The organism is Pseudomonas sp. RAC1, from assembly GCF_030658255.1.
Taxonomy (GTDB): domain Bacteria; phylum Pseudomonadota; class Gammaproteobacteria; order Pseudomonadales; family Pseudomonadaceae; genus Aquipseudomonas; species Aquipseudomonas boreofloridensis.
The window spans coordinates 1-56,672 of record NZ_JAUTXS020000029.1 but is presented as its reverse complement, the minus strand read 5'-3'; the positions used below and the strand labels follow the sequence as shown (position 1 = coordinate 56,672).

Sequence of the window (56,672 nt, the reverse complement as noted above, 5' to 3'; positions counted from 1 at the left end):
GCGCGGGTGGTGGCGGGCGATCAGCAGGCCGGTGCGCAGTTGCAGGACATGCTGCGGCCCTTCGTCTACCGCCGCTACCTGGACTTCTCCGCCATCGAGGCGCTGCGCACCATGAAGCAGCTGATCCAGCAGGAGGTGCGGCGCAAGGGCATGGCCGACAACATCAAGCTCGGCGCGGGCGGCATCCGCGAGGTGGAGTTCATCGCCCAGGCGTTCCAGTTGATTCACGGCGGGCGTGACCTGAGCCTGCAGCAGCGCCCGTTGCTGAACGTTCTCGCCACCTTGGAAGGCCAGGGCTACCTGCCGCCGGCGGTGGTCAGCGAGCTGCGCGATGGCTACCGCTTCCTGCGCTATACCGAGCACGCCATCCAGGCCATCGCCGACCGGCAGACACAGATGCTGCCGGACGCCGAGCTGGACCGCGCGCGCATCGCCTATATGCTCGGCTTCGCCGACTGGGACGCCTTCCACGCGCAATTGATGCATTGGCGCGGCCGCGTCGACTGGCACTTCCGCCAGGTGATCGCCGACCCCGACGACGAGGAGGGTGAAGGCGAGCTGGTGGTCGGGGGCGAGTGGTCGCCGTTGTGGGAGCAGGCCCAGGACGAAGAGGCTGCCAGCCGGCAGCTCGAGGAGGCCGGTTTCAAGCAGGCCGGCGAAGCGTTGCGGCGGCTTTCGGTACTGCGCACCAGTCCATCGCTGCGCTCGATGCAGCGCCTCGGTCGCGAGCGTCTGGATGCCTTCATTCCGCGCTTGCTGGCGCAGACCGTCGAGCACCAGGATCCGGACCTGGTGCTCGAGCGCGTGCTGCCGCTGGTGGAAGCGGTGGCGCGGCGTTCGGCCTACCTGGTGCTGCTCAGTGAGAACCCGGGGGCACTGCGCCGCCTGCTGACGCTGTGCGCGGCCAGTCCCTGGATCGCCGAGCAGATCGCCCGTTTCCCGCTGTTGCTCGACGAATTGCTCAACGAAGGGCGGCTGTTCAGTCCGCCGCTGGCGCCGGAGTTGGCCTCGGAGTTGCGTGAGCGTCTGACCCGCATTCCCGAGGACGACCTGGAGCAGCAGATGGAGGCGCTGCGGCATTTCAAGCTGGCCCACAGCCTGCGCGTAGCGGCCTCGGAAATCAGCGGCAACCTGCCGCTGATGAAGGTCAGCGACTACCTGACCTGGCTCGCCGAAGCCATTCTCGACCAAGTGCTGGCCCTGGCCTGGCGTCATACCGTGGCCCGCCACGGTCAACCCAAGCGCAGCGACGGCAGCCTGTGCGCGCCGAGCTTCATCATCGTCGGCTACGGCAAGGTCGGCGGTATCGAACTGGGGCACGGCTCGGACCTTGACCTGGTGTTCATCCACGACGGCGACGCCAATGCCGAGACCGACGGCGCCAAGCCCATCGACGGCGCGCAGTTCTTCACCCGCCTGGGCCAGCGCATCATTCACCTGCTGACCACCCAGACCAACTCCGGCCAGCTCTACGACGTCGACATGCGCCTGCGCCCCTCCGGCGCGTCGGGGTTGCTGGTCAGCTCGCTGGGGGCCTTCGAGCGCTACCAGCAGCAGGAAGCCTGGACCTGGGAGCACCAGGCCCTGGTGCGCGCCCGGGTGCTGGTGGGCTGCCCGCAGGTGGGCGCCGCCTTCGAACGCGTGCGCGCGGCGGTGCTGGGCAAGCCCCGCGAGCTGGACACGCTGCGCGCGCAGGTGAGCGAGATGCGCGCCAAGATGCGCGCCAGCCTGGGCAGCAAGGCGACGGTCGCCGGCACCGCCGACAACGCCTTCGAGCCGGGCCAGCCGTTCGATATCAAGCAGGATGCCGGTGGTATCGTGGACATCGAATTTATGGTGCAATACGCCGCTTTGGCCTGGTCCCACGAGCACCCGGCCCTGCTGCGCTGGACCGATAACATCCGCATTCTGGAAGAGCTCGAACAGGCCGGGTTGATGCCCGCCGCAGACGCCGTGCTGCTGCGCGAGGTGTACAAGACCTTCCGCTCGGCCTCGCACCGCCAGGCCCTGCAGAAGCAGGCCGGGGTGATCGATGCCGGACAGTTCGTCGATGAGCGTCGCCAGGTGCGGCGGATCTGGAGCGAGCTGGGCCTGTAGCCGGGGCGGCCTGTCAGGCGCGAAGGTCCATGGCGCAGCACCGGTGATACACTGTCCGCCAAATAGCCTGAATATAAAGAGGGGAGGCCAGGTTGAAACGCAGCCTGCAGCCTCCCCGACTGTTTCTGGATAAAGCATGAGAATACTGATCATCGGACCCAGCTGGGTCGGCGACATGGTGATGGCACAGACCCTGTTCCAGTGCCTGCGCCAACGTCATCCCGAATGCGTGATCGACGTGCTGGCCCCCGAGTGGAGCCGGCCGATCCTCGAACGCATGCCCGAGGTGCGCCAGGCCTTGAGCTTCCCGCTCGGCCACGGTGCGCTCGAGCTGGCCACGCGGCGACGTATCGGCAAATCGCTGGCCGGCCAGTACGACCAGGCCATCCTGCTGCCCAATTCGCTGAAGTCGGCGCTGGTGCCGTGGTTCGCCGGCATCCCCAAGCGCACCGGCTGGCGTGGCGAGATGCGCTACCTGCTACTCAACGACGTGCGCAAGCTCGACAAGGCGCGCTACCCGTTGATGATCGAGCGCTTCATGGCCCTGGCCTTCGAGCCGGGCGCCGAATTGCCGCAACCTTATCCACGTCCGAGCCTGCGCATCGAAGCCGCCAGCCGAGAGGCTGCGCTGGCCAAGTTCGGCCTGCAGCTCGACCGTCCACTGCTGGCACTGTGTCCGGGCGCCGAATTCGGCGAGGCCAAGCGCTGGCCGGTGGAGCACTATGCCGCCGTGGCCGAGGCGATGATTCGCCAGGGCTGGCAAGTGTGGTTGTTCGGCTCGAAGAACGATCACCCGGTCGGCGAGCAGATCCGCGAGCGCCTGATCCCAGGGCTGCGCGAAGAGTCGTGCAACCTGGCCGGCGACACCTCGCTGGCCGAGGCCATCGACCTGATGTCCTGCGCCGATGCCGTGGTGTCCAACGACTCCGGCCTGATGCACGTCGCCGCCGCCCTGAATCGCCCGCTGGTGGCGGTCTACGGCTCCACCTCGCCGGGCTTCACGCCGCCGCTGGCCGATCAGGTCGAAGTGGTGCGCACCGGCATCGAATGCAGCCCTTGTTTCGACCGTACCTGCCGCTTCGGGCACTACAACTGCCTGCGCCTGCTCGAGCCGCAGAAGGTCATCGCCGCCCTGCACGGTCTGGCCGCGCCGGGCCTGATCGATACCCGTGTCGAGGTCGACTAAGTGCGGGTACTGATCATCAAGACCTCGTCGCTGGGCGACGTGATCCACACCTTGCCAGCCCTCACCGATGCGGCCCACGCCGTCCCCGGCATCCGCTTCGACTGGGTGGTGGAGGAGGGTTTCGCCGAGATTCCCAGCTGGCATCCGGCGGTGGATCAGGTCATCCCGGTGGCCATTCGGCGCTGGCGCAAGAACCTCTGGCAGACCCTCAAGAGCGGCGAATGGAAGGCCTTCAAGCAGCGCGTGCGCGAGCGCCGTTACGACCTGGTGATCGACGCCCAGGGGCTGGTCAAGTCGGCCTGGCTGACGCGTCTGATCAAGGCGCCGGTGGCCGGGCTCGACCGCTACTCGGCGCGCGAAGGCCTGGCCAGCCGATTCTACGACCGGCGTCTGTCGGTGGCCGTGGGTCAGCATGCGGTGGAGCGTGTGCGCCAACTGTTCGCCCTGGCCCTGGCCTACGACCTGCCCGAGGGGCTCGGCCAGTACGGCCTGGATCTCAAGCGCCTGCAATTGCCGCCCACCGCCCCCTACGTGGTGTTCCTGCATGGCACCACCTGGGCCACCAAACACTGGCCTGAGGCCTACTGGCGCGAGCTGGCCGAGCGCATGGGGCGGCGTCGCATGAAGGTGGTGCTGCCCTGGGGCAACGCCGCCGAACAGGCGCGCGCCGAGCGCATCGCCCAGGGCTTGGAGCACTGCCAGGTACTGCCCAAGTTGAACCTGGCAGGCGTGGCCCGCATTCTGGCGGCGGCCAAGGCCTGCGTCGCGGTGGACACCGGCCTCGGCCACCTGGCCGCCGCGCTGGATGTGCCGACCATCTCCCTGTTCGGCCCGACCAACCCTGGCCTGACCGGCGCCTACGGACGCGCGCAGATCCATCAGGCCAGCGACTTCCCCTGCGCCCCCTGCCTGCAGAAGAAGTGCACCTACAAACCGAGCGCCGAGGACCTGCGCCGGTTCGATCTCAAACGCGAGTGGCCGTTGTGCTTCACTCGCCTGAATCCCGAGCATGTGGCGGGCCGCTTGAGCGCGCTGCTGCTGGCTGAGGATGTTCGTTGATGCAACTGGCTTTCGTGCTTTACAAATATTTCCCCTTCGGTGGCCTGCAGCGCGACTTCATGCGCATCGCCCTGGAGTGCCAGCAGCGTGGCCACCAGATCCGTGTCTACACGCTGATCTGGGAAGGTGATGTGCCACCGGGCTTCGACGTGCGGGTGGCGCCGGTCAAGGCGCTGTCCAATCACCGGCGCAACGAGAAACTCAGTGCCTGGATGGCCGAGGACCTGGCCCGAGAGCCGGTCGACCGGCTGATCGGTTTCAACAAGATGCCGGGGCTGGACGTGTACTACGCCGCCGACGGCTGCTTCGAAGACAAGGCCCAGACCTTGCGCGGTGGCCTGTACCGGCGCTGGGGCCGCTACCGGCACTTCGCCGAGTACGAGCGCGCGGTGTTCGACCCGCACGCCAACACGGAAATCCTGATGATCTCCGAAGTGCAGCAGCCGCTGTTCATCAAGCACTACGGCACGCCCCTCGAGCGTTTCCATCTGCTGCCGCCAGGTATTTCCCAGGACCGCCGGGCGCCGGCCAACGCGGCAGACATCCGCGCCGCGTTTCGCCAGGAATTCGGCCTGGGCGAGGACGACCTGCTGCTGGTGCAGATCGGTTCGGGTTTCAAGACCAAGGGCGTGGACCGCAGCCTCAAGGCCCTGGCCGCGCTGCCGGCGAACCTGCGCAAGCGTACTCGGCTGATGGTCATCGGCCAGGACGACCCCAAGGTGTTCCAGTTGCAGAGCGCTACCCTTGGCCTGGGCGATCAGGTGCAGTTCCTCAAGGGGCGCAGCGACATTCCCCGCTTCCTGCTCGGTGCCGACCTGCTGATCCATCCGGCCTACAACGAGAACACCGGTACGGTGCTGCTCGAAGCGCTGGTGGCCGGCCTGCCGGTGCTGGTTTCGCAGGTGTGTGGTTACGCCCATTACATCGCCGAGGCCGACAGCGGGCTGGTGCTCGACGAGCCGTTCGAGCAGTCGCAGCTCGACGCCTGCCTGCAGCGCATGCTCGACGACCCGCAGGCGCGTGCCGACTGGGCGCGCAATGGCCTGGCCTTCGCCGCCTCGGCCGATCTGTACAGCATGCCTCAGCACGCCGCCGACGTGATTCTCCAGGAGCGCGCATGAAACTGATGCTGGCCGAACCGTTCAAGCGCCTGTGGGCCGGGCGCGATCCCTTCGAGGCCGTCGAGGCCTTGCAGGGCGAGGTATACCGCGAACTGGAAGGGCGTCGGACCCTGCGCACCGAGGTGGCCGGCGCGGGCTACTTCGTGAAGATTCACCGCGGCATCGGCTGGGGCGAGATCTTCAAGAACCTGTTCAGCGCCAAGCTGCCGGTGCTGGGTGCCGGCCAGGAATGGCGAGCCATCGAACGCCTGCATCAAGCCGGAGTGCCGACCATGACCGCGGTGGCCTATGGCGAGCGCGGCGCCAATCCTGCGACCCAGCATTCGTTCATCGTCACCGAAGAACTGGCGCCTACCGTCAGCCTGGAAGACTTCAGCCTCGACTGGCGCCGTCAGCCGCCGCCACCGGCGCTCAAGCGCGCCCTCATCGCCGAAGTGGCGAAGATGACCGGCACCATGCACCGCGCCGGGGTCAACCACCGCGACTGCTACATCTGCCACTTCCTGCTGCACACCGACCGCCCGGTGACGGCGCAAGACTTCAAACTGTCGGTCATCGACCTGCACCGCGCACAGACCCGCGCCACAATCACCCGTCGCTGGCGCAACAAGGACCTGGCCGCCCTGTACTTTTCGGCACTGGACATCGGCCTGACGCGTCGCGACAAACTGCGCTTTCTCAAAGGCTACTTCCAGCGCCCGCTGCGCCAGGTGCTGGCCGAGGAAGCCGCGTTGCTCGCCTGGCTGGAGCGCAAGGCGCGCAAACTCTACGACCGCAAGCAACGCTATGGGGATGCGCTCTGATGGCGAGTTGGACATTGGCGCCGGACTACGCGTGGCTGGCCGCCGACTTCGGCAGCCTCGAGGCGGTGTTCGCCCTGGAAGGCGAACGCCTGACCCGCGACCCGCTCAGCGAGGTCATCCGCGTCGAGCGCGAGGGCGTCAGCTATTACGTCAAGCGCTACACCGGGGCCGGCAAGCACATGCGCCGCTTCTTCGGACGCCCTCGTATCAAGGCCGAATGGCAGAACCTCAAGCAGTTCGCCAAGTGGGGCATTCCCACCGCCGAAGTGGTGGCCTGGGGCCTTGAGCGCAAGGGTCTTGCGTTCGGCCGTGGGGCGATGATCACCCGCGAGCTGCCGCGCACCGAGGATCTGTCGGCACTGGCCGATCGCAACGATCCACGCCTGGCGGACCGTGCCTGGGTCGATCACATCAGTCGCCAACTGGCCCGGCACACCCGGGTGATGCACAACCACCACTTCGCGCACAACGACCTGAAGTGGCGCAACCTGCTGGTGGACGACCAGGCCACGGTGTTCTTCATCGACTGCCCGACCGGCGACTTCTGGCGCGGTTTCATGCTGCGTCATCGACTGATCAAGGACCTGGCCTGCCTGGACAAGGTGGCCAAGTACCACCTGTCCGCCACCCAGCGTCTGCGTTTCTACCTGCAGTACCGCGGGCACACCCGACTCAACGCGCGCGATAAGCGGCGTATCCGTCAGGTGGTGAGCTTTTTCGAGGGAAGGGAATGACCGATTACCTGGCCAGCGCCGAAGCGGCGCTGCTGCAACGCCATGGCCTCGACGATTTCGAGGCGCTGTGGGCGCTGCAACTGGAGGCCGTCGACGAGCCCAACACCGGGCGCGGCGGCTGGAGCAGCGTGTTCCGCCTGGAACTCGAGGGCAAGGGCTATTACCTCAAGCGCCAGAGCGACTACCTCACCCATACCCTGCACCGGCCGTTGGGCGAGCCCACCTTCGCTCGCGAATTTCGCAATATCCAGCGCTATCAGGCGCTCGGCATCCCGGCTTTGCAGGCGGTGTTCTACGGTGAGCGCAAGCAAGGTGGCCAGCATCGGGCGATCCTGATGAGCCGTGCGCTGGACGAGTGGCGCGACCTGGACAGCCTGCTGCTGCAATGGCCGCAGCTCGATCCCGCGCAACGCCAGGGCGTTCTCGGTGCCTGTGGCGAACTGGCGCGCACGCTGCACGGCGCCCGTCAGGTGCATGGCTGTTTCTACCCCAAGCACATTTTCCTGCGCGAGCGCCGGGAAGGTTGGCAGGCGCAATTGATCGACCTGGAAAAGACCCGGCCGCTGCTGCTCGGTCGCCGTGACCGTCTCAAGGACCTGGAACCGCTGCTGCGTCGTGCGCCGGTGTGGAGCGAGGCGGACTTGCGTCACCTGCTCGCCGCCTACCTGGCACAACCGGCCGATAGCCCGCCGGTGTCTGCCTGGTTGCAGCGCCTGAGCACACGTCGTCGTGAAAAAGAGGCCCGTTGATGCGCCTGTCCGAATTGAAGAACGCCGGGCGCAGCCCGACTCTGCCCGTGAACGTGATCCTCGAGGATGCCGCTGGCAGCGCCGAACTGCAGCTGTTCAGCCTGCTGCGCGTGCTGCCTGGCCAGCGTTACGTCGGCGCCGGCCTGTGGCGCGGCACGCCGGTGCTGGCCAAGTTGCTGGTGGGCGGCAACGCTGCGCGACATTTCCAGCGCGAACTGGACGGCGTGCGCCTGCTGGCCGCCCAGGGCCTGGTCACACCGCGCCTGCTGGCTGATGGCCTGAAAGACGGCGAAGGCGGCTGGCTGCTGTTCGAGTTCCTGGAGCACGCCGAAAGCCTGGGCGCTGCCTGGGCCAAGGTCGAGCACCTGCCGATGCTTGCCGATGAGCAACATGCCGTGCTCGGCGAAGCGTTGACGGCGGTGGCGCAGATGCACGCCAAAGGCCTGTGGCAGGAAGACCTGCACCTGGACAACCTGCTGCGCCACGACGGTCGCCTGTACCTGATCGACGGCGCCGGGATCAAGGCCGAGACGCCGGGTCAGCAGTTGTCGCGTCAGCGCGTGCTGGAAAACCTCGGGGTGTTTTTCGCTCAGTTGCCCAAGCGCTTGCAGCCGTTCATCGAGGAAGCCCTGGTGCATTACCTGCTGGCCAACGCCGAGCATGCGCTGCCGCTGGAGGCACTGCAAAAGCAGGTCGACAAAGTGCGCACCTGGCGCCTGAAGGATTACCTGGACAAGGCCGGGCGCGACTGCAGCCTGTTCAGCGTGCAGCGCAGCGTGTCAGGGCTACAGGCGATTCGCCGCGAGGACGTCGCAGCCCTTGCCCCGGCGCTGGCGCAAGCCGATGCGCTGATCGACCAGGGCCACGTGTACAAGACCGGCGGCGCAGCCAGCGTCGCGCGCGTGGACGTCGGCGGCCGTAGCCTGGTGCTCAAGCGCTACAACATCAAGAACACCGCCCACTGGTTCAAGCGTTTCTGGCGCCCGAGCCGGGCCTGGCATTCCTGGATCGAAGGCAATCGCCTGACCTTCCTCGACATCCCCACGCCGCGCCCGCTGGCGGTGCTCGAACGCCGCGTGATGGGGTTGCGCAGCACGGCCTATCTGATTACCGAATACGCCGATGGCCCTGACTTGAGCGCCTGTTTCGCGCCCTTCGTCGAGAGCGGCGAGGCGCCCGAAGAACAGGTGCAGGCGCTGATCGAGCTGATGCAGCGGCTGATCGCCGAGCGCATCAGCCATGGCGATTTCAAAGGTCACAACCTGTTCTGGCAGGACGGCCAGTGGTCGCTGATCGACCTGGACGCCATGACCCAGCACGCCACCCAGCTCAGTTTCGCCCCGGCCTACGCCCGCGACCGCGCGCGGCTGCTGCGCAACTGGCCGACCCGCAGCGCGCTGTATCAGCGGCTGGATCAGCGTCTGCCCAGGCTCACCGAGTAGGCGGGCGGCAGCGCCAGCCAGTCGCTGCTGCGCCCAGCCTGGCGCACGCGAATGCGCCATTGCTGGTCTTGCCAGCGCAGGATCGTCCAGGGCTTCACCGCTGCACCCGGCTCGCTGCGCATCAGCAGATGATAGTGGTCGCTCAGCAGGTGGGCCCTTAACGGCAAGGCATGCCCGCCGGCCAGCAGGTAAAGCCTGTCACCTGCGCGATACAGGCCGGTGGCCGACGCTTCGCGGATGCCGCTGGGTACATCGGCGAGGCGACAGTCATCGAGCAGTACCTGCAAGTCCGGCAAGCCGTCGTACCACAGCACCGGCGAGTCCACGACCCATTCACCATCCTCGCGGCGCTTGATGGGCACCTTGCTGTAAGCGTCGGGCTGACGCGGGTCGAGTACCCGCCAGCGGTAGCCATCGAAGGCGACCTGGTAGGTACGGCCGGCCGAGTCCTTGACGAAATAGAAGGTCAACCCCGGATAGGGTGAGGCCTGTTCGTAGATCCCTTCCTTGTGGACCCCATCGACCCGATAACGCAGCTTGCTGGCGTCGACTTTCAGGGCCAGCGCGGGCGGCAGCGTCAGCGGTGGCGTCGGCGGCATGCCGCGGATCGCACGGCGAACCACGGTCGAGCCGCCGATGCTGTTGATGGCGTCGTTGACATGGGTGAAGGCTTCGACGAAGTGCTTCAGCGCGCCGACACGGTCGTCCTGGCGGTAGGCTTTGGCCATGTCGAACACCGAGAGTGCCGCGCGTGCGAATGACAGTGGAGTCAGGGCGCGGTTGGACAGCACCAGGCTGACCAGGTCGAGCGTGACCCACAGCACATGCAAGCTGAACTCGCCCAACAGTTCCAATTTGGTATGGGTGCTGGCATCCACCAGTGCCAGGGCTGCATGCACTTCGGCCCGATAACGCGCCTGCTGGAAATCACCGACGATCTCCGGCGTGTTCACGCGATGGCCGAGTCGCCCGTTGAGTACCGCGCGTTCAATGGCCGCAGAGTCGGCCATGGGAAGTCGCTCCTTGAGGTAATCGCGCAACGCCGGCTTTTCACGCAGCGTGCGCAGCAAATGCCGGGCATTGCGGTATTCGCGCCAGGCGCGGCGATCTGGGGCGTCGGGGGTGTACACCACGAAGCGCTGCAGGCCGGCGATCTCGGGTGTGATCAAAAGCACGCCCATCACCGTGTGGTTGTCGATCATCCATTGGCGCACTTTCAGTCGATGGCCCAGCGCGCCGCGTTGAGCGCTGGCGGGGTGATCGATGACGGTGCGACTCCAGGCGTAACCGCGCTCGAACGGATCCTCCAGGTAGTGACCGGCATAGCGCGCCTTGGCCGCCTCGGCCTGCATGCGTGCCTGGCTGATGGCGACATGGCGCTCCTGCCGCCACTGTCCGGCTGGCGAGTCCAGCAGGTGCAGACGCAGGTACTGGCTGTAGCTTTCGCCCACGTTCAGCTCGCGCACCAGTTGCTTGACCTGCCCGGCCGTGATCTCGGGGATGGGGCTGCCGTCCTTGCGATGAACGCGTGCCGTCAACCAATAGTCCACGTCGAGCCAGGCGACGTTGAGCGCGGCCAGCTCGTCGAGGCGATAGGTGCGTGGCACCAGTTCGATGGTATCGCCCACCTGCGGCCTGCTGGCGGCGGGAATGTAGCCGCTGGTCAGGCCTGGGTGCATGACCGGGCCGCGTTGTCGCGCCAAGGTCACGCTCACATGAATCTCCAACGGATCGACATCGAATTGGTACTGATGGCGCAATCGGGCGCGCAGTTGCTGGCATGTCCAGGTGCTCAGGGCGTTCTGATCGAGGAATTGTTCGTGGCTGAGGATGCCGGGTGCCGCTGCACGGTCGATGGCGATCACCAGCTCCTGCATGGTCTGCATGATGTGGGTCAGGGCCTGGGGCGAGGCGTTCTTCAGCCAGGCGGGTGAGTTGCGCTCCAGCAGCAGGCCGTAGCGTGTCTGCAGTGCCGACTGGCTGCCGGCCCAGGGCAGCAGGTCGACGGCCTGTTGCAGTCGGCTCGCCAACTGCGCGCGGTCGAGCGGATCGCGCTGGGCGAGATCTTCCCACACCTGAGTCAAGCGTGTGCGTTGCCCGTCGATCAAGACCTGTGCCTGGGCCAGTAGCAGATCATCGCTGAACCACTCGTAGCGCAGACGCTCGGCATTGAGCGCCAGATCGCGGTCGCGGTCGCTGGCCATATGCCGCAGCAGTGGCTGGCTCTGTTGCGGGTCGTCCAGCCGCTCGCACAGCTCGACATGCAGTTCTGCCAGGTCATCGAAGGCCTCGATGCCATGGGACAGGCTGCACAGCAGTGCGTACTCGCTGGGTTGTTGCGGATCGGGCATGCGGCCCTCGGGGCCTCCCTCGACGATGACGAAAGCACCGGGCAGGTAGCTGCGCCAACTGGGGGTGCCGATGTCCAGCACGGGCCGGTACACCTGCGGGCGCGCCGCGCTGCCCAGGTGCTGACGCTGCCAGGGCAACGGCAGGCGTATGCAGGTTTCCATCAGTTCGGCGTGGTTCGAGCCCAAGGTGTGATCGCCGACGCGCAGGGTGATCTGCGCCAGCATCTGTTCACGTAGCACGGCCGTCATCCGCGCCTGGCGGGTCTGGCCGGTGGCGTCCGTGTCGAGCCAGTACTGGGCCAGGTCCGCAAAGTAGCGTTGGCGCGCACTCAGCCAGGGCAGTTGAGCGTCGGGGCTGGGTGGCGAGGCGAGCAGGTCGCTCAATTGCTGATCGAAGGCGATGAACTGCTGAAGACTCATGAGCGGCGCTCCGTGGTAGGGGAGCGTGCGAGCCTGGCGCGCCCTGCTGCGGCGCGCGCGTTAGTCGATTACCTCACTTGGCGCACAACCCGCGCGCAGCCAGATACACCGGGACGCCCAGGCCCACCCAGGCGAGCGCGTCCCAGGCCCCGTCGCCCAGCAGTGCGGCGAACAGCCCGGCGCCGCCGAGCACGGCGATGACCAGCGGCCAGGCGAAAATACGTCGCGTGCTTTGCGATCTGTGACTCATGCTGGCACCTCCCGCCGTTTGCGCTGCTTGCCCCACCACAGGTACAGGCCACTGAGCAGCACGACGATGGTCAGCAGGTCCAGCGCCGCCCAGAGGATCTGCATCGGTCGTCCGCCGTAGTCGCCGAAATGCAGCGGTTGCGACAGGCCCATGGCGTCCATGTACCAGGGACGCTCGCCGACGGCTGTCACTTGCAGCGTGCGGGCATCGATCAGCACGGGGGTGAACAGGTGCGAGGTGAGGGGCGTGGCGCCGTTCATGAACACCGCGTAGTGGTGCTCGCTGGAGAAGCGTGTGCCGGGAAAGGCGATGAAGTCCGGGCGCATGCCCGGCGCGGCTTGCTGGGCGATGCTCAGTAGCTGCGTGGCCGGGGCGCGTTCGGTCAACGGCGCGGCCTCGCGATAGGGCGCGACCATCGCGGCCAGGCTGTCGTTGCGCCAAGCGGCGATGACCAGGTCGGACAGGGCGCTGATCACGCCGGTCACGCCCACCACCAGCGCCCAGGTCAGGGTGACGATGCCAATGAGGTTGTGCAGGTCGATCCAGCGCACCCGCGACGACTTGTCGGTGCGCACCGAGGCGAAGCGCAGGCGGCGCATGAACGGCGCATAGAGCACGGTGCCGGAAACGAGGGCGACGATGAACAGCAGGCCCATGAAGGCCAGCAGCAACTTGCCGGGCAGGCCGGCGAACATATCCACATGCAAGCGCAGCAGCACCATCATCAGACCGCCATTGGCCGCCGGCATGGCCACCGCCTCGCCCGTGCGCGCGTCGAGCATGAAGGTGTGCGATGAGTTGGGATCGCTGCCCGCCGTGGCGGCAGTGATCGCCACCACGCCGTCGGGAGTGTCCTCATCGAAACCGAAATACTGCATGACCTCGCCGGGTCGATGCTGCTCGGCCTTGAGCACCAGTTGTTGCAGGTCCAGGTGAGGCGTGCCGGACGGCAGCTCGCGCAGCACGGGCGCGTCACCGAGCAGGTGTTCGAGCTCGTGGTGGAAGATCAGCGGCAGGCCGGTCAGGGCCAGCAGCAGCAGGAACAGCGTGCAGACCAGGCTGCTCCAGGTATGGATCGCCGACCAGCGGCGCAGGGTTTGGCTTTTCATCTCAGGTCCCGCAGGGGTCTTGGGCCGCGCCCTCGCGCAGCGGGTTTGCGAGGGCGCAGTCGGTCAGAACTGGTACTTGGCGCTGACCACCACGCTGCGTGGGTCACCGTAGTAGCAGTAGTAGCTGTCGCAGGTGGACAAGTAGTTCTTGTCCAGCAGGTTGGTGGCGTTGACCGCCACCGAGGCGCCCTTGAGGCTGTTGTCCAGGCGGCCGAGGTCGTAGTGCACGGCGGCATCGAACACGGTATAGGCCTTGGCCTTGCCCAGGTAGGTGTTGGCCTGGTCGCCATAGGTGTTGCCGGTGTAGCGCGCCCCGGCGCCGACGCCGAAGCCGTCGAGCACACCGCTATGCCAGGTGTAGTCGGTCCACAACGAGGCTTGCTGATTGGGCATCAGTTGCAGACGGTTGCCTTTGTAGAGGCCGTTCTGCACCTCGGATTTGGCCAGGGTGTAGGCGGCGATCACCTTGAGGTTCTCGGTCACCTCGGAGGTGGCCTCCAGTTCCAGGCCGCGGACTTTTACTTCGCCGGTCTGGCTGGTGACGGTGACGTTGCCTACGTTGTTGGTGACGGCCACATTCTTTTGGGTCAAGTCATAGACCGCTGCGCTCAGCAGTGTGTTGGAGCCTGGTGGCTGATACTTGATGCCCAGCTCCCATTGCTGACCTTCGGTGGGCTTGAGGCCGTTGGTGGGCGATACATCAGCCTTGCTGCTGGGTTGGAATGACTCGGCGTAGGACAGATACGGCACGAATCCTGAGTCGAAGACATAGCTGATCGCGGCGTTGCCGCTGAATTTCTTGTCGCGCTGGGTGTTGGTGGCGTCGCCTTGATTGCGGAACTGCGTCCCGGTGTGCACCCAGTCTTCGCGCCCGCCGAGGGTCAGGCGCCAGTTGTCGAGGGCCATCTGGTCCTGAACGTAGAGGCCGGTCTGGCGGGTCTTCTGGTCGTAATCGTAGAACGCGGTGGATCGGTCCGGGCGCTCGATGGGCAGACCATAGACCGGACGGTTGACGTTGATCGCCGGTGCGCTGCCGAAGATGGCCAGGTAGTTGTTGTTCATGCGCTGGTGGTCCAGGCCGACCAGCAGGGTATGACGGATGTTGCCGGTGTCGAAGTCGCCCTGTAAGTTGTTGTCGACGGCGAACTGGCTGATGTCTTCATCGACATTGGTGGTGCCGCGACCCGTGTTGCCCTGATTGTCCACCACCATGCCGAACCCAGGGTTGTAGCTGTTGACGGTCACGGTCTGGAAGGACAGGTCCGACTTGGTGTAGCGCAGGTTCTGACGGAACTGCCAGACATCGTTGATGCGATGCTCGAAGGCATAGCCCAGTGCGTAGTAGGTGCGGTCGTAGAAGTCGTAGTTGGGATCGCCCAGGTTCTTGTGCCGTGAAACCTTGCCGAACGGCATGTCGATCTTGGTGCCCTGAATCGGGTAGAACTGGCTGGTGACGCCGGTATCGTCCCGTGTGAACTGGCTCAACAAGGTCAGCGAGGTGTCTTCGTCGATATGCCAGGTCAGGCTCGGGGCGATGTTGTAGCGTTTGTCGTCGATATGGTCGATGGCCGTGCCGCCATCGCGCACCACGCCGCTGACGCCGTAGAGCAGGCGGCCGTCGTCGTCGATCTTGCCGGTGCTGGCGAAGTTGATCTGGCGATGGTTGTCGCTGCCGTACTGCACTTCGATTTCGTGCAGGCTTTCGGCTTGCGGGCGACGACTGACGATGTCCAGCAGCCCGCCTGGCGGGGTCTGGCCGTACACCGACGACGCCGGACCGCGTAGCAGGGCCAGGCGGTCAAGGTTCCAGGTTTCCGGTTTCGGGTTGGCATACACCCCGCGCGGCAGCGGCAGGCCGTCGAGGAACTGGGTCGGCTCGAAGCCGCGCACGCGCATCCAGTCGTAGCGGGTGTCGCTGCCGAAGCTGGAGGAGACGATGCCGGGCATGTACTTCACCGCGTCATCCAGGCTGTGAACGCCGCGGTCGCTCATCTGTTGCCGGGTGGCCACCGAGATCGAGCGGGGGGCTTCCACCAGTGCGGTGTCGGTTTTGCTGCCGGCTGCGGTGCGCTTGGCCAGGTAACCGTCGACCGGGCCCCACGCGCTTTCGCTGTCGCCGCTGGCATTCACGGTGGTTTCCGGTAGCGCCACGCTGCCCTGCGGCACACTCACCAGGCTGTAGCTGCCGGCGCTGCCCAGTTGCAGTTGCAGGCCGGTACCGCGCAGGGCGGCCTGCAAGGCCCCGACACCGTTGAAGCTGCCTTTGACCGGCGCCGAGGTGCGGCCGCTGGCCAGGCTCGGGTCCAGGGCCAGGGCGATGCCGGCTTCGCTGGCGATGCGGTTGAGCGTCGCGGCCAAGGGGCCGCTGGGCACATCATAGGTGCGTACGGCGGCCTGTTCGGCGGCGAACGCCAGCGGACCGAACACAGGGGTGGCAAGGCCGATGGCCAGGGCCATGAGGCTGGGACGCAGGTAAGACTCGACAGCGCGGGACATGCAGTGGCTCCTCGACGGATAAGTGCTGACTGCTTCCTTGCCGAGCGAACGATGAAAAGTGACAGGGCTGTTTGAAAATTTTTGGGTCGCTACAGAGGACGGGGGGAGGGTTTACCTGGCCTCGACCGTCACCCACCACGGCGTGCGCCGTTCGATCTTCACCGGCAACGCTGGTACCAGCGAGGCCAGCGCCAGGTCGGTGTCGGTCAAGGGGAAGCTGCCGCTGACCCGCAGTTGCGCTACCTTGCCGGACACGCCCAGGTGGCCGCTGCGGTAGCGGCTCAATTCGGCCACCAGGTCGCCCAGGCGCACGTTGTCCACCACCAGCATGCCGCGCGTCCAGGCATCGGCGCCGGGCTGGACCGGGCCGATCAACCCCAGCCCCTGGGCATTCATCAGCACCTGCTGGCCTTCGTCCAGCACCTGTTCGTTGCCTTGATCACGCGGTTGCGCCGCGACCCGGGCCTGCAGCACTTCCAGCCGCGTCCCGGCGGTCTCGCGCTTGACCAAAAAGCGCGTGCCCAGCGGACGCAGGCGGCCGTCGTCGGTGCGTACCCAGAGCGGGCGCGGGTCGTCGTGACCGGTTTCGACCGAAATCTCGCCCTGGTGCAGCACGATCACCCGCTGTTCGCCGGCAAAGTCGATGTCCACCGCCGTGTGGGTGTCCAGGCTGAGCAACGTGCCGTCTTCCAGGCGCAGGGTGCGCAGTTCCCCGGTGCCGGTGCGCTGGTCGGCCAGCCAGTAGCTGGGCGCCAGCGAGGGTGCTGCGCTCCAGGCCAGCAGCCCGCCGAGCAGCAGCATGCCGGCCAGCCCGCCGCCAAGCTTGCCGACCCGTTGGCGCAGGCCCGCACGCGATTGCAGCAGGGCATGGCGGGCCGGACCGGTCGCCGCGCCGACGCGCTGGTCGAGCAGGCTCAATTGAAACCAGGCACGGGCATGTTCCTCGCTGGCGGCCTGCCAGCGCTTGAAGGCATCGCGCTCATCGGCCGTGCCATCGCCGCCTTCCAGGCACAGCTTCCAGGCGATGGCGGCTTCCAGCACCTTGGCCGAGACCGGCAGGTTGTTCACGTCGGCGCTCCGTACAACGCCACATAGCATTGGCGCAGGCCTTGGGCGATGTACTGGCGCACCCGCGAGACCGAGACGCCCAGGCGCTCGGCGATCTCGGCGTGGCCCAGGCCGTCCAGGCGGTTGTACAGAAACGCCGCGCGCGCCTTGCTCGACAGTGTGCCCAGCAACCGGTCGATGGCCTTGAGGTCTTCGAGGATCAGGTGCTGCATTTCCGGGGAGGGGTGTTCGGCGCTGGGCAGCAGCGCCAGTTCGGCGAGGTAGGCCTGCTCCAGCGCGGCGCGGCGGAAGTGGTCGAACAGCAAACCCTTGGCCACGGCGACGAGGAACGCGCGCGGCTCGCGTGGCGCGCTCAACTGCTCGCGACCCAGCAGGCGCACGAAGGTGTCCTGGCTCAGGTCTTCGGCGCGCTGGCGGCAGGCGATGCTGCGCTGCAGCCAGGCCATCAGCCAGCCGCGATGGTCGCGGTACAGGCTGCCGACCAGCTCGGCATGTGGGCTGTGCACGGACGACAAGGGCGGTCCCCGAAAAGAATGCGTTAAATAACGATAATGATTCGCGATTGTGGCAGAGCTGCACCGGGGGATGCAATTGACGCTTGTCAGAATGCTCGACGTCGCCCGGCGGCTTTTACAGACCGTGAGGCTGCAGCGCGCGGCGCCGCCATTGGCGCAGCCGCTGCTCCAGTTGCAGCGGGCTATCCAGTTGCTGGCGCCGCGCCTGGCTGAACAGGATCAGCGCCAGCTCGGCGGTCACTTGGGCGTCGGCGCTGGCGTGGTGACGCGCCTGCACCTCGAGGCCGAAGCGTGCCACCCAGTCGTCCAGCCCCGCCTCGCGCAGCACCGTGTCGGGGTTGAGCATGGGCGCCAGTTCGGCGACATCGATGAACACCTGTTGCAGGCGGTAACCGAGGGTGTCCTTGAGTGCCCGGCCGAGCATGCCTTGGTCGAATGGGGTATGGAAGGCCAGCACCGGGCTGTCGCCGATGAACTCCAGCAACTCGACCAGCGCCTGGGCAGGATCGCTGCCGGCAGCCAGGGCGCTGGGGCCCAGGCCGTGGATCAGCACGCTGGCGGTGGTCTTCTGCTCTGGCCGACGCAGGGTGCGCTCGAATTGCCCACCCAGGGCGATGGCGCCGTCCTCGATGGCCACCGCGCCGATCGACAGCACCTGGTCGCGTTGCAGGTTCAGGCCGCTGGTCTCCAGGTCCAGCACCACCCAGCGCTGCTCGCGCAGCGAGCACACACCGAGCGCGGCCGGACGTGGCAGGCTGGCCAGGCGCTGTTGCAGATCGACGTCGAGCGTCGGCGTGCGCGGGCGCAGCCAGGCGAACAGTTTCACAGTTGATACCGCTGGGCCAGACTGCTTTGCAGGCGCTGAGCCTGGCGCAGCGATTCGCGCAGGATGCGCCGGTCCAGGTGATTGAGGCTGTCCGGGTCGAGGCGATTGGAGTAGGGCTGGTTGTCGCGGCTCTGGCGCTGGTGCTGCTGCATGCGAGTCTGCTGGATGAAGTGATAGGCCTCCTCGAAGGCGGCGCCGTCGAGGGCGTCGATGACCCCCTTGGCCACCAGCTGGCGCAGGCGTTCCAAGGTGTTGTTGGCGGCGATGCCGTTGGCCAGGGCCAGCAGCCGCGCACCGTCGACGAAGGGGGTGAGGCCCTGGACCTTGAGGTCGAGGGTGGCGGTCTTGTCGTTGCCCTGCCGGGTCAGCACGAAGTCGCGCAGGCGCCCCACGGGCGGGCGCTGGCGCAGGGCGTTGTCAGCCATCATGCGCTGGAAGATGCGGTTGTCCGCGACCTGCGCCAGGATGCTCTGGCGCAACTGTTCGCAACCCTGCTCGTCGCCCCACACCACGCGCAGGTCGAAATAGATGCTCGAACCCAGCAGGTTCTCCGGGCTGGCCTCGCGGATGAAACCGGCGAAACGTTGTGCCCATTCTGCGCGCGACAGGCACAGCTCGGGATTGCCGGCCATGACGTTGCCTTTGCACAGGCTGAAGCCACACTGGGCCAGATCCTGATTGATGCTGTTCGCCAACGGCAGCAGGCGCGCGCGCAACGTTTCGGCCTCGGCGGCGTCTGCGGCATCGAAGAGGATGCCGTTGTCCTGGTCGGTGTGCAGGGTCTGTTCGCGGCGGCCTTCGCTGCCGAAGCACAACCAACTGAAGGCGATCCCCGGATCGCCGTGGTCGGCCAGGGCCAGTTCGATCACCCGGCACACGGTGTGGTCGTTGAGCAGGGTGATGATCTGGGTGATCTGCGTCGAGGACGCGCCGTGGGCGAGCATGCGCTCGACCAGTTGGCCGATTTCCCCACGCAGGGTCACCAGCGCTTCCAGCCGTGGTGCGTGGCGAATGGTGCGCGCCAGGTGCACCAGATCGACGCGCTGCAGGGAAAACAGGTCGCGCTCGGAGACCACGCCGCACAGCCGCCCGTTGTCCACCAGGCAGATGTGGGCGATGTGCCGCTCGGTCATCGCCAGGGCGCCATCGAAGGCGCTGGCCTGTGGCGCGAGGAAGAAGGGCGCGGCGGTCATGTGGCGCTCGATCGGCGCATCCAGCTCTGCGCTGGCGTCGGCGATCACCTGGCGCAGGTCGCGCAGGGTGAAGATGCCGATGGGGAAACGCTGCGTATCGACGATCACGATGCTGCCCACCTGCTGCTCGTGCATCAGGCGCACGGCATCGCGCAGCGGCATGTCCGGCGGGCACACCACCGGGTGACGCATGGCCAGTTCGCCCAGTGGCGTATTCAGCGAGTACTGGGTGCCGAGGGTGTGCGCTGCGCGCTGGCGCACCTGCTGGTTGACCTGATCGAGCAGGCTGCTGACCCCGCGCAGGGCGAAGTCGCGGAACACGTCGGACAGCGAGAACACGCGGATGAACGCGGCTTTGTTCAGTTGCAGGCAGAAGGTGTCTTCGCCGGCCAGGTGCTCGGTGCGCGTGGCCCGTTCGCCGAGCAACGCGGCCAGGGGGAAGCACTCGCCGGTGGCGATCTCGAAGGTGGTTTCCACGCCGGGGCCAGTGACGTGCTGGCGCTCGCCCACCACCCGGCCCTGCTTGACGATGTAGAAGTGCTCCACGGGGCCGTCGGCGGGCTTGATGATGCTCTCGCCGCTGGCATAGAAGCGCAGTTGGCACTGCTCTACCAAGTACGACAGGTGGCCCTGTTCCATCTGGTTGAAGGGCGCAAAGCGCTGCAGGAATTGCAACGTGCCTTGAACGTTCTGCAGGACGGCTGTCCTGCCGGCCTGGGTGAAGGCGTCCTTTTTGCTCATGGGGCTGACCGTCTGCCTTATGCCGAACTATATATATCTATCTATAGGGGCGGCTTTGTTGTTGTCGAACCCCATGGTCGGCCGAGCGTCGGGGGATGCCCATTGGACGTAAGTCTAGCGGGCGAGGGCTTCGTCAAGGTTCCGACGAAAGGAAGGCCGTTACGACGGTTTCGGCGGTCTTAACAACACTGCGGGATTTTTTTGACGAGATGGCCATGGCTGAGCATGACGACATATTGAGTGACGCCGAGCGCGAGGCCCTGGCCGTGGTGAGTGCGCCGACCCCACCCAGGCCGGTGGTGCTGGTGGTGGACGACAATCCGGTGAACAGCGAGGCGTTGAGCCTGTACCTGAAAAGCCGCGGTATCGACTGCATGACGGCCGACGGTGCCGAAGAAGCGCTGTTCAAGCTGCATTACGAGCCGCGCATCGCGCTGATGATCACCGACCTGCGCATGCTGCCGGTGGACGGACTGGAGCTGATCCGCAAGGTGCGCGAGTCGGACTGCGCGCAAGTGTCGATCATCGTGGTGTCGGGCGACACCGACGTGAAGGAAGCGGTGGATGTGATGCACCTGGGCGTGCTGGACTTCCTGCTCAAGCCGGTCGACCTGGGCAAGCTGCTGGAGTTGGTGAAGACGGAGTTGCGGCTTGATTAGTCCGGCCCCGCGCGCGCAGTGAGCGCGGCGGGGCCGGAACGGCTTACAGCCCGTTGCGGGCCTTGAACTCGCGACGACGACGATGCAGCACCGGCTCGGTGTAACCGTTGGGCTGCTTGGCCCCTTCGATCACCAGTTCCACGGCGGCCTGGAACGCGATGTTGTCATCGAAGTTCGGCGCCATCGGGCGATACTGCGCATCGCCGGCGTTCTGCCGGTCGACCACCGCTGCCATACGCTTGAGGCTTTCCAGCACCTGCTCCTGGGTCACCACGCCATGGCGCAGCCAGTTGGCCAGCAACTGCGCGGAGATGCGCAGCGTGGCGCGGTCTTCCATCAAGCCGACATTGTTGATGTCCGGCACCTTGGAGCAGCCCACGCCGTGGTCGATCCAGCGCACCACATAGCCGAGGATGCCCTGGGCGTTGTTGTCCAGTTCGTTGCGGATCTCGTCGTCCGACCAGTTGCGGTCGGTCGCCAGCGGGATGCTCAGGATGTCGTCCACCGACGCCGGGGTACGGCTGGCCAGCTCGCGCTGACGTGCCTGCACATCGACCTTGTGGTAGTGCAGGGCATGCAGCGTGGCAGCGGTCGGCGACGGCACCCAGGCGGTATTGGCGCCGGACATCGGGTGCGCGATCTTCTGTTCGAGCATCGCCGCCATCAGGTCCGGCATGGCCCACATGCCCTTGCCGATCTGCGCACGGCCCTGCAGGCCGGTGGCCAGGCCCACGTCGACGTTGTTGTTCTCGTAGGCACCGATCCATTTCTCGCTCTTCATGGCACCTTTGCGCACCATGGCGCCGGCCTCCATCGAGGTGTGGATCTCGTCGCCGGTGCGGTCGAGGAAGCCGGTGTTGATGAACGCCACGCGTTCGGCGGCAGCCTGGATACAGGCCTTGAGGTTGACCGTGGTACGGCGCTCCTCGTCCATGATGCCGACCTTCACGGTGTTGCGCGGCATGCCCAGCAGGTCTTCGACGCGGCTGAAGATTTCAGCGGCGAACGCCACTTCTTCGGGGCCGTGCATCTTCGGCTTGACGATGTACACACTGCCTGAACGGGTGTTGCGGCGGCTGGTGTTGCCGTTGAGGTTATGCAGGGCGATCAGGTTGGTGAACAGGCCGTCCTGGATGCCTTCGGGCACCTCGTGGCCTTGGGCGTCGAGGATCGCCGGGTTGGTCATCAGGTGACCGACGTTACGCACGAACAGCAGCGAGCGGCCGTGCAGGGTGACCGTGCCGCCGTTCGGCGCGCTGTATTCGCGGTCAGGGTTCATGGTGCGGGTGAAGGTCTTGCCGCCTTTGCTCACGCTTTCGGCCAGGTCGCCCTTCATCAGGCCCAGCCAGTTGCGGTAGACGATGACCTTGTCGTCGGCGTCCACCGCCGCGACCGAGTCTTCGCAGTCCATGATGGTGGTCAGCGCCGACTCCATGAGGATGTCCTTGACCCCGGCGGCATCGGTGCTGCCGACCGGCGTGCTGGCGTCGACCTGGATCTCGAAGTGCAGGCCGTTGTGCTTGAGCAGCACGGCTGTCGGCGCACTGGCCTGGCCCTGGAAGCCGATCAGTTGCGCGTCGTCGCGCAGGCCGCTGTTGCTGCCGCCCTTCAGCGCCACGACCAGCTTGCCGGCGTCGATGCGGTAGGCGGTGGCGTCGACGTGCGAGCCGGCTGCCAGGGGCGCTGCTTCGTCGAGGAAGGCGCGGCCGAAGGCGATGACCTTGTCGCCGCGCACCTTGTTGTAGCCCTGGCCCTTTTCGGCGCCGCCGTCTTCGCTGATGGCGTCGGTGCCGTACAGCGCGTCATACAGCGAGCCCCAGCGGGCGTTGGCGGCGTTCAGGGCGAAGCGGGCATTCATCACCGGCACCACCAACTGCGGACCGGCCATCTGGGCGATCTCTTCGTCGACGTTTTGCGTGGTGGCCTGGAAGTCGCCTGCTGCGGGGAGCAGATAACCGATTTCCTCGAGGAATGCCTTGTAGGCCGCGGCGTCGTGGGCCTGACCCTGGCGTGCCTGGTGCCAGGCATCGATCTTGGCTTGCAGCGCGTCGCGCTTGGCGAGCAGGGCTTTGTTCTTTGGAGCGAGGTCGTTGATGATCTTCTCTGCACCGCTCCAGAACTGCTCGGCGACGATGCCGGTCCCCGCCAGGGCTTCGTCGTTGACGAAGTCGTAGAGAACCTTGGCGACCTGAAGGCCACCGACTTGAACGTATCCAGTCATTGCTTGCCTCACTCTGCTCAGCTGTTTCGCTCTTCTGTATTGAGCCTGTAGCGCTTCTCCCAACACGCGAAGTGTCCGGCCTGCCAGCGGGCTGGAGGACGGGTCGCATGGTGTCACAGGCGCCTCGGCAGACCCCCGGACGACGTTTTGTAGTCTGCGCTGGCGAATACTACATGATGCGCCAGACGCGTGAACATCAGACTAAAAGCGTCGTCCCGCGACCGCTCGGTCACTTGGGGTCACGCTAGGAAAAGGCATGTTCGCAAAAAACAGACAGATTGTTCCAGATAAATCTAAAAACGGTACACGATTTTCGGGCCGTTTCGTTTTGCTGGGGCGTTCCTGTCTGCGGCGCGTCGATCATCTGCGCTTGCGCAGGGTCAGCCAGGCATCGACGCTATAGATCGCCAGCCCTGCCCAGATAAAGAAGAAGGCCACCAGAGTGCTCGCCGACAGGTGCTCGTCGAACAGCAGCACCGCCTGCAACAGCACCAGCGTCGGTGCGAGGTACTGCAGAAAACCCAGCGTGGTGTAAGGCAGGTGGCGCGCCGCCGCGTTGAAGCACAGCAGCGGCACCAGGGTCACCGGGCCCGCGGCCATCAGCCACAGCGCTTCGCTGCTGCCGAAGAACGCCACATGCGCGCTATTGGCCTCTGGATGCAGCAGCAGCCAACCCAGGGCCAACGGCACCAGCATCCAGGTCTCCACCACCAGACCCGGCAGCGCCGCCACCGGTGCCTGCTTGCGGATCAGGCCATAGAAACCGAACGACAAGGCTAGGCCCAGCGACACCCACGGTAAGCCGCCGACCTGCCAGACCTGCTGCGCCACCCCGGCAGCCGCCAGCCCCACCGCCAGCCATTGCAGGCGGCGCAGGCGCTCGCCGAGCAGCAGCAGGCCCAACAGCACGTTGATCAGCGGGTTGATGTAGTAGCCCAGGCTGGCCTCCAGCATGCGTCCGTTGTTCACCGCCCACACGTAGGTCAGCCAGTTGGCGGCGATCAGCGTCCCGCTCAGCGCCAGGATGCCCAGGCGGCGCGGGTTGTCACGCAGTTCGCGCCACCACTGCGGATGCTTCCAGACCGCCAGCAGCAGCGCGCCGAACAGTGCCGACCACAGCACCCGGTGGACGATGATCTCCACCGCCGGCACGCTCTGGATGGCTTTGAAATACAGGGGGAACAGGCCCCAGATGATGTAGGCGCTCAGGCCCAGGATGTACCCGCGTTGCGGGTTGGCGGCTTGCATGCAGAGTCCTTGCTTGAACGACTGGGTGGGACTTTGGGGTCAGAACACTTTAAGTGGCGCTTCGTCCAGCGCGGCGATCTGTTCGCGCAGCGCCAGGATCTGATCGCCCCAGTAACGGGGCTGGCCGAACCAGGGGAAGCTGCGCGGGAACGCCGGATCGTCCCAGCGCCGCGCCAGCCAGGCGCTGTGGTGCAGTTGGCGCAGGGCGCGCAGCGGCTCGATCAGGGCCAACTGGCGCGGGTCGAAGTCATGGAACTCGTTGTAGCCGTCCACCAGTTCGGCCAGTTGCCCCAATCGTTCTTCACGGCTGCCGGCGAGCATCATCCACAGGTCCTGTACCGCTGGGCCCATGCGGCAGTCGTCCAGGTCGACGACATGGTAGACGTCGTCACGGTGCATCAGGTTACCGGCATGGCAGTCGCCGTGCAGGCGGATGGCCTGGCACGGGGTGCGTGCGTAGATCGCCTCGACCCGCGCCAGCAGATCGCGCGCGACGGACTCGAAGGCCGGTAGCAGTTCGCGGGGCACGAAGTGGCCGTCGAGCAGGGTCTTGAGCGAGGCATGGCCGAAGTTGTCCACCGCCAGGGTCTCGCGGTGCTCGAACGGCCGCGTCGCCCCCACGGCATGCAAGCGCCCGAGCAATTGACCCAGGCGGTACAACTGATCGAGGTTGCCGGGCTCCGGCGCATGTCCGCCGCGGCGCGGGAACAGGGCGAAGCGAAAACCCTGGTGGGCGAACAGGCTGCGCCCCTCATGTTGCAAGGGGGCGACGATCGGCACTTCGTGCTCGGCCAGCTCGAAGCTGAACGCATGCTCCTCGAGGATCGCCGCATCGCTCCAGCGGTCCGGGCGATAGAACTTGGCGATCAGTGGCTGCTGGCCTTCGATGCCCACCTGATAGACACGGTTCTCGTAGCTGTTGAGCGCCAGTACCCGCGCGTCGCTGAGAAAGCCCAGGCTTTCGACGGCGTCCAGGACCAGGTCGGGGGTGAGGGTGTCGAAGGGGTGGGACATGAAAGCTCCGGCAAGGGAAGGCAGGCCGATCATGGTAACCCATTGCGCTGCGGCCGACCCTGGCGCCTGTGCTCAGACCGGCACGCCCAGCAGCACGAACGAGGGGTGGAACTGCGCCCGCACGGTGCTGCCCGCTGCCAGCCCTTCCTGTTGCAGCCAAGCGGCTTCGGCGAACGCGCAGAGGGTCTGGCCTTTGCCCAGGGCCAGGCGCAGTTCGCGGGTGTCGGCCTGATCGGCGAGGATCTCTTCGACTCGCACCTGTACGCAGTTGCTGTGCGGGTCGGCCTGCGCCGTGGCGCCGAGCAGCGTGACCCAGCCGGCCTTGAGCAGCGCCACCACCGTGCTGCCCGGCGCCAGCTCCAGGCGCTCGGTACTGTCCGGGGTGATCAGCGCATCGATTTCCAGGCCGCCGCCGAGGGTCAGGGTCACGCGGTCATGGCGCCCGTCGCGCACTAGCCGGCCGACCTGTCCGCGCAACTGGTTGCGGGCACTGGTACGTAGCATCAACCGCCCCAGCAGGTCCAAGTCGCCTGGCTCATCGCTGGACTCGAGGATTTCGCTGTGCAGGGCCTGCAACCGCTGATACAGGCGCAGCACGCGCTCGCCTTCTGCCGACAGCCGCGCACCGCCACCGCCCCGGCCACCGGCGTTGCGCTCGACCAGCGGCTGCGCGGCCAGGTTGTTGAGCTCGTCGATGGCGTCCCAGGCGCTCTTGTAGCTGATGCCCGCCGCCTTGGCGGCCGCGGTGATCGAGCCTTGTTCGGCGATGTGCTGCAGCAGGCCGATGCGCTGGGGGCGGCGCAGGATGTGTTGAGCGAGCAGGGCGGGCAGTGACATGGGTGCGATGACCAGGAAGGCGATGGGGCAGAAACTTGCCTCTGCCGACCAGGCACGTCAAGCCTGCTCGGGCCTGGCCGTGCGGGCCAGGCAGTAGACATCGACGCGGCGCGCGCCGCCTTGGCGCAGCAGGCTGGCCAGCGCGCGGGCCGTGGCACCGGTGGTCAGCACGTCGTCCACCAGCGCCACATGCCGCCCTTGCAGCACCGCCTGTGGGGCGAGCGCAAAGGCCTGACGCAAGTTCTGCCAGCGCGCCTTGGCGTCGAGGCTCTGTTGCGCCACGGTGTCGCGTGGTCTCAGCAGCCAGCGCTCTTCGCAGGGGATCTGCAACGGGCCGGACAACCAGCGCGCGAGCATGCCGGCCTGGTTGAAACCGCGCTGGCGCAGCCGTCGCCTGGACAGGGGCACCGGCAGCAGGAGGTCGGGTCGGGGCAGGTCCTGGTCATAGCGGTGCTGCAAGGCGTGTCCCAGCAACTGCGCCAGCAGCCGCCCCAGCGGCCACTGCGCACGGTGCTTGAAGCGACTGATGGCGGTATCCAGCGGGAAACCGAAGTGCCATGGCGCCACCACCTGCTCGAACGGCGGCGGCCGGCGTTTGCACGGGCCACAGGTGAGGCCGCGCATCGGCAATTGCAGGGCGCAGCGCGAGCACTGCTCATCGAGCCAGGGCAGGTCGTGCTCGCAGGCCGGACAGAGTGGATAAGGCTGTTCGGCCCGTGCATCGCACAACAAACAGATATGGTTACTATTTAACCAGTTGTTGACCAGTTGTTTTAAGCGTGGTTGACAGTGCATGGGCCTTCCCTGACTATGCGCGCTATCCGTGATGCGCTGGCGGGCTCTACCTGTCCCGGCGCCTGTCAGAGCCTAGATAAGGAAACGCCGATGAGCGCCAGCGCAACTGCAACAACACGTCACGACTGGTCCCTGGACGAGGTCAAAGCGTTGTTCCAGCAACCCTTCAATGACCTGTTGTTCCAAGCCCAGATCGTCCACCGCGCGCACTTCGACCCCAACCGCGTGCAGGTCTCCACGCTGCTGTCGATCAAGACCGGTGCCTGCCCGGAAGATTGCAAGTACTGCCCGCAGTCCGGTCACTACAACACTGGGTTGGAAAAGCAGAAGCTGATGGAAGTGCAGAAAGTGCTGGAGGAAGCCGCGCGGGCCAAAGCCATCGGCTCGACCCGCTTCTGCATGGGCGCTGCCTGGAAACACCCCTCGGCCAAAGACATGCCCTACGTGCTGGAAATGGTCAAAGGCGTCAAGGCCATGGGCCTGGAGACCTGCATGACCCTCGGCAAGCTCGACCAGGAGCAGACCCAGGCGCTGGCCCAGGCCGGCCTGGACTACTACAACCACAACCTGGACACCTCGCCGGAGTTCTACGGCAGCATCATCACCACCCGCACCTACAGCGAGCGCCTGCAGACCCTGGCCTATGTGCGTGACGCCGGCATGAAGATCTGCTCCGGCGGCATCCTCGGCATGGGCGAGTCGCTGGACGACCGCGCGGGCCTGCTGATCCAGTTGGCCAACCTGCCCGAGCACCCGGAGTCGGTGCCGATCAACATGCTGGTCAAGGTCGCCGGCACGCCGCTGGCCGACGAGGCCGATGTCGATCCGTTCGACTTCATCCGCATGCTGGCCGTAGCGCGCATCCTGATGCCCAAGTCGCACGTGCGCCTGTCCGCCGGTCGCGAGCAGATGAATGAGCAGATGCAGGCGCTGGCGTTCATGGCCGGGGCCAATTCCATCTTCTACGGCGAGAAACTGCTGACTACCGCCAACCCGCAGGCCGACAAGGACATGCAACTGTTCGCCCGCCTGGGCATCAAGCCTGAAGCGCGCGAAGAGCACGCCGATGAGGTGCACCAGGCGGCCATCGAGCAGGCACTGGTCGAGCAGCGCAGCAGCGAACTGTTCTACGACGCCGCATCGGCCTGAACATGGCGTTCGATCTGGCGGCGCGTCTGGCCGAACGCCGCGCCGCGGACCTGTACCGGCAACGGCCGCTGCTGCAAAGCCCGCAAGGCCCGGAGGTCATCGTCGATGGCCAGCGCCTGCTGGCTTTCTGCAGCAACGATTACCTGGGCCTGGCCAATCACCCCGACGTGATCGCGGCCTGGCGCGACGGCGCCGAGCGCTGGGGCGTCGGCGGCGGAGCCTCGCATTTGGTGATCGGTCACAGCACGCCGCACCATGCGGTCGAAGAAGCCCTGGCCGAACTCACCGGACGCCCGCGTGCGCTGCTGTTCAGCACCGGCTACATGGCCAACCTGGGCGCCATCACGGCGCTGGTGGGCCAGGGTGATACGGTGCTACAGGACCGCCTCAACCACGCCTCACTGCTCGATGGCGGGCTGCTCAGCGGCGCGCGTTTCAGCCGTTACCTGCACAACGATGCGGCCAGCCTGGCGAACCGCTTGGGCAAGGCCAGTGGCGACACGCTGGTGATCACCGACGGCGTGTTCAGCATGGACGGCGACCTGGCCGACTTGCCCGCGCTGTCGGCCGTGGCCAGGCCCAAGGGCGCCTGGCTGATGGTCGACGACGCCCATGGCTTCGGCACGCTGGGCGCCCGGGGCGGCGGCATCGTCGAGCACTTCGGCCTGGGCGTGGACGAGGTGCCGGTGCTGATCGGCACCTTGGGCAAGGCCTGCGGCACGGCAGGCGCCTTCGTGGCCGGCAGCGACGACCTGATCGAGGCGCTGGTGCAGTTCGCCAGGCCCTACATCTACACCACCAGCCAGCCCCCGGCGCTGGCCTGCGCCACCTTGAAAAGCCTGCAACTGCTGCGCGACGAAACCTGGCGGCGGGAGAAGTTGGCGGCGCTGATAGGCCAGTTCCGCGCGGGCGCGCAGCAGATCGGCCTGGTATTGATGGACAGTCCCACGGCCATCCAGCCGATCCTGGTGGGCGATGCGGCGCGGGCGTTGAAGCTGTCGGCGATGCTGCGCCAGCGCGGGCTACTGGTGACCGCGATTCGTCCGCCCACGGTTCCGGCTGGCGGCGCTCGCCTGCGCGTGACCCTCAGTGCGGCGCACAGCGAGGCGCAGGTCCAGCTATTGTTGAATGCATTGGCCGAGTGTCATGCACAGCTGGAGTCCGCCCATGCGTAATCGACTGATCCTCCTGCCCGGCTGGGGGCTGGGCACCGCTTCACTGCAACCCCTGGCCGCCAGCCTGCGCGCCCAGGACCCGCGCCTGCACGTCGAACTGGCGCCCTTGCCCGAGCTGGCCGAGGCCAGTGCGCAGGTCTGGATCGACTACCTGGACCGCAAGCTGCCCACCGATGTCTGGCTGGGCGGCTGGTCGCTGGGCGGCATGCTCGCCAGCGCCCTGGCGCATAAACGCGGCGATCATTGCTGCGGCCTGCTGACCCTGGCCAGCAACCCCAGTTTCGTGGCGCGCCCCGACTGGCCCCATGGCATGGCCGAGGACACCTTCGGCACCTTCCTCGACGGTTGTCGCAGCCATCCGCAGGTGACCCTCAAGCGCTTTCGCAGCCTGTGCAGCGAGGGTGCACAGCAGCCGCGTACGCTGCTGCGTCAACTCGGCGTGGGCGTGCCGGACACCGACCCGCTGTACCTGGCCAATGGCCTGGAGGTGCTGGCGCAACTGGACACCCGACAGGCCCTGGAGCACTACGCCGGGCCGCAGTTGCACCTGTACGCCGGCAGCGACGCGCTGGTGCCGGCCGATGCGGCCAAGGCCCTCAGCGAGTTGCTGCCAGACGTCGAAGTGGGTCTGGTCGAAGACAGTTCCCACGCGTTCCTGCTGGAGTACCCGCAGGAGCTGGCGTCGGGCATCAAGAGTTTCCTGCATGAGAGTGGCGATGACTGACCTTTCCCATCCGCCGTTGCCCGGCGCCTTGCCCGACAAGCGCCAGGTGGCGGCCTCGTTTTCCCGCGCAGCGGCCAGCTACGACAGCGTCGCTGCGCTGCAACGCGCAGTGGGCGAGGCGCTGCTCGAACGCCTGCCGGCATCGCTGGCCCCCGCGCGCTGGCTCGACCTGGGCAGCGGCACCGGCCATTTCAGCCGAGCCCTGGCCACACGCTTCACGGGCGCCCACGGCCTGGCGCTGGACATCGCCGAAGGCATGCTGGCGCACGCGCGTCAGCACGGCGGGGCGCATCATCATGCGGCGGGCGATGCCGAGCGCCTGCCGGTGCGCGACCAGGTCTTCGACCTGATTTTCAGCAGCCTGGCAGTGCAATGGTGCGACGCCTTTGCCAGCGTGCTGGCCGAGGCGCGGCGGGCGTTGCGACCGGGCGGGGTGCTGGCGTTCAGCAGCCTGTGCGTCGGCACGCTGGAGGAACTGCGCGCCAGTTGGCAGGCGGTGGACGGGCAGGTGCACGTCAACCGCTTCCGCCGTTTCGACGACTACCAACGCCTGTGCGCCGACAGTGGCCTGACCGTGCTTGGCCTGGAGCGTCGCGCCCATGTGCTGCATTACCCGGACGTGCGCAGCCTGACCCACGAACTCAAGGCCCTCGGTGCGCACAACCTCAATCCCGGACGCCCTTCGGGCCTGACAGGGCGGGCGCGGGTGCAGGGCATGCTCCAGGCCTACGAACAGTTCCGCGACGCTCAAGGGCTGCCCGCCACGTACCAAGTGGTCTATGGCGTCCTGCGCAACGATCAAGAGCACTGACATGAACCACGCCTACTTCATCGCCGGCACGGACACCGACGTCGGCAAGACCACCATCGCCGCCGGCCTGCTCAATGCCGCGCAGCGAAAGGGCTGGAGCACCCTGGCCGGCAAGCCGGTGGCCTCCGGTTGCATGCTCGGCGCCCAGGGCCTGCGCAACAGCGATGCGCTGGCGCTGATCGAACAGAGCTCGATCAAGCTGCCGTACGAGCAGGTCAATCCCTGTGCCTTCGAGCCCGCCATCGCGCCGCACGTGGCCGCCCGCGAGGCAGGTGTGGCGCTGGCCGTGCCAGCCCTGCGCGACGCCATGCGACAGGTGCTGGCACAGGGCGCCGACTTCACCCTGATCGAAGGCGCCGGTGGCTGGCGGGTGCCGTTGTCCGACCAGGCCAACCTGTCCGATCTGGCGGTTGCGCTGAAGTTGCCGGTGATCCTGGTGGTGGGTGTGCGCCTGGGCTGTATCAACCATGCCCTGCTCAGCGCCGAGGCTATCGCCCGCGACGGTCTGCAACTGGCCGGCTGGGTGGCCAATGTGGTGGATCCGCGAACGGCACGGCTGGAAGACAACCTCGCCAGCCTCGCTGAGCGCTTGCCCGCGCCGTGTCTGGGACGCGTGCCCTGGCTGAAAACGGCCCAGGCGCAGACGGTGGCCGGGTACCTGCATCTGGACCTGCTGCAATAGCGGTCGCGGGCGGGCAGATGCCCTCTCTCTATCGGATGGCACTGGGCTATTAGGGATTTAAACGGGCCTTTTTGCCGCCAGGCTGGTTTAATCAGGGCACGTTTCTCAATCCGTCATGTGGAGTCCTGACATGGAAATCAACGGCAGCTCTGCTTTCTACGCAGGTCTGGGCGCCATCCAGAACGGTCAGAACCGCCTCGACCAGGCCGCCAGCCAGATCGCTAGCAACGGTGTAGAACGCGCGACCAGTAACCAGTCCACCGATTTCCAGGCCGAGCGCCTGCGTGGCGTGGACCGCAGCCAGCAGCAAGACCTGGCCACCAGCACCGTGCAGCTCGCCCTGGGCAAGCACGAGGTCGAGCTGGGCGTGAAAGTCGCCAAGGCATCCGACGAAATGCTCGGCAAGTTCATCGATACCTACGCCTGATCCCGCTTTCCGAGCGCGCCCGCTCTTCGGGCGTTGCTGCCGCCTTGCCATGACCGAAACGCCCTCTTGCGCGACCAAATTGGCACCATGGTCCCTCCTTGACATTGTTCCGGGCTAAACGTAAGTTTCAAACAACTGTTTGACCGAAAGCCGCCAAGAGCTGGTCGGTGCCCGCGGTCCCCAACGAACTAGCCAGAGGTTCATCGCCATGCCCGAATACAAAGCCCCCTTGCGTGATATTCGCTTCGTCCGTGACGAGCTGCTCGGGTATGAAACGCACTATCAGAGCCTGCCGGGTTGCCAGGACGCCACCCCGGACATGGTCGATGCCATCCTTGAAGAAGGCGCGAAGTTCTGCGAGCAGGTCCTGTCGCCGCTGAACCGCGTCGGCGATCTGGAAGGCTGCACCTGGAGCGAGTCGGGCGTGAAGACGCCGACCGGCTTCAAGGAAGCCTACAAGCAGTTCGTCGAAGGTGGCTGGCCGAGCCTGGCCCACGATGTCGAGCACGGCGGCCAGGGCCTGCCTGAATCGCTGGGCTTGACCCTGAGCGAGATGGTCGGCGAGTCCAACTGGTCCTGGGGCATGTACCCGGGCCTGTCCCACGGCGCGATGAACACCATTTCCGAGCACGGCACGCCCGAGCAGCAGCAGGTCTACCTGACCAAGCTGGTGTCTGGCGAATGGACTGGCACCATGTGCCTGACCGAGCCGCATTGCGGCACCGACCTGGGCATGCTGCGCACCAAGGCCGAGCCTCAGGCTGACGGCAGCTACAAAGTGTCCGGCACCAAGATCTTCATTTCGGCCGGTGAACACGACATGGCCGACAACATCGTGCACATCGTCCTGGCTCGCCTGCCCGATGCGCCGGCGGGCACCAAGGGCATTTCGCTGTTCATCGTGCCGAAGTTCCTGCCCAACGCCGAGGGCGGCGTGGGCGAGCGCAACGGGGTGAGCTGTGGCTCGCTGGAACACAAGATGGGCATCCACGGCAACGCCACCTGCGTGATGAACTTCGACGCGGCCACCGGCTACCTGATCGGCCCTGCCAACAAGGGCCTGAACTGCATGTTCACCTTCATGAACACCGCACGCCTGGGCACCGCGCTGCAAGGCCTGGCCCACGCCGAAGTGGCCTTCCAGGGTGGCCTGAAGTATGCCCGCGAGCGTCTGCAGATGCGTTCGCTGACCGGCCCCAAGGCCCCGGAAAAAGCCGCAGACCCGATCATCGTGCACCCCGACGTGCGGCGCATGCTGCTGACCATGAAGGCCTTCGCCGAGGGTAATCGGGCGATGGTGTACTTCACCGCCCAGCAGGTGGATATCGTCAAGTACAGCCAGGACGAAGAGGCGCGCAAGAAGGCCGACGCCCTGCTGGCTTTCCTGACCCCGATCGCTAAAGCCTTCATGACCGAAGTCGGCTTCGAGGCCGCCAACCACGGCGTGCAGATCTACGGCGGCCACGGCTTTATCGCCGAATGGGGCATGGAGCAGAACGTGCGCGACAGCCGCATCTCCATGCTGTACGAAGGCACCACCGGCATCCAGGCCCTCGACCTGCTCGGGCGCAAGGTGCTGATGACCCAGGGCGAGGCGCTCAAGGGCTTCACCAAGATCGTGCACAAGTTCTGCCAGAGCCAGGAAGGCAACGACGCCACCAAAGAGTTCGTCGAGCCGCTGGCGGCGCTGAACAAGGAATGGGGCGAGCTGACCATGAAGATCGGCATGGCGGCCATGAAAGACCGCGAGGAAGTGGGGGCGGCGTCGGTGGATTACCTGATGTACTCCGGTTACGCCTGCCTGGCCTATTTCTGGGCCGACATTGCCCGTGTGGCCGCCGAGAAGCTCGCCGCCGGCACTGGCGAAGCGGCCTTCTACACCGCCAAGCTGCAGACCGCGCGCTTCTACTTCCAGCGCATCCTGCCGCGCACTCGTGCTCACGTGGCAGCGATCCTGTCCGGTGCCGACAACCTGATGGCGATGAAAGAGGAAGACTTCGGCCTGTCGTGCTGATAGCCGAATCGGCCTGAAACGAAAAGACCGCCTGCCGTTGATCGGCAGGCGGTCTTTTTTTATTTCAGGTCTTCAACCCGCTTCGCTTTCAGCGGTTGAACCTCCGGGGCGCCGGGCTAGTCTGTGTTGAAGACTATTCAGGAGAGATTCCCATGGACTTCATTCGCATCATCATCGCTATTCTTCTGCCGCCACTGGGTGTTTTCCTGCAGGTCGGTTTCGCCGGTGCGTTCTGGCTGAACATCCTGCTGACCTTGCTCGGTTACATCCCGGGCATCGTGCATGCGGTGTACATCATCGCCAAGCGCTGAACGAAGCCGGGGCCGTCTTGCGGCCCCGGCGTGTTTTCAGGGTTGCAGCACCCGGCGATAGAACGCCCATTCCTGTTCCAGCGCATGGGCCAGGTTGCCTGCCTGGCGAAAGCCATGACGCTCCCCAGGGTAGAAATGCCCGACCGCTTCCACGCCGTTGGCCTGCAAGGCCTCAAGCATGCTGCGGGTCTGTTCCGGCACCACCACCGCATCCAGTTCACCTTGGAAAAAAATCACCGGCGCCTTGATTCGCCTTGCATGCAGCAGCGGCGTGCGTGCGCGGTAACGGTCGGCGTCGGCCTGTGGGTCACCAATCAGCCAGTCCAGATAATCCCCTTCGAACTTGTGCGTGGCCTTGGCCAGGGCGATGGGATCGCTGACCCCATAGAGGCTCGCGCCTGCGCGGAACACGTCGGCAAAGGCCAATGCGCACAGGGTGGTGTAGCCACCGGCGCTGCCGCCGCGGATGAAGGCCTTGTGCGGATCGATCAATCCACGGCCAGCGAGGTAGTCGACCACGGCGCAGGCATCCTGCACGTCGCTTTCGCCCCAGCGCAGGTGCAGGGCCTGGCGATAGGCGCGGCCATAGCCGCTGCTGCCGCGATAGTTGAGGTCGGCGACGGCGAAGCCACGCTGGGTCCAGTACTGGATACGGGGGTCGAGAACCGGGTAGCAGGCGGAGGTTGGGCCGCCATGGATGAAGACCACCAGCGGCGGCAGGGTGTCCTCGCCCTGGGCGGGGTAGAAGAAACCGTGGGCCTGGTCGTCCCCACTGGGATAGCTGATCGGTTGCGGCTGGCTGATGTGCGCATCGGGCAGTATCTGGCTGCCGCCGGCCAGTACCTGGCAGTCGGAACCGTCGCGGGCGATGGCGAGCACCGCTGGAGGCCGCGTGGGTGAGGCGGCAATCGCGTAGAGGTGCTGCGCATCCAGCGCCAGGCTGCGAAAACGGGTGTAGTGCTGGGCGAAGGTACGGACATCGTCGCCCTCGCGCAGGCCCAGCACGCCGAAACCGTTCTCGAACCAGGTGGCCACGTACTGCTGCGCGCCGAGCACCAGCCAAGTCGAGGCTCCCAGTTGCCAGGGCGCTGCGGCGTGGTCGGCGGCGAGCGCTGGCAGGGCTTGCCAGCGGGCGTCGATTTCGCCCCAGGGCTGCCAGAAGCCGTGGCGGTCCGACAGGCAGTACAAGCGACCTTCGGCGTCGAAGCGCGGCTGCTGCAAGGATTCGTCCTGGCCAGCGACACAGCGTGGCGTGCCCCAATGTCCGGCTTCTTGCCGTTCGCGGCACATCAGTCGCGTCACGGTCCAAGGCTGCGCGGGGCGGTCCCATTCGATCCAAGCCAGGCGTTTACCGTCGGCGCTCAGCGTCGGCGAGGCGTAGAAATCTGCATCTTCGGCCAGCACCTCGCGGCCCTCGACCGTCAACGCCACCAGCCGATGCTCGACGCGCTCGGCATGCCGTTCCTCAACTGCCAGGAGTTGACCGTCGTGCCACAGCAGGTCGCCGTAGCGGCAGTCCGCCATGGAGGTGAGTGCCTGCGGCGCTGCGCCGTCGAGCGCCTGTCGGTAGACTTGCTGATCCTGTTCATTGACGAAAAACACTGCGTCATGCGCCAGGCAGAAGCTGCCGCCGCCATATTCGTACACCCGGCTGCGCACGCTGAACCCGTCCGGCGTGAGGCACTGGGCCTGGTCCTGGTGCCAGCGCCAGATCCGGCAGGCACCGTCCGCCGGCCGAAACTCGTTCCAGAACACCCCCAGCGCGCTCACCTTGAGCTCGGCGAAGTCGGTGCCAGCGGCCACGGCCTGGGCGGCGCTGAACTCAGCCACGGGCGATGACCCGGGAGTTGCGCTCGTTGCGGAAGGTCATCTGTTCGATCTCCATTTGCGCGGTCTGCGCCTCTTCGCGCGCCTTGAGGATGATGCCGTGGTCCGGCGACTTGGCGCACACCGGATCGGCCTTGCTGGCATCACCCGTGAGCATGAAGGCCTGGCAGCGACAGCCGCCGAAGTCCTTTTCCTTTTCGTCGCACGACCGGCAAGGCTCGGGCATCCAGTCGTAGCCGCGGAAACGGTTGAAACCGAAGGAGTCATACCAGATGTGGCGCAGGTCATGCTCGCGCACGTTGGGAAACTGCACCGGCAATTGCCGCGCGCCGTGGCAGGGCAGCGCGGTGCCATCCGGGGTGACGGTGAGAAACAGGCTGCCCCAGCCGTTCATGCAGGCCTTGGGGCGCTCTTCGTAGTAATCCGGGGTGACGAAGATCAGCTTGCACGGATGACCTTCGGCCTTGAGCCGCTCGCGGTACTCGTTGGTGATCCGCTCGGCGCGTTCGAGCTGTTCGCGGGTCGGCAGCAGGCCGAGGCGATTGAGGTGCGCCCAGCCATAGAACTGGCAGGTGGCGAGCTCGACGAAGTCGGCCTCCAGGGCCAGGCACAGCTCGATGATGCGGTCGATGCGGTCGATGTTGTGCCGGTGGGTGACGAAGTTGAGCACCATCGGATACCCATGGGCCTTCACCGCCCGCGCCATCTCCAGCTTCTGCGCAAACGCCTTTTTCGAGCCGGCCAGCAGGTTGTTCACCTGCTCGTCGCTAGCCTGGAAGCTGATCTGGATGTGGTCCAGCCCGGCCTGGCGGAAGGCGGCGATCTTCTGTTCGGTCAAACCGATGCCGGAGGTGATCAGGTTGGTGTAGTAGCCCAGGCGCCGAGCTTCGCCGATCAGATCGGCAAGGTCCTGGCGCACCAGCGGCTCACCGCCGGAGAAACCGATCTGCGCCGCGCCCATTTCGCGGGCTTCGGCCATCACCTTGAACCACTGTTCGGTACTCAGTTCCTTGCCTTGTTCGGCGAAGTCGAGCGGGTTCGAGCAATAGGGGCATTGCAGCGGGCAGCGGTAGGTCAGTTCCGCCAGCAGCCAGAGCGGCAGGCCCACCGGCACTTCAGGCGAGGACGATCCAGTGTCCGGCACGGGCCACCTCCATGAACTGCTCGATGTCCTCGGCCACTTGGGGAATGCCGGGGAACTGCTGTTCCAGCTCGGCGATGATCGCGGCGACAGAGCGCTGGCCATCGATCAACCCGCCGATGAGCCCGGCGCTGTCGTTGAGCTTGATCATGCCCTCGGGGTACAGCAGCACATGGCCTTGCTGGGCGGGCTCGTACTGGAAACGGTAGCCCGGGCGCCAGTTCGGCACCTGGTTGCGGTCGAGACTCATGGCGCGATCCCCTTGTGCCAGACGCGTTCGCTTGTGACGCTGTGATACGGCGGGCGGTTCAGTTCGTAGGCCATGCTCATGGCATCGAGCATGCTCCAGAGAATATCCAGCTTGAATTGCAGAATTTCCAGCATGCGCGCCTGGCCCTCGGCGCTGGTGTAGTGCTGCAGGGTAATCGACAGGCCGTGCTCCACATCACGGCGGGCCTGGCCCAGGCGCGTGCGGAAGTACTCGTAGCCAGCCGGATCGATCCACGGGTAGTGCTGCGGCCAACTGTCCAGGCGCGACTTGTGAATCTGCGGCGCGAACAGTTCGGTCAGCGAACTGCTGGCCGCTTCCTGCCAACTGGCGCGGCGGGCGAAGTTGACGTAGGCATCGACGGCGAAGCGCACGCCGGGCAGTACCAGTTCCTGGGACCGTAGTTGCTCCGGGTCGAGGCCCACTGCCTGGCCGAGGCGTAGCCAGGCTTCGATGCCACCGTCCTCGCCGGGTGCGCCGTCGTGGTCGAGCAGGCGTTGAATCCACTCGCGGCGGACTTCACGGTCCGGGCAGTTGGCCAGGATCGCAGCATCCTTCATCGGGATGTTCACTTGGTAATAGAAGCGGTTGGCCACCCAGCCCTGAATCTGCTCGCGGGTGGCGCGGCCTTCATACATGGCCACGTGATACGGGTGATGAATATGGTAGTAGGCGCCCTTGGCGCGCAGGGCCTGCTCGAACTCGGCAGGGGACATCGGCAATGCGTCGCTCATCGGGGCTCCTTACAACTCGATGCTCATGCCATCGTAGGCCACTTCCACGCCGCGGCGCAGGACTTCGGCGCGCTCGGGCGACGCCTCGTCGAGGATCGGGTTGGTGTTGTTGATGTGGATAAGCACCTTGCGCTGGCGCGCGAAGCCGTCGAGCACTTCGAGCATGCCGCCAGGGCCGTTCTGCGCCAGGTGACCCATCTCGCGGCCGGTACGGGTGCCGACGCCGCGACGTTGCATTTCATCGTCTTCCCACAGGGTGCCGTCCACCAGCAGGCAGTCGGCGCCGTGCATCATCTCCAGCAGCGCGGCATCGACCTGGCCCAGCCCTGGGGCATAGAACAGCTTGCCGCCGGTGCGGGTGTCCTCGACCAGCAGGCCGAGGTTGTCGCCCGGGTGCGGGTCGAAGCGGTGCGGCGAGTAGGGCGGTGCGGCGCTACGCAGCGGGAAGGGGGTGAACCTGAGGTTCGGGCAGGCCGGAATGACGAAGCTGCCCTGCAGTTCGATGCGGTTCCACTGCAACCCGCCGTTCCAGTGGCTGAGCATGGTGAACAGCGGGAAGCCGGTGCTCAGGTCCTGGTGGACCATGTCGGTGCACCAGACCTGGTGCGGGCAGCCCTCGCGCAGGCTGAGCAACCCTGTGGTGTGGTCGATCTGGCTGTCGAGCAGCACGATGGCGTCGATGCCGGTGTCGCGCAGGGCGCGCGCCGGTTGCATCGGCGCGAAGGCCTGGAGCTGGGCGCGGATGTCCGGCGAGGCGTTGCACAGGATCCAGTGTTCGCCGTCGTCGGACAGGGCGATGGACGACTGGGTGCGGGCGGTGGCGCGCAGGCTGCCGTCACGAAAACCCTTGCAGTTGACGCAGTTGCAATTCCACTGGGGGAAGCCGCCGCCGGCGGCGGAACCGAGAATCTGGATATACATGGCTACTCTCTTGCCGGACGACCCTGTCCATGAAACGAAAACGCCCCGGCGGGCCGAGGCGTTGCACTGCAGCGCTGCTTAACGGTTGGCGAAGTACATGGTGACTTCGAAGCCGATGCGCAGGTCGGTGTAGGCAGGTTTGGTCCAGGTGGTCATGGTGGTGCTCCTTCCGGATAGGGTTGGGGTGGTGTCAGCTATCTACTTGGGCGCCGCCTGGAGCAGGAGGTTCCATTGGCTGAGATTGCGCTATCTTACAAGAAAACTTTGTACGCAATGGTTAATTCTTGGAAAAGCGCCGTTGCGTTTGAGGTAACAATCCCGGCGTGGGTTGGGTTATTGCCAGCGCTCATCCGGGGCCTCGCCGTTAGCCAGGCAAAGCCAACCATGATCGGCGTCCAGCAGGCTTTTCAGCAGTTCATCCAGTAAAGGCTGAGTGGTGTTGAGAATAGACCGCTGGAGCTGGGAAAGGTCTGTCGGCTCTGTAGCCAGATATGTCTGCCAAGCCCAGTGCGCGACCTCGGCATTGGGCATCGCCGGTTCGTCGAACTGCGCCGCCAGGGCTGCCTGGGCGGCCGTGTCGAGCGTTACTCCTTCGTTCAGCACTGTGAAGAGATGATCGAGAATCTGCGCGGGGCTCGCCTTCGGCGATTGCACGCCGAACAGCAAGCCGCCTTGGCCCTGGATCTGACGAAAGGCACTGAACACCGCATAGCCCAATTGCAACTCCACGCGCAGACGCTGGTACACCGGCCCTTGCAGCGCTTGCGCTAGCAGCCGACCAGGGCCCTCGGCGGCGCTGGGCAGCGGGCAGAACAGCACAAGGGCATGCTCGCTGCCGCCTGTGGCGTGCCGCACCCAACGCCGGCCCGGCGAGCGTGTCGGGGCAGACGGCCGCACGCCAGGCTTTCCAGGCGCGTGCTTGAGCACAGCGCCGAGCGCGGCTTGCGCGGTGAGGTCGAAGCCGATGGCGAGGCCTTGCCGAGGGGCGCTGGCCCAGAGCCGGTCGAGCATCGACTGATCCAGCAGGCTCGCCGGTTGAGGCGGCGCGGCCCTGCCGTGCAGATGATCGGGCAGCGCGCTCAGCAGCGCTCGGATCGGCATTTGCGGCGCTTTGCTGGGCGCTGGAGTGCGTAACAGTTCAGCGCTCGGCTGGCGCAGAGCCTCCAGTGCCAGGGCGACGGTGCGAATCACTGCGCCCGGGCTGCCCGCGCAACGCAGTTGCCAGTGCTCGCCCTCCCGGCTGAAGTCCAGTTGCAGCGAGGCGCGACGGGCACGTTCGAGCAAGGGTCGCAGGGTCTGCGACAGGACGTGATGGAAGCGCTCGCGCAGCGGCGAGGCGATCAACCAATGCAGGTAGAGCGTCGCCAGGCCACGCTCAGGTGGCAGCAACGCGCTGATCGCCACGTCGTCGGGCAGGCCGGCACGTGCGTGCGGCAGGTCAGCCCGCAGCAGCGGCTCATCCTCAGGTGGTGGCCAGTGGCCGTGAGCGCTGGCGGGAAGATCTGCGAGCAGCGCTTGGAAGGCCTCGAGCGCTTGTGCATCCAATGCCGCGAACGGGTTGTCGGCGCTGTCTCGACGCGCCAGCTCCAAGGCGCTGGCGGCTTGCTCGCGGCGCTGCTGCAAACGCCCGAATTCGTCATTGAGTCGCGTGACGCTCGACTGACGCAAGCTGGCGAGCCAGCCATGCAGCAGGTTGCGGACTTCTGCTGGCAGAGCGTCATCGCTCAGATACAATCGAATGTGCCAGAGCACCTGTCCGGCGAAGGCGTACAACGTCTCGCTGTGGACGTCCCGCAGCCAGCCGCGTTGGCGCAAGGCGTCGAGCCAGCTACCGGGGCGGCTGTCGTGCAGGCAGGACAGCAGCAGCTCCAACGCCTGTGCGGCGCCTGGCGGCAGAGCGTCGTGGGCGAAGAGCAGCTCCAGACAGCCCGCCGTGGCCGGGTGTTCGACCCAGGGCGCGTCGAGCAGGGCAGGAGGCGGTTGCTGTGCCTGCGCTGGACCCTCGGCGAACAGGTTGGCGAACGGTCGGGCCAGTGTTTCGAGTGCGTCCAGCGATTGCGGGCCGCACAGGCTCAAGTGAATGTGGCTACCCCGGTAGAAACGGGCGTGGAAGTCGAGCAGCGCCCGTTGGAAGGCAGGATCCTGCACGGCCAGGCTGTATCGATTGCCTGCATGAAACCGGCTCAACGGATGGCGCGGCGACACACGCTGCAACAGCGCGAACTGGCGCTGCGCCTGGTCGTCGCGCGACCAGGCGATGAACTCGGCGTGGATCACCTCACGCTCGCGGCGCTGGCGCTCGACGCTCAGATCCGGCTCGGCCAGCATCTGGCACAGGCGCTCCAGTGCCGAGCCTAGGGCGCTGACAGGCACTTCAAAGAAAAAATCGGTGGTGCGCTCGCGGGTGCTGGCATTCACCTGACCCCCGACCGCCTGCACATGACGCATCAGGCCGTCCTGCAAAGGAAAGCGGGCGGTGCCGAGGAAGAACAGGTGTTCGAGAAAATGCGCGAGTCCGGGCCATCTAGGCGGGGCATCGTGGCTACCGGCATGCACCCGCAGGGCGGCGGCAGCGCGTTTGAGGCGTGGCGCGTGGCGCAAGGTCAGGTGCAGGCCGTTGGCCAGGGTCAACGTGCGGATCGGGTCGGTCATGGGCGCATGCTAGCGTATTTGCGCCGCCGCAGCTCTGGCGGCTCAGCGCTGGACGCGATGCAGGTCGTGCCGCAGGTCGGCCAGATACGGGAAGGCCTCGCGTCCTTGCCTCAGCGTTTCATGTGACAGGTCTGCCAGCAGCAGGCTTTCCTCATCCTCGGCCAGGCTCAGTTGGCTGCCGTCCGGCGCGACGATGCTGCTCTGCCCGCAATACTGGATCTCACCTTCCGAGCCGCAGTAGTTGGCGTACAACAGGTAGCACTGGTTCTCCTGCGCCCGCGAACGTACGGTCACCTGGCAGACGAAATCGTAGGGCACCATGTTGGCGGTCGGCACCAGGATCAGTTCGGCACCGTTCAACGCCAGGCGCCGGGCGTTCTCGGGGAACTCGATGTCGTAGCAGATCAGCAGCCCCAGTTTCCAGCCATTCAACGCCACCACCGGGAAATGCTCCTCGCCGGGGCCGAACATCGTGCGGTCCAGCTCACCGAACAGGTGCGTCTTACGGTAGTTGCACAGTCGGCGGCCGTGAGCGTCGATCAACTGCACGCTGTTGTAGACCGCGCCGTCTTCGCCCTGCTCCGGATAGCCATAGACGATGGCAATGTTCTGCGCCTGTGCAAGCTCGCCCACAGCCTGGGCCGATGGGCCATCGACGGGCTCGGCCAGGCGCTGCACGGCCTGGGCGCCGATGTTGTAACCGCTCAGGAACATTTCCGGGCACACCAGCAACTGCGCACCTTGCGCCGCCGCCTGATGTGCCCGTTCGCGCAACCGGTCTAGGTTGCCAGAGACGTCCAGTGGCCTGGGCGCGCCTTGGAACAGGGCGATGCGCATGGCGTTTCCTCGCGGTTTTCAGTCGGGCAGGGCGATGGGGCCGATGTCGGCGAACACGTCGCCAGGACCTGGATTGTCCGGATGTGTGCGGCCGCCAAAGTGGTTCATGATACCCCACACCGCATTCAGCGAAGTCTGCACCGCGCCTTCCACCCAAGCCGGCGTCCAGGACACATCGTCGCCGGCGATGAAGATGCCGCGCTGCTCGGCCGGCAGATCCTGCTGCATGAAGTGCGCGTACATGCGCTGGTTGTAGCGGTAATGGCCCGGCAGTGCGCCTTTGAAAGCGCCGAGGAAGTAAGGATCGGCTTCCCAGGAAATGGTGATCGGGTCGCCGATGATATGCCCGGCGATGTCGGTCTTCGGGTAGATCTTCTTCAGCGAGTCCAGGGCCAGTTGCACACGTTTTTCGGTGGGGTGCGGCAGCATCTTCAGGGCATCGCTCATCCATGCATAGGACAGGCAAATCACCCCCGGCTTGTCGTCGCCGTTGTCGAACAGGTAGGTGCCGCGCGTGAGGCGGTCGGTGAGGGTCATGCTCAGCAGGTCGCGGCCGGTTTCCGGGTCTTTGTCTTTCCAGAACGGCCGATCGACCATGACGAAGGTCTTCGACGACTGCATGTAGCGCGTGCGGTCCAGGGCCATCCACATCTTCTGCGAGAACAGCGCTTCCTCGCAGTCGATCTGCGTGGTCAGCAGCCAGCTCTGGCAGGTGGTCAGCACTGCCGCGTAGTGGCGGCAGTCGCCGTAGTTGTCGGTGACCGCCAGACGCCCGTCACTGGCCCGCGCGATGCGCTTGACCCCCGCGCGCGGTGCACCGCCATGCAGCGACTTGAGGCTGGTACCGGCCGGCCAGTGCGCCGCCTGCGCCGGGGCGTGCCGCCAGATGCCCTGCGGCACCTGCTCGACGCCACCGACCACCAGGTGCTGGTGATCGTCGCAATTGGTCATCACCACGCGGAAGATTTCCAGCATCGAATTGGGGAAGTCCGAATCCCAGCCGCCGGTGCCGAAGCCCACTTGGCCGAATACTTCGCGGTGCTGGAAGCTCAACTGGGCGAAGGCCTTGGAGGTGGCGACGAAGTCATAGAAGGTGCGGTCGTCCCACAGCGGAACCAGCGTATTCCACAGCGCTTTCAGACGCGGCACGTCACGCTCGCGGATCGCCTGCTGGATCTCGCCAAAGGACGCGCGGTCTTCCAGCGCGTCGGCCCAGGCGTCTGCCACTTCGCGGAAGATCGGTGGCAGATCGCCGGGGTTTTCTGCGTAATAGGTCTGGCCCTCCAGGTCGATCACCGTGCTGGGTGAGGCCGGGGTCAGCGGGTTGGGGAAGGGGCGGGTTTCCAGCCCCAGCTTGTCGACATAGTGGTAGAAGGCGGTGGAGGACACTGGAAAGCGCATGCCACCCAGTTCGGCGACAATGGCGTCGGTGCCGTTGAAGGCCTGCGAGCGCAATCGCCCCCCGAGCTTCGACGCCTCGTACACCACCGGCTTGAGCCCCAACTTCATTAACTCGTAGGCCGCCACCAGACCGGCGATCCCGGCGCCGACGATGGCGACTTCCTCGCCCTGCCGCTCGGCAGGAATACTGCCGAGCCCGGCAGGATGCTCCAGCCAGTCATCGAATGCGAAAGGAAAGTCGGGGCCGAAGATGGTCACCGGTGGCTTGCCGTCGGCGGGATGGCGGTTTTTCTTGTTCATCTGATGACCTTGCCAGAGCGGCTGCACAGAGGGCGGAGCCTGAGTATAGGAAATGCCTGGCGATCATTTTAGGGCTAGGGATGGTCGTTATTAAGAGCAAGAGTGGCGTCGAAATGCCTGTTTTTTCGTCATAACGACTTGAGCGTCGAACGTTATGACGAGTGTTCACACTGCCTGACCACGATCCACCTTGTGGCTGAGGATGATCGACGTGGTGGTTTTCTCGACCCCTTCAAGGCTGCCGATCTGGTCGAGCAACTGGTCGAGCTGTTCGGGGGAGTCGCTGCGCAACCAGGCCACATAGTCGAACTCCCCACTCACCGCGCACAGTTGCTGCACCTGGCCCATGGCCGAGAGCCGGCGCACCACCTCGCGTCCGGCACGTGGCTGAACCTTGATCCCGACGTAGGCTTGCAGACCGCCGCCGGCCAGACGCTGACCCAGGCGCACGCCATAGCCGGTGATCACCTTGTGCTTTTCCAGCCGCGCCAGGCGCGAGGTGACCGTGGTGCGGGCGATACCCAATTGACGCGCCAGCGTCGCCACGCTTTCGCGGGCGTTGATTTGCAGCAGGGCGATGAGCTGGCGGTCGGTGTGGTCCAGGGGGAGGGTGTCTGGCATGGCGGGGCTCTTGGTGCGGTGGACTCAGGCGATGGTACGGGGGTTTGTGGGGAGCCGCTTGGGAAACTAGACAAAGCGGAGCTCGTCAACTGACAGATCCGGGAGCCGAATACGATGCGCTACCCGGCTCACTGTCTAATGTGCTGGTGTGGACTGTTTGTGGTCAGTGAGTTCTAGTGCCACATGAAAACGGCCGCCGCCAGAAACGACAAAGCCGCGCAATGCGCGGCTTCTAACATGGTGGGCCCACACGGACTCGAACCGTGGACCAAAGGATTATGAGTTCGCCAATGACACCGTTGCGCTAGGTTTCATTGGGTTACACGAGGAAACGGTACAGGACGCGAAAGTACAGGGCAATCAGTATGTTAGCGAACGGTAGGTTACAGGTGAGGACCTTCGTGCTGTACCGCTAGTGTACCTGGCCAAGTGGCTTGTTTTGTACCGTCGATCCGGCGTCCCTGCCGGCGCTGGTGTCCAGGCCCCGGGCAAAAAGCCGCCCGGGGCCTGGCTCGGCATCCATGCCTCACCAGCTTGGAGCAGCGTGATCCCTGCACGAGTTTTCTACCTCTCAACGGAATTCCCGTCCAGGAAGCGCGCCAAGAGGATCTGCCTTCGGTCGCATACGGGTGTTTCGTTTATTGCGTTTTTCGTTTTTTTCGAATATAAATGCTCTACGTGGCTGCAGTCATGCCCCCACGTTCACTGCTATATCACTGAGTTTTTGGAGAAAACCATGACCACCGCCGACCTCACTCGCACCGTGCTTCCTGATGAGAAGGAAATTGCTGCGGCCGTGGAGTCAAGCCGACAGTTAGCCGCCTTCCTCTCGACTAAGCTGGAAACCCAGCGCATCGAACTGGTGGACGGAGAGCAACAACGTCAGGTAGTTGAACTGCCGACGTTTGCCTTTCGCCTGCTTGGCGAGATTCTCAGTGAGCTTGCTTTGGGAAATGCCGTCAAGGTTGTCCCGATTCATGCTGAGCTGACCACTCAGGAAGGTGCTGATTTGCTTAACGTCTCGCGGCCTCACCTAGTGAAGCTGCTGGATGAGGGTAGGATTCCGCACACAAAGACAGGGCGTCATCGTCGGGTCAAATTCGCCGATCTGATGGAATACAAAGAGCAACGAGAACTCGCTAGTCACTCTGCCCTAGATGATCTCGCTGCCCAGGCTCAGGAGCTTGGGATGGGGTACGAATGAGGCATTCTCCTTACACGGCAGTTTATGATGCGAATGTCTTGTACCCTGCACCATTGCGTGATTTTTTAATGCGTCTTGCGCTGACTGGTGCGTATCGAGCGCGCTGGTCAGCTTTGATCCATGATGAATGGAAGCGCAATCTGCTATTGAATCGAACAGATTTAACTGCAGAACAGCTGAATCGCACCTCCGAACTGATGGATCAAGCCATACCCGACGCGCTGGTTACCGATTACGAAGCCATTGTTGCTGGGCTTGAGCTGCCAGACCAAGATGATCGTCATGTGCTTGCCGTTGCAATCAAATGTAACGCTTCCGCTATTGTGACTTTCAATCTCAAGGATTTTCCTAAAGCTTCTCTTGAACCATTCGGTATAGAAGCGCTACACCCGGACGATTTTATTGCTGATCTATGGGATCTTGATCAAGCGGCTGTCCTAGAGGCCGCTCGACGTCAGCGAGCCGCTTTGAAAAATCCGCCGCATAGTGTTCGGGAATACCTTGATAAACTTCTGCAGCAGAAGCTTCCAGAGACGGTGAAGCTGCTTTCTGACTTCGAATTCCTTCTCTAAATTTATCGAATAATTTTCCAGGGCAAAAGTCTAGCCCCAATGTGCAAGGGGCTGTACACAATTACAGGACGTATTTATGTCTAAGTCGAAGAAAGAAGCTCCGAAAAATCCAGGGTTTGAATCTACAATCTGGATAGATGAGAACCATATTCTTGAGAGCGCTGCAGCTTTTGGTGATGTCGCCATTGAACTGGCTAAAATGCTGAGTCCATACAGTGACCCAAGATTGAATGTGGTGTTTACTAACGGGGCGCTTGCCTTGGAGTTGTATTTTAAGGCGCAGGTGGTTGAGCGGGTTTTCGATCCAGCCTATTTTGAAATTACACCAGACGGTAATCAGCGGCCAGCGACCGAAAAACAATATGTTGAGCAGACAAAACCTTCTGTGGTTTCTATTCTGCACAGTCGTCTTCAGGTTCCAAAAAAATATAGAACTCATGAGCTGGTTGAGCTTTTTGTCAATCTCAGTGATGAGATCCAAGACAAAATTGTAGGGTTTATTTCAGGGGGGGTTCCTAAGATTCAATCTAGAAAGGATATGGTAGAGTTTTTAGGTTTAATAAACTGTTTTTTTGTAGATAAGCGCTATGAGTTTGAAGGTTTCATTTCAGGTGTCGAAGCGGATAAGATTCACATCTACACTCTTATTCCCCTCTTGCAGGCAATGAAGGAATCTATGCTAGGGAAGCGTTAAGGGCGACTAGGAATTGCAAGTCTGCTGAAAAGATTGGTGTGAGGCTTATGAATACTCTCCCGCTTACAGATACGATCATCCATGCATTGGCTCAGTTAGTAGACGACTCTGGAAATAGTGGAAGCTATCGGGAGCCATCTCATTCTGATATTGAGTTCCAAGTAAACACTGCTGGTCTTTCCAAGCATGATCCAAAGCAGCAGGGGCAGACCATCGGCAAAGCGAAGCGAGTTCGTGCGGTGCTCTACAGTGCGATGGAACTACAGCCTGAGGCGGGTTCTCGGTTAGTCGCTGGGCTTCTATCTAAAGTCCGAGCCTGTGGTGGTTTTCGCCAGACGTCTGCGAACTACGTTGGCCTTGAGGCCGTGGATAACGCTAAGGCAGCCTTCAACGCAGAGGGCTTTAACCTAGCCAACGATGGGACGGTATCTCCCAAAGTCTTGACCGCCCTTGCCGGAGCGGAATTGACTGATGCTTTGTGGGCCTATGCCCTCCGTGCTCAAAAGGGGGCGGAAGATGCGGCTCTCATAGCGGGTACAGGAAAGGATTTGTTAGAAGCCACCGCAGCCCACGTGCTTATGACTCTTGAGGGGCGCTACCCAGAAAGGGCGAATTTCCAAGGCCTTTTGGGGATGGCGTTCATTGCTCTTGAGTTAGCAGTGCCAGAGATTCCCGAGCAGCCTGGTGAGCCAGTGATTAAGTCGATGGAGCGTGGCCTGTTCACCGCTGCTCTTGGCGTCAATCGAGTTCGCAACAAGCAGGGTGCTGGCCATGGAAGACCTTGGGTGGCCACTCTTTCGTCAGAGGAGGCTAAAGCCGCTATTGAGATCGTGGGAACTATCTCAGCGTACTTGCTCGGGAAGTTGTCGAAACGTGAGCGTCGATCGGCCTAGCTACCGACCACCAAACTCGATCGAGAAAGAGGGCAGGTCACAGTAGCTACCGCTGCGAGCGCACAAACAAAGCAGCTACCTGTGGCAATGGCTTGCTTAGTCCGTCCCTGCTGGTGCTGGTGTCCAGACCTCACCAGCTTTTCCTCCGATCTCCTGTTGTTTATTAGACACAAGTAGTATTGCGTATCGAGTGGTGGCAGAGTGCTATAGTCTGATTTTGAGCCAAGGAGGGGCCATGGCTAAGTTTCCGCAGCATCCGCGTTACGTTCCCATCATCAAGTGGCAGTCGTGGGAGCAGCGTGCTCTCGAAAAGGTCGAAGCAGCACACGTACACCGCGTGCAGCCATGCATTGAGGTGCGTACTTCCAAGCAGCATCTGAACCTTCTTGGAAAGCTCCAGGCCGTATGGCCTCATGACGTCTTGGTAGATTATGCAAATCCTAGCGGGCAATTGACCCATGTCCGCCAGAATGAGCTTTTAGATTTCATGCAGCATGCGGTTCAGCAAAAAATTCCAGCCTCGCCGGTCTTAGGACCTGCGTACGTTGCGAGCATGGGCGCCAAATTTATGAAATTGGCTACCTCACTTCCTTCAGTAGTCATCCGGTTGCGTTTGGATGCCCTTGCCGTTCCCAACGATAAACTGCAATTGGTGCGAGGTGCTTACACCTATCTGAATTCTGCAGGGATCGAATCGGCATTGATTGTCGACCTAGGAGTGAGTCCGAAGGAGTGGCTGCCAGTCCAGATCGCCAGTTTCAGTCAAGATCTACGGTCGCTTAGCACCATTGGTTATAAATCGGTGCATGTTGTTTCGGGCGCATACCCTGCTAGTTTGGCATCTGTCAAAACTGGTTCGGCTACATTCAAGCGTTCGGATTGGGCATTTTGGAGCGAGGTAAACGCTAGTGTGCCGGACTTGAAAGTCGGGTATGGCGATTATGGAACCCTTTCTCCAGGTTGGACGGAGGACATCCTGGAGCTTCGTAGCAATCGTATCGCGATCCGCTACACCCGAGGCAACGATTGGTTGATCCTGCGAGCGGATGGGAAAACCACCAATGACTCCATTGCGATCTCCGAAATCTTGGTGAGCACATATCCTCAGGATTTCAAAGGAGCTGGATATTCATTCGGGGACGAGATCTTGGCTGAGCGAGCTGATCCCAATTTTCCAGTGAAGAAGAAGCGTTGTGGACACTATCACATCACCGAAGGGTGGAGTCACCACATTGCATACGTGCTCAAGGAGCAGTACTGATAGCGCTTCTAGCCCGCTCGATCAGGCGTAGACGGACTTTCGCTTTAAGGTCCTCCAGAGGAAGCATTTCAGCGACCTTGGCTTGAATAACGTAGAGGCTCTTGCTCTTGAAGCCGCGGGTGATCCCAAGCTCTTCGAGAATCTGCAGGGCCTCTTCACGCTTCAGCAGGGTGACCAAGACGTCGGGTTCATGTCTTTTGTTAGGTTTGGCCTTTCGTACCTGCTTGAAGGTTTTGCCGGCCTCGTCTGGCACAACCATAACCCCCCACCAAGGAGGCAGCATTGGCATCGCTTTCTTGAGGTGGCATTCCGCAGTGACAAGCGTTACCTGATCGAATGCGCGAGCATAGCGTGAACCCTGCCCAACAAGGCGTGTTAGAGAGTCCGCTGCGCTTTTGATCTCATAGCAGTGCATGTCTAAAACCTGCACCAGATCCGCACGGATCTCTCCGCCATTCAGCTCAACCTCCTCTAGGAAGTGAGACGAAACGTTAGGCATACCAGCTGCTAGGTGATGTGTTAAGGCAATTTTGATATCAGTTTCGCGCATGGAGAAATCTCAGGTAGGCGCCAATGATGCCGCAAATGGAGCTTTTTTGCGTGACTTTCCGACCTGACGGATAAGCTTAGCTGGTAGAGGACGCTATGCAAATATGCTAATATACTTGCATGAACCAGCCAAAGCCTTTGTCCCAAATTGTTGCCGAGCTATTGGAGCATTTTGCTGCAAGGGGGATGGTCACTAGCTCAGCCATCGCAAGGGATACAGGGGTAAATCAGTCACAGATCTACCGAAATCTTTTCGCAGCTCCCAGGCGGTTCACTAAGACTCATCTCAGGTTATGCGAATATGCAAATATTGATGTGGCCCGTGATGTGTCTGACCCCCGTTCCAGCGAGATTTTGATGAATGCTCTCGCCTCCGTTTGGGACGGATCTGAGGAGCACGCTCGTCGGCTAGCTGAGCTGCTTTTTGCGCACAGTCGAGCGGGCATGAGAACATGAGAACTGGAAGAGCGTTAGAGGAGGTTGCATATGCATGACGCAAAGACTCCTATAACCGTTAAATCTGCTTTCGAGAGCCTTCAGGCTGCAGGTTATCCGCGTGCGTATGTCACGAAGCTCCTTCCTGACTGGTGGGACAACAGCTTGTTGAAAACCAGCGCGGGGGCGTTCCAATTTGCTCTGATCCTTAAGCAGCGGTTGGGCCTAGACGTGAGCTTTGGGCAAGACGGCGATCTGGCGATCGAGCCGCGTGCCGCGCGTGCCAATTTCAAACACAGGGCAGATACTCGTGTTGACGAGCTCAATGTCGCGGCAGGCCTCGGCATCGCTTTAGCTCGTCTGGCGGTCTTTGCTAGTCGAGCGCCCTATCGTGAGTTGCCTGCTAATCCCCTTGAAATTTATGAGCTAGTGCGCCACTCGACTGGTCGGGCATGCGTTGACTTTCAGGGGTTATTGGATCTCTGTTGGATGAATGGAATTCCGGTTCTATTTCTCAAAGAGATGCCCAGGAACACAAAGCGCATGACCGGTATGGCCGTCATCGTCGACGGCCGGCCAGCAATCCTTGTGGGGTTCAACCACACACATCAATCTAAGCAATTGTTCGTTTTGGCCCATGAGCTTGCCCACATATTGTGCGGGCACGTCCAGGACAACGGTGCTTTGATTGATGAAGACATCGCTGATGTGAGTGAAGGGCTTGAAGGTCGTGTGCAGGTCCGAAGGGATGAGCAGGAACGGGAGGCAGATACTTTCGCCCTCAGCCTCATACGGCGCGGGCAAATGGACATTGTTCGACGGATACCTCGCCAGACATCGGCTACCACTTTGGCTGCTGCCGCGCTTAGGGCTAGTCGGGAGAATGCTGTAGATCAGGGGCACCTTATCCTGTCTTATGCCAAAGAGCATGATGACTGGATTTGGGCTAATCAGGCATTGAGGTTCGTTCCGCAAGAGGTCGGAGCGATCGAGTTACTGCGGGATCGATTCTTAAGGAATACTGATCTGTCAGCGATCTCCGAAGAGAGTGCCGAGCATCTTCTTTCCATGCAAGGATTTGCGAGGTAGCTCAGTCTTGTATTTGCTCGATAGCGATGTCGCAAAAAAAATATGCCAATACAACCTTCTCCATGAGTTGGCCGGCGCGTTGGGCTGTGGTTTGGGCGACTTTGCGGTGCTCCCGCAGCTGAAGTTTCAGCTGAAGCTGACCAAGGACGATAAGGCTCTCGCCAAACTCGGTTCTTTGGAGGCGGTTGACCTTGCGCGACAGCTCGTGGCGTCAGCCTCTGAAGTAGAGGTTGTGGCTGAATCTGCGAATCCGCTGCTCCAGCTCAATCGACCTGATATTGATAGCGGTGAGGCAACTCTATTCGCTGCACTCTATGGTAACGAGGATACAGAGCTCCTGAGTGGCGACAAGCGGGCTTACGTAGCGCTTTCCAAGGTTGAGGGCATGCCAGTGATCGATGCTCTATGGGCTCGACTGATCTGTCTAGAAGAAGCCCTATATCTGATCCTGGGAAGCTCGGAGTTCCAATTGGTCTCGGCAAAGGTTCGTGCTCGACCGGACGTCGATACTTCTATGAGCATCGCTTTCGGTCGAACGGCGGAAAACCCGTTAGAGTCTGTAGTCGAGGCGCTTATCAGCTATATGCGCTCCCTTGAGGCGGATACCAGTGGGAAGTATTTGCTTCCTTGCTGACTGCCTGGAGGCATAAGCATCTATATTCTACCAAGCGTCAAGATTATGCGTGTGTATTCGCCCCGGAGTGGGGCTTCGTGTTTGTAGGACGGTGCGTGCAGCCTTGATGTTGGAGGGACGTAGCCCGCCGCTCCCTTGCCCGATTTGGAGCTGACTGTAGTGGTCAACAATTCCCGGACACAGAATTGAGTTTTTCTTCCGCAACCGCCGGCGGTACGAAGCCGTTGTGCTGATGCGGCCTTATCCAGTTGTACCGCTGCATGAGGTAGCGGCCGATGTCCTGCTCGGCCAACGCTGTCGTCATGTAACCCACTGTCGGCACCCACTCCGTTTTCAGGCTACGAAACAGCCGCTCCATGGGCGAATTGTCGTAACAGTTTTCCCTTCGGCTCATGCTCTGAATCATCCGATAGCGCCAGAGCCGCTGGCGGAAACCCCGGCTGCCATATTGGCTGCCCTGGTCGCTGTGAAACAGCACGCCTTGTGGTCTGCCACGCATCTCGTAAGCCCTGTCGAGCGCTTTGACGACCAGTTCCGCATCAGGCTTGGCGGACATCGCCCAACCCACCACTCTGCGGCTGTACAAGTCCAAGACCACCGCCAGATAGCTCCATCGCCCCTCTGCCCAGATATACGTGATGTCGCCACACCAGACCTTGTTTGGCGCAGCCACGGTGAACTTGCGATCAAGGACATTGGGAATGTCGGGGCGCTCGACCGTGGCCTTCTTGTACGCATGAGAACCGGGCTGTTTGCTGATCAGTCCTTGTTCCTTCATCAATCTTCTGACTCTGAAACGCCCGACGTTAATGCCTTTATCCCGCAGCATGGCAACCAGACTGCGACTGCCCGCTGAGCTACGACTTTGGTTGAACAGCTCGTTGACACGACTGCATAGGTTCACTCGCGGACATCGATATGACGCCGCCGGGCCAAGTGGGCGTAATAACAAGATCGGGGTAGCTCGAAGACTGAACACAACAGTTGAACAGGGTAGTGCTTTGCCAACTGCCGAATCGACTTCAACGTCTGCGCCCGTGTTCCTCGACCATCAAGAGCGCAGTGGCCTCCTTTAATATTTTCTTCTCAAGCTCCAGCCGGTTGATACGGGCCTGAAGCTCCTGAATGGTCTGCTGCTCCGGCGTGAGCGCCTTGGTAGTGGGCGTAACGCCCCCGCGCTCCAGCTGCAACTGGGTAACCCAGCGGCGCAATAAGCTCTCACCTACATCGAGAGATCTGGCGGCCTCGGGACAACTGTAGCCTTGGTCGAGCACCAGGCTGGCAGCCTCACGCTTGAAAGTCGGGGTGAAGGTACGTCGTTGTCTGCTCATCGAACACCTCTGTATGGCGAGCATTCTCGCCTAAAAAGGTGTCCGGGGTTAGTAGACCACTACAGTGCGACGTGACCAGTCTTCTGCGTCGCGTTTAGTTCGGAAGGTTTTAGAGTTGGTGGGCCATCCAGTTTTGCGGATGACAGCTTTCCAAGTGCCGGCAGGGGTTTTGACAATTGTGGCCATCTGAGGACTCCAAAGGCGAGCAGACAGAACTGCACTGTACCTAATTTGTACCTTTGGACCATAGGATTATTCGTGAGGCCACACCCCTGAAAAGCACAAAGCCGCGCAATGCGCGGCTTTGAAGGTGGTGGGCCCACACGGACTCGAACCGTGGACCAAAGGATTATGAGCCCGAAAAAATCCCCCGTGGCGGTTGATTAAACCTTGTATTAGCCTGATTTTATTGAATATTTACCAACATTGGGGAAAGGTATTGGAATTCGGTGTGGACACATTGTGGACACATTCGACTGTACCGAGCTGCACAGATCTTCAATTCTTTGCACGCTGTGCAATGCCCTGGTACGCCAGGCGGCCCGTGCAGCACCTGCCCTGGGCTAGGGTTGCACCAGCCCTGGCGGTTGCACTATTTCGCGAGACAAAGCGCGTCGGCGGGAGGGGGATAAGTGATTTCTTCACGCTTTTTTCTTTACCCAAGCAGCGTTTACCTGCTAAGAAAAGAACATCGGAAATTTAGGGTGGGATATGGATAAGCCTAATCACGCATCTCCGCTGGAGATGCTGCAAATAATTGATTCGTTGAAGTTGTCTCCAGGTATGAGCTGTTCGGAGATAATGACTAAGTTAAGCAGTGCCGCCGACTCAGAACTCAGTGAGGTTTTGGCGTGGGCCACTTCGATGATGCTCGACGCTTCGAGTGCGCAAGCGCCCTTAGTACCGCTGTGTCGCTTTGGAACTCAAACGAGTGCCACCTTAGACTTCTTCAGTGATCAAGATATTTTCTGCTTGGCCGCAATTACGTCGGAGATTAGTAGCTCCGAACTAAGGGCTAGGATAAGTGATATTGTCGTGCTTAGATTACCTAGACTGGTAGCTCAGGCAGAAATCGCTGTGAATGCGTACTGGCAAAGTGCTCAAGAACTTATCGCTGCTGGAGAGATATTCACGGCGCTCCAGAGGATTGAGCGGGGGCTACGCCTTGGATTCCGATATAAGAAAGCGTTTGGAGAAGTCTATTCAGGCTTGTCCGAATATCTGATTGATCAATTGGAGTTAGGGTCTTTTGACGATCAGCAATTGAAATCAGTAAGGGTCATGTATGATTTGCGCATCAAGGATAATGGTTGGATTTGTTCAGTTTGCTTGAACTTTGCCGATCGGCATGTTGATAAGAAGAGTTATCGCATAGCTGTTTCATTACTGGAGTTGGCAGCTAGTTGTGCAATGTCCGATCCAGAGTTAGTGAATAAAATATTTCGCAAGATCGCTGATTGCCATCTCGCAGAGGCTAGGGCTCACAATAATTTTATGAGCTGTGCGTGTATTATCTCGGCGATTGAAGCACTTGAAAGGATACCTAATACTCGTTCGGAGCGAGATTCACTGTATTCAGACCTCAGAGAGCATCAACGAGACTGGCGACAGTATATGTCTTCATTCTCCATTCCTTCGCCAGATATCTCTGAAGATGTCGCCGATGCTAAAAAGGTGGTTGCCGGCACTGATTTTTTCGACAGCTTGTTTCGGTTGGTTCTTTTTGTTGCTCGTCCATCTGATGTAAGCAAGTTGCGAGATGACGCTTTGAAGTCCCTAGACGGTAATATCTTTGCTCATATGGGAGCTGAGCACATAGATCATGAAGGGCTTCCGGTCGCCATAGTTCCTAGTGTGACATCCGAGGAGCAAGATGAGGAGGGTATATGGGCTCAAATGATGCAGTATTTGAAGCTTGAGCATGAATTTATGGTCCAGGCTCGTATATTGCCGGCGCTACAAGAATTATCTTTGAGTTATTACTGGGAAGATGAATTTTGGATGAGGCTGCTTCGAAATCATCCATTCGTCCCAACAGGGCACGAAGAATATTACCTGAGAGGCCTAAACGCCGGGTTACAGGGTGACTTTCTGGGGTCGACACATTTTCTTATCCCTCAGGTTGAGAACTCGCTGCGATATATTTTGCGCCAAAAAGCAAGAGAGAATACTCGAAAATTTTCAGATGGAACCCAGGAGCGCGAAAGTCTTTCTTCACTGCTTGACAATGAGGAGATCGTGAGTGCGCTCGGTGAGGATGCCATGTTTGGGATAAAGGCAATCCTCACAGATAAAATATATGGTGATTTAAGAAATCAGGTCTCGCACGGGTATGTGCCTAGCAATTACATGTATAGCAGTGGCGCCATTTTTTTCTGGTGGCAAATTTTACAAATCATAATGCGTCCGTTTGCTGGGTACTGGAAAAAGACCTATGGGTAAATCTGATGGTGAGGATGCTCTATAGTTTAACTTCTTCCAAAGTGGTGGCAATCAGAGAGGTTTTTTCAAACATGTTGGAAAAAATTTCTTGGTTGTCAGGTGGTGGTGTTGGTCCGTGTTTGTGTAAGGCTAGTTGTTGATTCATTTCAATAACTATTAAGGCTAGGTCGTAAATTAGCTGGATGATGTTCACATCTTTGGACCCTAGCCAAGTTTTAGGCGCCTGCAGGCGCTGACTACCTGCCGTGATGCATTTCCGCATTCCTTCGATCCGCTCATACAGGTCGCCGCCGATCGTCGAATTGAACTTCTGCCCCACCACCAGGTTGAGATCGCGCCCGGTGGCCTGGTGCAGGTCATCGACAGCGGCCAGGCTCGCGGATCCGCCGGACAGCAGCTTGAGCGCTCCCAGGGCTTCGACCTTCTTCACCCCGCCTACCGTCTCGGTCGAGTGGTCGTCCACGTTCCTAGTGTGGCTCTGGAACTGCTCTCGGTTGGCCAGCGACTCCACCTCGCGCTCGATCGCCTTGTCCTGGATCTTTCCATCCGTCTGGCGCAGCCAGTTGCCGTCCGCGTCCACACGCTGCTGGCAGGCCTCGCTGTGCTGCCAGACCTGGTCGCCTTTGGGTACCCGGGGCA

At 63.1% G+C, this 56,672-nt stretch carries 49 protein-coding genes and 2 pseudogenes (1 of these 51 running past the window's edge); 25 read left to right on the top strand and 26 right to left on the bottom strand.

Annotation, left to right across the window (positions count from 1 at the left end; all coding sequences use genetic code 11):
• The 8 genes from glnE to Q7C30_RS09500 form a co-directional block, all read left to right on the top strand.
• Nucleotides 1-2,097, top strand: partial view of a bifunctional [glutamate--ammonia ligase]-adenylyl-L-tyrosine phosphorylase/[glutamate--ammonia-ligase] adenylyltransferase gene (gene glnE, locus Q7C30_RS09535; protein ID WP_039581255.1) — the 3' portion only. The gene continues 834 nt to the left of window position 1, outside the view; 2,097 of the gene's 2,931 nt are visible here — the last part of the coding sequence; its start codon lies beyond the left edge, outside the window; the stop codon is at nucleotides 2,095-2,097.
• 136 nt (nucleotides 2,098-2,233) lie between these two features.
• Nucleotides 2,234-3,283, top strand: a complete 1,050-nt coding sequence (gene waaF, locus Q7C30_RS09530; protein WP_317871366.1) for a lipopolysaccharide heptosyltransferase II — start codon at nucleotides 2,234-2,236, stop codon at nucleotides 3,281-3,283.
• Nucleotides 3,284-4,342 (top strand): lipopolysaccharide heptosyltransferase I, encoded by a 1,059-nt coding sequence (waaC, locus tag Q7C30_RS09525; RefSeq protein ID WP_039581248.1) that lies wholly within the window; start codon nucleotides 3,284-3,286, stop codon nucleotides 4,340-4,342.
• Entirely contained in the window at nucleotides 4,342-5,463 is a 1,122-nt protein-coding gene (locus Q7C30_RS09520) for a glycosyltransferase family 4 protein (RefSeq protein ID WP_317871365.1), read from the top strand. The genes waaC and Q7C30_RS09520 overlap by 1 nt, the downstream gene beginning before the upstream one ends.
• Nucleotides 5,460-6,266 (top strand): lipopolysaccharide core heptose(I) kinase RfaP, encoded by an 807-nt coding sequence (gene rfaP / locus Q7C30_RS09515; RefSeq protein WP_039581242.1) that lies wholly within the window; start codon nucleotides 5,460-5,462, stop codon nucleotides 6,264-6,266. The genes Q7C30_RS09520 and rfaP overlap by 4 nt, the downstream gene beginning before the upstream one ends.
• Nucleotides 6,266-7,000, top strand: coding sequence for a lipopolysaccharide kinase InaA family protein (locus Q7C30_RS09510; RefSeq protein WP_295488377.1), 735 nt, complete (start codon nucleotides 6,266-6,268; stop codon nucleotides 6,998-7,000). The genes rfaP and Q7C30_RS09510 overlap by 1 nt, the downstream gene beginning before the upstream one ends.
• Entirely contained in the window at nucleotides 6,997-7,749 is a 753-nt protein-coding gene (locus Q7C30_RS09505; protein ID WP_317871364.1) for a lipopolysaccharide kinase InaA family protein, read from the top strand. The genes Q7C30_RS09510 and Q7C30_RS09505 overlap by 4 nt, the downstream gene beginning before the upstream one ends.
• A complete protein-coding gene (locus Q7C30_RS09500; protein WP_317871363.1) occupies nucleotides 7,749-9,191 on the top strand; it encodes a lipopolysaccharide kinase InaA family protein in 1,443 nt (480 codons plus the stop codon). The genes Q7C30_RS09505 and Q7C30_RS09500 overlap by 1 nt, the downstream gene beginning before the upstream one ends.
• On the opposite strand, the gene Q7C30_RS09495 is transcribed toward Q7C30_RS09500, so the two are convergent.
• The 8 genes from Q7C30_RS09495 to Q7C30_RS09460 form a co-directional block, all read right to left on the bottom strand.
• Entirely contained in the window at nucleotides 9,164-11,962 is a 2,799-nt protein-coding gene (locus Q7C30_RS09495; RefSeq protein WP_317871362.1) for a DUF6543 domain-containing protein, read from the bottom strand. The two genes, Q7C30_RS09500 and Q7C30_RS09495, sit on opposite strands and share 28 nt — an antisense overlap.
• Before the next feature lie 73 nt (nucleotides 11,963-12,035).
• Nucleotides 12,036-12,212: a hypothetical protein gene (locus Q7C30_RS09490; RefSeq protein ID WP_167335974.1), complete on the bottom strand. Its 177-nt coding sequence runs from the start codon at nucleotides 12,210-12,212 to the stop codon at nucleotides 12,036-12,038.
• Nucleotides 12,209-13,321 carry a PepSY domain-containing protein gene (locus tag Q7C30_RS09485; RefSeq protein ID WP_317871361.1) on the bottom strand — a complete coding sequence of 371 codons (1,113 nt, stop codon included), beginning with the start codon at nucleotides 13,319-13,321 and terminating at the stop codon, nucleotides 12,209-12,211. Before Q7C30_RS09485 ends, Q7C30_RS09490 begins: the two co-directional genes overlap by 4 nt.
• Nucleotides 13,322-13,384: 63 nt before the next feature.
• Nucleotides 13,385-15,817, bottom strand: coding sequence for a TonB-dependent siderophore receptor (locus tag Q7C30_RS09480; RefSeq protein ID WP_317871360.1), 2,433 nt, complete (start codon nucleotides 15,815-15,817; stop codon nucleotides 13,385-13,387).
• Between the two features lie 111 nt (nucleotides 15,818-15,928).
• Nucleotides 15,929-16,885, bottom strand: a complete 957-nt coding sequence (locus Q7C30_RS09475; protein ID WP_317871359.1) for a FecR family protein — start codon at nucleotides 16,883-16,885, stop codon at nucleotides 15,929-15,931.
• On the bottom strand, nucleotides 16,882-17,400 hold the full coding sequence (locus Q7C30_RS09470) for an RNA polymerase sigma factor (protein WP_317871358.1): 519 nt from the start codon (nucleotides 17,398-17,400) through the stop codon (nucleotides 16,882-16,884). The genes Q7C30_RS09475 and Q7C30_RS09470 overlap by 4 nt, the downstream gene beginning before the upstream one ends.
• A 115-nt stretch (nucleotides 17,401-17,515) precedes the next feature.
• Nucleotides 17,516-18,226 carry a 3'-5' exonuclease gene (locus tag Q7C30_RS09465; RefSeq protein ID WP_317871357.1) on the bottom strand — a complete coding sequence of 237 codons (711 nt, stop codon included), beginning with the start codon at nucleotides 18,224-18,226 and terminating at the stop codon, nucleotides 17,516-17,518.
• Complete coding sequence (locus tag Q7C30_RS09460) at nucleotides 18,223-20,160, bottom strand: putative nucleotidyltransferase substrate binding domain-containing protein (RefSeq protein ID WP_317871356.1); 1,938 nt, start codon at nucleotides 20,158-20,160, stop codon at nucleotides 18,223-18,225. The genes Q7C30_RS09465 and Q7C30_RS09460 overlap by 4 nt, the downstream gene beginning before the upstream one ends.
• A 215-nt stretch (nucleotides 20,161-20,375) precedes the next feature.
• Here Q7C30_RS09460 and Q7C30_RS09455 point away from each other — a divergent pair, with 215 nt between their 5' ends.
• Entirely contained in the window at nucleotides 20,376-20,819 is a 444-nt protein-coding gene (locus Q7C30_RS09455; RefSeq protein WP_039581218.1) for a response regulator, read from the top strand.
• Between the two features lie 43 nt (nucleotides 20,820-20,862).
• On the opposite strand, the gene Q7C30_RS09450 is transcribed toward Q7C30_RS09455, so the two are convergent.
• From Q7C30_RS09450 to Q7C30_RS09430, 5 genes are all read right to left on the bottom strand, one after another.
• Nucleotides 20,863-23,040: a malate synthase G gene (locus Q7C30_RS09450; protein ID WP_317871355.1), complete on the bottom strand. Its 2,178-nt coding sequence runs from the start codon at nucleotides 23,038-23,040 to the stop codon at nucleotides 20,863-20,865.
• Nucleotides 23,041-23,400: 360 nt separating this feature from the next.
• A complete protein-coding gene (gene rarD / locus Q7C30_RS09445; RefSeq protein WP_317871354.1) occupies nucleotides 23,401-24,288 on the bottom strand; it encodes an EamA family transporter RarD in 888 nt (295 codons plus the stop codon).
• Nucleotides 24,289-24,327: 39 nt separating this feature from the next.
• Entirely contained in the window at nucleotides 24,328-25,302 is a 975-nt protein-coding gene (locus tag Q7C30_RS09440) for a serine/threonine protein kinase (protein ID WP_039581212.1), read from the bottom strand.
• 72 nt (nucleotides 25,303-25,374) lie between these two features.
• Nucleotides 25,375-26,139 (bottom strand): TOBE domain-containing protein, encoded by a 765-nt coding sequence (locus Q7C30_RS09435; RefSeq protein WP_317871353.1) that lies wholly within the window; start codon nucleotides 26,137-26,139, stop codon nucleotides 25,375-25,377.
• Nucleotides 26,140-26,196: 57 nt separating this feature from the next.
• The gene (locus Q7C30_RS09430) at nucleotides 26,197-26,934 is read right to left on the bottom strand and encodes a ComF family protein (RefSeq protein ID WP_039581206.1); all 738 of its coding nucleotides are present in this window, start codon (nucleotides 26,932-26,934) and stop codon (nucleotides 26,197-26,199) included.
• A 90-nt stretch (nucleotides 26,935-27,024) separates the two neighbouring features.
• Between Q7C30_RS09430 and bioB the strand changes: the two genes are divergently transcribed.
• From bioB to Q7C30_RS09390, 8 genes are all read left to right on the top strand, one after another.
• Entirely contained in the window at nucleotides 27,025-28,083 is a 1,059-nt protein-coding gene (gene bioB, locus Q7C30_RS09425; protein ID WP_029614016.1) for a biotin synthase BioB, read from the top strand.
• A 2-nt stretch (nucleotides 28,084-28,085) separates the two neighbouring features.
• Complete coding sequence (bioF, locus tag Q7C30_RS09420) at nucleotides 28,086-29,258, top strand: 8-amino-7-oxononanoate synthase (protein WP_304485306.1); 1,173 nt, start codon at nucleotides 28,086-28,088, stop codon at nucleotides 29,256-29,258.
• Nucleotides 29,251-29,982, top strand: coding sequence for an alpha/beta fold hydrolase (locus tag Q7C30_RS09415; protein ID WP_029614017.1), 732 nt, complete (start codon nucleotides 29,251-29,253; stop codon nucleotides 29,980-29,982). The genes bioF and Q7C30_RS09415 overlap by 8 nt, the downstream gene beginning before the upstream one ends.
• A complete protein-coding gene (bioC, locus tag Q7C30_RS09410; protein WP_317871352.1) occupies nucleotides 29,975-30,793 on the top strand; it encodes a malonyl-ACP O-methyltransferase BioC in 819 nt (272 codons plus the stop codon). Before Q7C30_RS09415 ends, bioC begins: the two co-directional genes overlap by 8 nt.
• 1 nt (nucleotide 30,794) lies before the next feature.
• The gene (gene bioD, locus Q7C30_RS09405) at nucleotides 30,795-31,475 is read left to right on the top strand and encodes a dethiobiotin synthase (protein ID WP_317871351.1); all 681 of its coding nucleotides are present in this window, start codon (nucleotides 30,795-30,797) and stop codon (nucleotides 31,473-31,475) included.
• 130 nt (nucleotides 31,476-31,605) lie between these two features.
• Entirely contained in the window at nucleotides 31,606-31,902 is a 297-nt protein-coding gene (locus Q7C30_RS09400) for a pyrroloquinoline quinone biosynthesis protein PqqE (RefSeq protein WP_116889589.1), read from the top strand.
• 208 nt (nucleotides 31,903-32,110) lie between these two features.
• Complete coding sequence (locus Q7C30_RS09395) at nucleotides 32,111-33,916, top strand: phenylacyl-CoA dehydrogenase (RefSeq protein WP_317871350.1); 1,806 nt, start codon at nucleotides 32,111-32,113, stop codon at nucleotides 33,914-33,916.
• 152 nt (nucleotides 33,917-34,068) lie between these two features.
• On the top strand, nucleotides 34,069-34,227 hold the full coding sequence (locus Q7C30_RS09390; RefSeq protein WP_033727371.1) for a YqaE/Pmp3 family membrane protein: 159 nt from the start codon (nucleotides 34,069-34,071) through the stop codon (nucleotides 34,225-34,227).
• Nucleotides 34,228-34,263: 36 nt separating this feature from the next.
• Here the strand turns inward: Q7C30_RS09390 and Q7C30_RS09385 are convergent, their stop codons facing one another.
• From Q7C30_RS09385 to Q7C30_RS09340, 10 genes are all read right to left on the bottom strand, one after another.
• Nucleotides 34,264-36,057 carry a S9 family peptidase gene (locus Q7C30_RS09385; RefSeq protein ID WP_317871349.1) on the bottom strand — a complete coding sequence of 598 codons (1,794 nt, stop codon included), beginning with the start codon at nucleotides 36,055-36,057 and terminating at the stop codon, nucleotides 34,264-34,266.
• The gene (pqqE, locus tag Q7C30_RS09380; RefSeq protein ID WP_317871348.1) at nucleotides 36,050-37,198 is read right to left on the bottom strand and encodes a pyrroloquinoline quinone biosynthesis protein PqqE; all 1,149 of its coding nucleotides are present in this window, start codon (nucleotides 37,196-37,198) and stop codon (nucleotides 36,050-36,052) included. The genes Q7C30_RS09385 and pqqE overlap by 8 nt, the downstream gene beginning before the upstream one ends.
• Complete coding sequence (gene pqqD, locus Q7C30_RS09375) at nucleotides 37,170-37,445, bottom strand: pyrroloquinoline quinone biosynthesis peptide chaperone PqqD (RefSeq protein ID WP_317871347.1); 276 nt, start codon at nucleotides 37,443-37,445, stop codon at nucleotides 37,170-37,172. The genes pqqE and pqqD overlap by 29 nt, the downstream gene beginning before the upstream one ends.
• Nucleotides 37,442-38,197 carry a pyrroloquinoline-quinone synthase PqqC gene (pqqC, locus tag Q7C30_RS09370; protein ID WP_317871346.1) on the bottom strand — a complete coding sequence of 252 codons (756 nt, stop codon included), beginning with the start codon at nucleotides 38,195-38,197 and terminating at the stop codon, nucleotides 37,442-37,444. The genes pqqD and pqqC overlap by 4 nt, the downstream gene beginning before the upstream one ends.
• A 9-nt stretch (nucleotides 38,198-38,206) precedes the next feature.
• Nucleotides 38,207-39,118 carry a pyrroloquinoline quinone biosynthesis protein PqqB gene (pqqB, locus tag Q7C30_RS09365; protein WP_029614026.1) on the bottom strand — a complete coding sequence of 304 codons (912 nt, stop codon included), beginning with the start codon at nucleotides 39,116-39,118 and terminating at the stop codon, nucleotides 38,207-38,209.
• 78 nt (nucleotides 39,119-39,196) lie between these two features.
• Nucleotides 39,197-39,274, bottom strand: coding sequence for a pyrroloquinoline quinone precursor peptide PqqA (pqqA, locus tag Q7C30_RS09360; protein ID WP_080754815.1), 78 nt, complete (start codon nucleotides 39,272-39,274; stop codon nucleotides 39,197-39,199).
• Between the two features lie 177 nt (nucleotides 39,275-39,451).
• Nucleotides 39,452-41,770: a pyrroloquinoline quinone biosynthesis protein PqqF gene (gene pqqF / locus Q7C30_RS09355; protein ID WP_317871345.1), complete on the bottom strand. Its 2,319-nt coding sequence runs from the start codon at nucleotides 41,768-41,770 to the stop codon at nucleotides 39,452-39,454.
• Between the two features lie 42 nt (nucleotides 41,771-41,812).
• Nucleotides 41,813-42,607 carry a carbon-nitrogen hydrolase family protein gene (locus Q7C30_RS09350; protein WP_317871344.1) on the bottom strand — a complete coding sequence of 265 codons (795 nt, stop codon included), beginning with the start codon at nucleotides 42,605-42,607 and terminating at the stop codon, nucleotides 41,813-41,815.
• A gap of 18 nt (nucleotides 42,608-42,625) precedes the next feature.
• Nucleotides 42,626-44,308 (bottom strand): NAD(P)/FAD-dependent oxidoreductase, encoded by a 1,683-nt coding sequence (locus Q7C30_RS09345; protein WP_039581181.1) that lies wholly within the window; start codon nucleotides 44,306-44,308, stop codon nucleotides 42,626-42,628.
• A gap of 165 nt (nucleotides 44,309-44,473) precedes the next feature.
• Nucleotides 44,474-44,929 (bottom strand): Lrp/AsnC family transcriptional regulator, encoded by a 456-nt coding sequence (locus Q7C30_RS09340; protein WP_029614028.1) that lies wholly within the window; start codon nucleotides 44,927-44,929, stop codon nucleotides 44,474-44,476.
• A gap of 736 nt (nucleotides 44,930-45,665) precedes the next feature.
• Between Q7C30_RS09340 and Q7C30_RS09335 the strand changes: the two genes are divergently transcribed.
• The 5 genes from Q7C30_RS09335 (at nucleotide 45,666) to Q7C30_RS09315 (ending at nucleotide 49,553) form a co-directional block, all read left to right on the top strand.
• Nucleotides 45,666-46,133 (top strand): helix-turn-helix domain-containing protein, encoded by a 468-nt coding sequence (locus tag Q7C30_RS09335; RefSeq protein ID WP_317871343.1) that lies wholly within the window; start codon nucleotides 45,666-45,668, stop codon nucleotides 46,131-46,133.
• Entirely contained in the window at nucleotides 46,130-46,705 is a 576-nt protein-coding gene (locus Q7C30_RS09330) for a PIN domain-containing protein (RefSeq protein WP_317871342.1), read from the top strand. Before Q7C30_RS09335 ends, Q7C30_RS09330 begins: the two co-directional genes overlap by 4 nt.
• Before the next feature lie 76 nt (nucleotides 46,706-46,781).
• Nucleotides 46,782-47,399: a hypothetical protein gene (locus Q7C30_RS09325; RefSeq protein ID WP_317871341.1), complete on the top strand. Its 618-nt coding sequence runs from the start codon at nucleotides 46,782-46,784 to the stop codon at nucleotides 47,397-47,399.
• 47 nt (nucleotides 47,400-47,446) lie between these two features.
• Nucleotides 47,447-48,292 (top strand): abortive infection family protein, encoded by an 846-nt coding sequence (locus Q7C30_RS09320; protein ID WP_317871340.1) that lies wholly within the window; start codon nucleotides 47,447-47,449, stop codon nucleotides 48,290-48,292.
• 235 nt (nucleotides 48,293-48,527) lie between these two features.
• Nucleotides 48,528-49,553 carry a hypothetical protein gene (locus Q7C30_RS09315; RefSeq protein ID WP_317871339.1) on the top strand — a complete coding sequence of 342 codons (1,026 nt, stop codon included), beginning with the start codon at nucleotides 48,528-48,530 and terminating at the stop codon, nucleotides 49,551-49,553.
• Here the strand turns inward: Q7C30_RS09315 and Q7C30_RS09310 are convergent.
• Nucleotides 49,537-50,103 (bottom strand): sce7726 family protein, encoded by a 567-nt coding sequence (locus Q7C30_RS09310; protein ID WP_317871338.1) that lies wholly within the window; start codon nucleotides 50,101-50,103, stop codon nucleotides 49,537-49,539. The genes Q7C30_RS09315 and Q7C30_RS09310 overlap by 17 nt on opposite strands.
• 485 nt (nucleotides 50,104-50,588) lie before the next feature.
• Here Q7C30_RS09310 and Q7C30_RS09305 point away from each other — a divergent pair, with 485 nt between their 5' ends.
• Both Q7C30_RS09305 and Q7C30_RS09300 read left to right on the top strand, forming a co-directional pair.
• Complete coding sequence (locus Q7C30_RS09305; RefSeq protein WP_317871337.1) at nucleotides 50,589-51,626, top strand: ImmA/IrrE family metallo-endopeptidase; 1,038 nt, start codon at nucleotides 50,589-50,591, stop codon at nucleotides 51,624-51,626.
• A gap of 7 nt (nucleotides 51,627-51,633) precedes the next feature.
• Nucleotides 51,634-52,260, top strand: a complete 627-nt coding sequence (locus Q7C30_RS09300; protein WP_317871336.1) for a hypothetical protein — start codon at nucleotides 51,634-51,636, stop codon at nucleotides 52,258-52,260.
• A gap of 163 nt (nucleotides 52,261-52,423) precedes the next feature.
• Here the strand turns inward: Q7C30_RS09300 and Q7C30_RS09295 are convergent.
• Nucleotides 52,424-53,591, bottom strand: a pseudogene (locus Q7C30_RS09295) (IS3 family transposase).
• A gap of 711 nt (nucleotides 53,592-54,302) precedes the next feature.
• Here Q7C30_RS09295 and Q7C30_RS09290 point away from each other — a divergent pair.
• Nucleotides 54,303-56,033, top strand: coding sequence for a DUF4209 domain-containing protein (locus Q7C30_RS09290; RefSeq protein WP_317871335.1), 1,731 nt, complete (start codon nucleotides 54,303-54,305; stop codon nucleotides 56,031-56,033).
• A gap of 19 nt (nucleotides 56,034-56,052) precedes the next feature.
• On the opposite strand, the pseudogene Q7C30_RS09285 reads toward Q7C30_RS09290, so the two are convergent.
• Nucleotides 56,053-56,672: pseudogene (locus tag Q7C30_RS09285) on the bottom strand (hypothetical protein); the annotation flags it as partial.

Excerpts from the sequence above, each read along its gene's own strand:
- Q7C30_RS09480 (WP_317871360.1), bottom strand. The coding sequence starts at position 15,817 with ATGTCCCGCGCTGTCGAGTCTTACCTGCGTCCCAGCCTCATGGCCCTG.
- bioF (WP_304485306.1), top strand. The coding sequence starts at position 28,086 with ATGGCGTTCGATCTGGCGGCGCGTCTGGCCGAACGCCGCGCCGCGGAC.
- Q7C30_RS09315 (WP_317871339.1), top strand. The coding sequence starts at position 48,528 with ATGGCTAAGTTTCCGCAGCATCCGCGTTACGTTCCCATCATCAAGTGG.
- Q7C30_RS09390 (WP_033727371.1), top strand. The coding sequence starts at position 34,069 with ATGGACTTCATTCGCATCATCATCGCTATTCTTCTGCCGCCACTGGGT.
- Q7C30_RS09490 (WP_167335974.1), bottom strand. The coding sequence starts at position 12,212 with ATGAGTCACAGATCGCAAAGCACGCGACGTATTTTCGCCTGGCCGCTG.
- bioB (WP_029614016.1), top strand. The coding sequence starts at position 27,025 with ATGAGCGCCAGCGCAACTGCAACAACACGTCACGACTGGTCCCTGGAC.
- Q7C30_RS09350 (WP_317871344.1), bottom strand. The coding sequence starts at position 42,607 with ATGCGCATCGCCCTGTTCCAAGGCGCGCCCAGGCCACTGGACGTCTCT.
- pqqA (WP_080754815.1), bottom strand. The coding sequence starts at position 39,274 with ATGACCACCTGGACCAAACCTGCCTACACCGACCTGCGCATCGGCTTC.
- bioC (WP_317871352.1), top strand. The coding sequence starts at position 29,975 with ATGACTGACCTTTCCCATCCGCCGTTGCCCGGCGCCTTGCCCGACAAG.
- Q7C30_RS09505 (WP_317871364.1), top strand. The coding sequence starts at position 6,997 with ATGACCGATTACCTGGCCAGCGCCGAAGCGGCGCTGCTGCAACGCCAT.
- Q7C30_RS09340 (WP_029614028.1), bottom strand. The coding sequence starts at position 44,929 with ATGCCAGACACCCTCCCCCTGGACCACACCGACCGCCAGCTCATCGCC.
- Q7C30_RS09455 (WP_039581218.1), top strand. The coding sequence starts at position 20,376 with ATGGCTGAGCATGACGACATATTGAGTGACGCCGAGCGCGAGGCCCTG.
- Q7C30_RS09520 (WP_317871365.1), top strand. The coding sequence starts at position 4,342 with ATGCAACTGGCTTTCGTGCTTTACAAATATTTCCCCTTCGGTGGCCTG.
- Q7C30_RS09325 (WP_317871341.1), top strand. The coding sequence starts at position 46,782 with ATGTCTAAGTCGAAGAAAGAAGCTCCGAAAAATCCAGGGTTTGAATCT.
- Q7C30_RS09320 (WP_317871340.1), top strand. The coding sequence starts at position 47,447 with ATGAATACTCTCCCGCTTACAGATACGATCATCCATGCATTGGCTCAG.
- Q7C30_RS09430 (WP_039581206.1), bottom strand. The coding sequence starts at position 26,934 with ATGCACTGTCAACCACGCTTAAAACAACTGGTCAACAACTGGTTAAAT.
- Q7C30_RS09290 (WP_317871335.1), top strand. The coding sequence starts at position 54,303 with ATGGATAAGCCTAATCACGCATCTCCGCTGGAGATGCTGCAAATAATT.
- pqqB (WP_029614026.1), bottom strand. The coding sequence starts at position 39,118 with ATGTATATCCAGATTCTCGGTTCCGCCGCCGGCGGCGGCTTCCCCCAG.
- rarD (WP_317871354.1), bottom strand. The coding sequence starts at position 24,288 with ATGCAAGCCGCCAACCCGCAACGCGGGTACATCCTGGGCCTGAGCGCC.
- Q7C30_RS09400 (WP_116889589.1), top strand. The coding sequence starts at position 31,606 with ATGGAAATCAACGGCAGCTCTGCTTTCTACGCAGGTCTGGGCGCCATC.
- Q7C30_RS09440 (WP_039581212.1), bottom strand. The coding sequence starts at position 25,302 with ATGTCCCACCCCTTCGACACCCTCACCCCCGACCTGGTCCTGGACGCC.
- Q7C30_RS09450 (WP_317871355.1), bottom strand. The coding sequence starts at position 23,040 with ATGACTGGATACGTTCAAGTCGGTGGCCTTCAGGTCGCCAAGGTTCTC.
- rfaP (WP_039581242.1), top strand. The coding sequence starts at position 5,460 with ATGAAACTGATGCTGGCCGAACCGTTCAAGCGCCTGTGGGCCGGGCGC.
- waaF (WP_317871366.1), top strand. The coding sequence starts at position 2,234 with ATGAGAATACTGATCATCGGACCCAGCTGGGTCGGCGACATGGTGATG.
- Q7C30_RS09305 (WP_317871337.1), top strand. The coding sequence starts at position 50,589 with ATGCATGACGCAAAGACTCCTATAACCGTTAAATCTGCTTTCGAGAGC.
- bioD (WP_317871351.1), top strand. The coding sequence starts at position 30,795 with ATGAACCACGCCTACTTCATCGCCGGCACGGACACCGACGTCGGCAAG.
- Q7C30_RS09495 (WP_317871362.1), bottom strand. The coding sequence starts at position 11,962 with ATGAGTCTTCAGCAGTTCATCGCCTTCGATCAGCAATTGAGCGACCTG.
- pqqC (WP_317871346.1), bottom strand. The coding sequence starts at position 38,197 with ATGAGCGACGCATTGCCGATGTCCCCTGCCGAGTTCGAGCAGGCCCTG.
- Q7C30_RS09460 (WP_317871356.1), bottom strand. The coding sequence starts at position 20,160 with ATGAGCAAAAAGGACGCCTTCACCCAGGCCGGCAGGACAGCCGTCCTG.
- pqqD (WP_317871347.1), bottom strand. The coding sequence starts at position 37,445 with ATGAGTCTCGACCGCAACCAGGTGCCGAACTGGCGCCCGGGCTACCGT.
- Q7C30_RS09335 (WP_317871343.1), top strand. The coding sequence starts at position 45,666 with ATGACCACCGCCGACCTCACTCGCACCGTGCTTCCTGATGAGAAGGAA.
- pqqF (WP_317871345.1), bottom strand. The coding sequence starts at position 41,770 with ATGACCGACCCGATCCGCACGTTGACCCTGGCCAACGGCCTGCACCTG.
- Q7C30_RS09345 (WP_039581181.1), bottom strand. The coding sequence starts at position 44,308 with ATGAACAAGAAAAACCGCCATCCCGCCGACGGCAAGCCACCGGTGACC.
- Q7C30_RS09500 (WP_317871363.1), top strand. The coding sequence starts at position 7,749 with ATGCGCCTGTCCGAATTGAAGAACGCCGGGCGCAGCCCGACTCTGCCC.
- Q7C30_RS09310 (WP_317871338.1), bottom strand. The coding sequence starts at position 50,103 with ATGCGCGAAACTGATATCAAAATTGCCTTAACACATCACCTAGCAGCT.
- Q7C30_RS09435 (WP_317871353.1), bottom strand. The coding sequence starts at position 26,139 with ATGTCACTGCCCGCCCTGCTCGCTCAACACATCCTGCGCCGCCCCCAG.
- Q7C30_RS09395 (WP_317871350.1), top strand. The coding sequence starts at position 32,111 with ATGCCCGAATACAAAGCCCCCTTGCGTGATATTCGCTTCGTCCGTGAC.
- Q7C30_RS09510 (WP_295488377.1), top strand. The coding sequence starts at position 6,266 with ATGGCGAGTTGGACATTGGCGCCGGACTACGCGTGGCTGGCCGCCGAC.
- Q7C30_RS09415 (WP_029614017.1), top strand. The coding sequence starts at position 29,251 with ATGCGTAATCGACTGATCCTCCTGCCCGGCTGGGGGCTGGGCACCGCT.
- Q7C30_RS09485 (WP_317871361.1), bottom strand. The coding sequence starts at position 13,321 with ATGAAAAGCCAAACCCTGCGCCGCTGGTCGGCGATCCATACCTGGAGC.
- Q7C30_RS09330 (WP_317871342.1), top strand. The coding sequence starts at position 46,130 with ATGAGGCATTCTCCTTACACGGCAGTTTATGATGCGAATGTCTTGTAC.